The following is a 43,911-nucleotide window of genomic DNA, read 5'->3' as shown; positions in this document are numbered from 1 at the left end:
GTTGAGCGGTAACATAGTCACCATTCACATATGTTGTACTGTCGCTTGGGGTCAATGCTGCGATAGCTGCTGGAAGTTGCTTACCTGCTGTCTCACTCTCGAAGCGGTAACTTGCTTGATACTTGTTGGCTTTAAACTTCCACTTACCTGTGAAAGTCAAATCAGATTTTTTCACAATCTTACTTTTGGCATCGTAACCATCAAAAGTCCATGTACCATCGTTAACATCATCTTTATAAGTCTTTGTTGTCAACTCTTCTGGTACAACTTTTTGCGTGTTGTAATAGCTTGAGCTATCTTTTGGTGCTTTCTTCTGGATAAATTCAGGCAAATCAACACCAGCCGTAATGCTTACAAAAGTATAGCTTACATAATGCGGTCTAGGCGTTACTTCCCAGATACCCGTAAATGTCACGCGCTTGCCATTATAGGTCGCATTCTTCTGATCGTAACCTTTGAAGGTCCAGACATAGTCTTTTTCTTCTTCAACTACTGATTCTTCAGCAGGTTGTTTGGCTACAATGGTGTCACCAACCTGATAAGAAGCCTCATCATTTGGAAGCATTTCAAAAATACTTTGTGGTAATGGAACATCTGCTTTAGAAGATTTGAATACATATTCTGGATTTGGAGTAGGTACCCAGCTTCCAAGGAAAGTCTGTCTGCCTTCTGCTACAACGATTTTTTCTTTATCATATCCTGCAAATGTCCAAGTCACTTTATTCGCTGTATCAACATAAGTCGTTTCACTTGGTTGTTCCGCAACTACTTCCTTAGAATTCAGTTTATAATCATAAGGATTTTTCGGAGTCAACTTGATGATATGATCTGGTAATACGAAGTCAGGATTAGTTGACTTAAACTGATAATCCACACCATTTGGCGTAAAGCTCCAAGATCCTGTGATGGTCTTCACATTCGTACCTGCAATAGCTTTTCCGTATTTATCCGCGTCAAAACCATGGAAGGTCCATGTACCTGTAGGAACAGTTACTGTAGATGTGTCAAGTCTGCTTGCATCTTTGTAATCGTCAGCTCGTGCAACGAAATCAGTGCCAGCTGGAAGCATGTCACGAATCTTACTTGGAAGAGGGTAGGCAGGAGTTGAGTTAGTAAATTTATACTCTAATCTGTAGATTGTATCAGTCTGATCAGTCGGAACTAAGATCCATTTTCCTTTGAAAACGAGGTCTGCGTTCTCTACTGTTTTCACACGTGGGCTCAGTTGACCATCTTCTTCATAGTAGTCATCAAAGATCCAAGTTCCTCTGCCATCAGGATCTTCAAATCTTGTTTTAGATGGCATTTTAACACGAGCTTTTTCACCCTTGACAAATTCTCTTGTGTCAGATATCAGATTAAACAAAGTTGATGGTGGATAGAGATCTTGACCAGAATCATCTTTTGAATCTGTATAAAAGTCATAGTAAACACTATGCTTGGTCGGTACAAATTTCCAATGAACAGTGTAGGTAGAATCCTCATCGTCAGCTGGTTTCTCAACGTCCTCCTTTTGCTGAGGAATCTGCTGAGGAACCCATGTACCATCATTTTCTGTATCATTGTATCGATACAAATAGCTAATAGCATTATAGACATTGTCAGAATAATCTGACGGAGAAGTCGTGATAGGAGCTGGAATTTGTGTCTTCAAATCATCAGGAATAGTCTTCCCTGGAGTATCACTCACAAAGTCAAAGGAAACTGTCTTATCTCTGTGTGGTGTGAAGGACCAAGTACCGGTAAAGAGAACTTTATCTTGATTAACTACCTTGCTATTAGCATCATAGCCATCAAATTTCCAAGTTCCCTTGTTTACAAAGTCCATGTAGGTCGTCTTCAGGGGAGCTGTTGCAAGGACAGTATCGCCATTACTATAGTTTTTTCCAGTGCTTGGAATATAGGTCGTGATTTCCTCTGGGAGAGACAGGCTAGGGTCTTTGCTGACAAACTTATAGTTTTCTGGATAGGTTCCCGGTGTAAATGTCCAAGTTCCTGTGAACTTGAGGTTCCATCCATCGTGCTCCCAGTCGCTCACTGGTTTTTTATCAAAATCATAGCCCGAAAAGTTCCAAGTACCACCGTTAACTGCATCATAGTAGGAATCATTAAGCGGTTTAACAGACTGAACTATATCCTTGCCTTTCGGATATGTCTTCCTATCCATATATGTCCATTCACTTGGCGCATATACTGGCTTCAGATTATTGATCTCAGCAGGTAGTGATTTGCCAGCCGTTCCACTGACAAACTCATAAGTCGGTTTCCGAGGAACTGGTTTAAATGTAAACGTCAATGGCATTGTAACTTTTGGCAATTCCCCATATGTAGCCGCACGTTCTAGTTCACGACTGAAGGTTAAATCTACTACATCTTCCTCGTAGGTCCAATTCCCTTCATGTTCTGCATCATAAAATGGTTTGTAGACGCCTTGAACTTCATCGTAGCGGTACAAAGCAGCTAGCGTATCCAGTATATCTTTAGGTAAATACTCATTGCGTTTATCAAACTGATTGAGAGAAAGCTTGTAATCGTATAGCTTGCTTTCTAGATCCTTTATCTCCTTAGGAAGAGGTAATCTATATTTGTCATAGTTTGAGGTCTTAGGACTACTTGGTAACTTATAAAAATTTTCCCAATCTTGCTCGTTCACAGCCTTGTAGGATACAATGACATCCTCAAAGTATTTCCAAGTTCCTACGAACTCCACATCACCATTGTTTGCCACTTTACTTGGAGCATCAAAGCCAGTCAAAGCCCAATAACCTTTTCGGTTAGGAAATTCTTCTGAAGTATAAAAAACCCAGTGAAATTCTTGTGCTTTTACTACTTCACCCTCAGCAAATCTTCTTTTATCTTCTGGACTCCAGTTTGCAACATAAGGTGGCGGAGTTTTTCCAGGTGAACCATTAATTGCTCTATAGGTAGCCTTGTATGGTGTTGGTGTATATTCCCACTTACCTGTGAAGAAAACATCATCTTTGTCAATCACCTGACTATCATAGTCATAGCCCTTAAAGGTCCATCTACCACTTCCATCATTCTCTATATAAGTTGTTTCAGTTGGCTGGATGGCCTTTACTTTATCGCCCTTTTTGTAGATTTTTGTGTCTTCTGGCTTCAAGTAGTTCAGACTAAGCGGAACCGATTTTCCTGGTGTAGCACTTTCAAACTCATAAAGTGCCGAGTGAGGAGTCTTATCCTTGTCTGGGATGAACTTCGGATTTTTATCATGAAGACCAGAATTGACAAAGTTCACGAGATTGCGATAAATTTTATCAATCTCTTCTTGCTTGGTTGCAGTTTGAAGCACGCTATCAGCAGCTGCCATCACGCCATTCAAGATTTCTAGGCTATCATCTGTCTTACTTGAAAAGTCCTTGCTGCGCAAGTTTTTGAGGTAGTTCTCTAAAGTGCTCTTGTTTAGACTAGCATTTACTGATGCTGGTTGAGCAGTGGCTGCAGCTGGCTGGCTAGCTCCTGTAGCTGCCTGAGCATTTTTAAAAGCAGTCGAATCTGTCGCTTGACTTGCCTCTGTCGTAGCAGATTTCAATGAGGCTTGGTTATCCCCTTGCGTTTCTGTCTGTGCTAGCGCAGGAGCTGTTGTTGAGGCAGCCTCTTTGCTTTCTACTTGCACTGATGCAGAAGGCGTTACTGAGACAGTCTCTTGAGTTTCTGTTTTCGCTGGTTCAGAAGTTCCCACCGAGACTTGATTTTCTGACTTATTTTCCGCTTGAGCTGTAGCCACAAGCTCATCAGCATGGGCTACTTGACCCGCTCCAATCGCTGCGGGTGCAAACAAAAATCCAATCGCAAGTGATACAGTAGCAACTGATAATTTGCGGATTGAATACTTTATCTTTCTATCCTGAAAAAACATTCCAGTCCTCCTTTTATTTCATAATCTCCATTCTATCATAAATAGTTAATATTAGCGATTTTTTTGACCGTAAATTTTTAAAAACTTATCTATTCTATATTTTCTCATAATATACAAATATACAAAAAACTCCTTCTCCAAAATAGTAATTATAGGGATTTTTGTAAAAAAATGAAAGGAATCGCTTCCTTTCATTTTTTGCTTTTATTTCCAATTCTGTCAACTGTTCAACCAGTTCATCACGTACAGACTCGTCTTCTACTAAAAAGTCCAATAAAATTTCAACTTCATCCTGCAACTCTTCCATCTTACGGAAGGTGTTGTAGGTGTTTTTTAATTCTTGCGACGTTTTTTGGGCCGCGATATTATCGTTCCAAAAATCAGGTTCCGTCATCTTGTTTTCCAAGATGACAATCTCTTCCTCTAGTCCTTCGAGGTCAAAGAAACCCCCTAAAAGAAGCTAATTTTTCACGATTTGCATCAATTTTTTGACAAATTTCTGAAATGTCCATAAATACTCCTTTATTCACATCGTTTCGTTATACCACATTCTCTCATTTCTTTCCATATTTTGCTTGTTATTTCAAATTGTATACAAAAAAGAGGGCTTTCACCCTCCATTTTATAACTTTTTAGCAGATGTTCGAGCAATCTCCTCTACTTGGATACCTTGCGCTTCAAATTTCTCCTTCAGGAAGGTTAAATCAATCGTCCCATCAATTTGAACTTCAATAACAACCTTACCATCCTTGCGAGGAATATTAACGGTGTGTGAAATATTCAGATTTTCTTCTACAATCAAGGTCACAATCTTGCCTAAAACCCCGACTTCATTTTCCGTAATAAACCGAACACGAATTCCTTCCTCGCCGTAGCCAGCGATTTCTAGAAAGGCTTGAAAAACATCACGATCTGTAATCACACCATAAACCTGTTGATTGTCCACAACTGGAAGAATACCGATTTTATTTTTCAGCATAAGATAAGTCGCATCCTCTAGACTTGCATAACCTGACACTGTGATAACATCCCGAATCATGAGGTCTTTGACTTTGGTCTTATTGAGAAGATAATTCATCTCATAGATAGAGAGGCTGGTTGCTTTAGATGGACTGGCTTCAGCAATAGTTCCTTCTGTTACAAGACCAACCAATTGATCATTTTCGATAACAGGTAAACGGTGCAAGCCTTGCTCGCGCATCAAATCTGCTGCATGTGCTACAGTCGTATCTGGACTGATATAAACTACTTTGCGGGTCATAAAATCTTTAACTGCCATAGGAAATCTCCTTTATATTTATAGTTTTATTATACACTTTTTACGGAAAGCTATCAAACGCTTTCATTTCTTTTTCAAGATTCAGAAAAATTTGAAGGACTTTACGAAAAAGAGCTCAACTTAGAGCCCTTGATTTTATACTTATGTAGATTGTATGATTGCTTTGCAATCTTTAACCGCCGATTAAAACAATCCCCTAGACTAGATATTAATTGCTGCCGCAATTTTTATCCGCCGACTAAAAAGGTCCCCCAGACTAATGTGGATTGCTTGAGCAATCTATATTCGCAACCTAAACTAGTCTCCCAGACTATGGTAGATTGCTTGCGCAATCCTTATCTGCCGACTAAAACAATCCACTGGTTCTGATGATTGCTACGCAATCTCTATCCGCCGACTAAAAAGGTCCCCCAGACTAATGTGGATTGCTTGCGCAAATCCTTATCCGCCGACTAAAACAATCCACTAGTTCTGATGATTGCTACGCAATCTCTATCCGCCGACTAAAAAGGTCCCCCGGACCTTTTTAGCCACCTAGGTATGCTTTTCTGACTTCATCAGATGCTGCGAGTTCTTTTCCTGTTCCTGATAGGACAATCTTACCTGTTTCAAGAACATATCCTCGGTCAGCGATGGCTAGTGCTTTATTAGCATTTTGCTCAATTAAGAGAACGGTTGTTCCTTGTTTTTGAATATCTTGGATGATATCAAAAATTTCTTGGATAAAGATTGGCGCAAGCCCCATTGATGGTTCATCTAATAAAAGAAGTTTAGGCGTTGACATGAGGGCACGCCCCATGGCAAGCATCTGCTGTTCACCACCAGATAGAGTAGCCGCATCTTGGTTTTTACGTTCTTCCAAACGTGGGAAACGTGAAAAGACTTTTTTCAAATTAGCTTGATTCTCTTCACGATTTTTCTTAAGAAAGGCTCCCATCTCCAAGTTTTCCATAACTGTTAAACCAGGGAAAACGTGACGCCCTTCAGGTACTTGAGAAAGTCCTGAGGCCACAATCTTCTGTGCAGGCATTTTTTGGATTTCTTGCCCAAGAAATTCAATCTTACCAGCACTTGGACGTACAAGGCCTGATAATGTTCTAAGAATAGTTGTTTTACCAGCACCATTGGCACCAATCAAGGAAACAACTTCACCTTCATTAACTTCAAAGCTCACATCACGTACAGCTTGAATCATGCCGTAATGAACTGAGAGGTTTTCAACTTTTAACATAGACATTAGGCTTCACCTCCAAGATAAGCTTCGATAACACGTTTATTGTTCTTGATTTCATCTGGTGTCCCATGAGCAATCAAACGACCGTATTCAAGAACATAGATACGTTCAGTGACTTCCATGACCAAGTTCATATCATGTTCAATCAGCATGATGGTGATCTTGAATTCATCCTTGATGCGACGGATCAACTCAGTCAATTCTGCAGTTTCTTGTGGGTTCATACCTGCTGCAGGCTCATCCAAGAAGAGGATTTTAGGTTCTGTAGCAAGGGCACGAACAATTTCCAAACGACGTTGTTGGCCATAGGCTAAATTTTTAGCTAAGGTTTCAGCATCACCATCTAAATCAAAGATTTTTAGTAATTCTAAGGCTTTAGCTTTTAATTCTTTTTCATTCTTATAAAAGGCTGGTAAGCGCAAGAAACTTGCAAAAACATGTTGTTTATGATGGTTACTAAATGCAATAAGAACGTTATCCAAAACTGTCAAGTCTTTAAAGAGGCGGATGTTTTGGAAAGTACGCCCTAAACCAAGAGCAGCAATTTTATAGGGTTGCTTGCCATTTAACAAGTGACCATCTAAGGTTACTGTTCCTTCACTTGGTTCATAAACTCCTGTCAGCAAGTTGAAGAGAGTTGTTTTCCCAGCACCATTCGGTCCAATCAGGCCAACAAGTTCACCTTCGTTCAATTCTAGAGTTACATCTCCAACGGCTGTCAGACCACCAAAGTGTTTGGTTAAATTTTTTACTTCAAGTAACGCCATTAGTTTTGTCCCTCCTTCTTACCTTTTTTAAAGAGACGTGATAGGCTCAATTCCCATGTTCCAAGGAGACCACCTGGTCTGAAAATCATAACAAGTACCAAGGCCAAAGCATAGATAATCATACGAACACTAGCCACGTCTTGAAGAAGCATGTTTAAAATACCAAGAACAATCGCAGCAACAATTGCCCCTGTAATGGATCCCAAGCCACCAAATACAACGATAATTAAAACGTTGATAGAGTTGATAAAGCTATAATCTTTTGGCACAACAGAACCGATAAATCCTGCTTGAAGGGAACCTGCAATACTTGCAGTCATAGCTCCAAAGACAAATGCAATAATTTTGATTTTTGTTGTATTGACCCCGACAGACTCTGCTGCAATTTCATCTTCACGAACAGACAAGGTTAAACGACCGATTGGACTACGAAGGAAATTCAGCGTTGCAATTGTCGTAATCACGGCAAAAATGTATACCATTTGCCAATTAGTAAAGTTTGGAATACCAAGGATACCAGCAGCTCCGTTTGTTAAATCACCACCATTGACGATTAGGATACGGATAATTTCGGCAACTCCAAGTGTCGCAACTGCAAGGTAGTCCCCCTTCAAACGAAGGGTAGGAACTCCAACGACCAAGGCAACCAAACCAGCAATGATAGCACCAAGCAACATAGCTCCAAAAAAGGCACCGTAAGTTGGAGATTTAGAACCAATAATGGCTGCTGCATAGGCACCGATAGCCATGAACCCAGCATGTCCAAGAGAAAATTGACCAGAAAAACCAACGATAAGGTTAAGTCCAACTGCAAGAATAATATTGATACCGATTTGTTCTAGAATCTGAATATGGAAAAGGTTTAAAATACCAAACGAAACTAATAAGCTAATCGCACCATATCCAAGCAACAAAAGGAGCAACCAGAGAATATTAACTTTTAAATTTTCTTTCATTGTTTACACCTTCTCTTTCACATTCTTACCAAGGATACCTGCTGGACGAACAATCAAGATCAATAGCAAGATTCCGTACACGATAGCATCACGGAAATCTGACATTCCGAAGGCTGTAGCAAAAGTTTCCAATAGTCCGATTACAAAACCTCCGAGAGCTGCACCAGGAATAATACCGATACCACCAAGTACGGCCGCAACAAATGATTTTAGACCTGGAGTAACACCCATCAAAGGTTCAAGAGAGTTGTAATAAAGGGCAATGAGGACACCTGCTGCTCCAGCAAGGGCTGAACCTAAGGCAAAGGTGAAACTGATTGTACGGTTTACGTTGATTCCCATCAATTGAGCTGCATCACTATCTACAGATACGGCACGCATGGCTTTCCCCATCTTTGTTTTTTGCACGATGAGTTGCAAAAGAATCATCAAGACAATCGAAACTGTCAAAATCAACAATTGAATATTTGTTAGACTGATTGGACCCAAGTCATAACGAACTGTTTGGATTGCTTGAGGGAATGCACGTGTATTGGCACCTACTAGATAGACCATTCCATACTCAAGCAAGAAGGATACCCCAATAGCAGTAATCAATACAGAGATACGAGTTGAATGACGGAGTGGACGGTAGGCTAGAAACTCGATGATTACGCCAAGAATAGCTGAACCAATCATGGACAAAATTAAGGCTAAAAAGAAATTTAAATGGAGGGCATTAATCAAGAAATAACCCATGAAAGCACCCATCATATAAATATCACCGTGGGCGAAGTTAATGAGTTTGATAATTCCATAAACCATGGTATAACCCAGAGCCAAAAGTGCATAAACACTACCCAGAATTAGACCATTCACAAGTTGTTGGAGCATAGCATTCACTCTTTTCTATCGTTATTTTTTTAGAAAATTTCTCAATTTTCACAAGTTCATAAACATCGAAACAGGGAGTGAGTCAAAGGCTCATTCCCTATTTCAACTACTATTCTAATGTTATGGTTTTACGACTTCTGCCGCATCTACTTTACCATTATTCATGGTCATCATGAAGGCTGTTTTCACAGTGTTATGATCTGCATCAAAGCTTGTTTGACCTGTAACACCTTCGAAGTTTTGTGTTTTAGCAAGATTGTTCTTGATATCAACTGAAGTTTTTGCACCTTTTGCAGCATTGGCTACTAAGTAAACTGAGTCATAAGCCAAGGCTGAGAAGGTTGAAGGTTCTTCATTGTATTTAGCACGGTATGCTTCAAGGAAAGCTTTGGCTTTTGCAGAAACATCAACTGTAGTTGAGAATCCAGAGATAAAGTAAATGTTTGATGCTCTTTCAGCAGTTGCTTGTTGAACAAATTCTTCACCGTTAAATCCATCACCACCAACGATTGGTTTATCAATTCCCATACCACGCGCTTGGTTTACGATTTTACCTGCTTCTGTGTAGTAACCTGGAACAACGATAGCGTCAAACTCTTTCCCTTTCATTTTAGTAAGGGCTGCTTGGAAGTCTGTATCACCTGCCACAAAAGTTTCGTCTGCTACAATCTCACCCTTGTAGGCTTCACGGAAGGCTTTAGCAATACCTTTAGCATAGTCACTAGCATTGTCCGTATAAAGAACAACCTTCTTAGCATTCAATTTGTTTGTTACATAGTTAGAAATAATCTTACCTTGGAAGCTATCTTGGAATGTTCCGATAAATAGGTAATCTTGACCTTTAGTTAAACCATCTTGAGTCGCACTTGGTGAAATCAATGGAACCCCTGCTTGGGTAGCGTTAGCTACAGCCGCGGCAGTTGCACCAGATGTCGCAGGTCCTACGATTGCTGCAACCTTTGATTGTGTTACTAAGTTAGTTGTAACAGAGGCAGCCTCAGCAGTTTCAGATTTGTTATCTTTATCCACAACTTCGATTTGTTTTCCATCAATACCACCAGCAGCATTGATCTCATCAACAGCAAGTTGGGCACCTTTTTGTTCAGAAGTACCATAGGCAGCTACAGCACCTGTTTCTTCAAAGTTAAAACCGATTTTGATAGTCTTTTCGTCTACTGGGTTACCAGCAGCGTTAGTAGCTCCTGACTTGACCTCTCCACAGGCAGCGAGAAGAGCTACGCTAGCAAGAGCCACAAAAGATAGGGCAAATTTTTTCTTCATGTTAATCTCCTTATAGTTGTTTTAAAAATAGTATGTTAAGAATATACCGAATTATCAGAAAATTGTCAACACATTTGTTTCACTTTTTAAATGATAACGTTTTCTTCTTTTCGATAGAGATTACCAACAAAGGGTGTCTCCAACTCTTGAATATGGCAACGTCTAATTTTCTTGATAAATCTTTCCTTACCTAATCTCTCAACTAAGTCATCTAGTTCCTCAGTTGGGACATAAAGTTGCAGGTAGCGATGCTTTTTGGAATGATAGAAAACATCTCCATATTCCTGTAGTTTTTTTACATCTCTATTATAGTAGAGATAGATGATTAATCCTGATCGATTTGTTTTTTCAAACATGAGGAATCCTCTTTCTAAGAAATCTTATCCCATTATATCAAAAAAAGCAAACTCCGTCGAGTTCGCTTTCATGCTTTATTAGTTCAAAGAATTGTTGGCCATGATTTCATCAATAAAACCATATTCAAGCGTTTCTTGGGCGCTCATCCAGTAATCACGTTCAGCATCTTTATGAATTTGCTCAACTGATTTACCAGAGTTATCGGCAAGGATTTGCTCCAATGTCTTACGAGTTTTGAGCAAGTGTTCTGCAGCGATTGCCATATCTGTTTGTTGGGTACCACCACCTGTTCCACCCATTGGTTGGTGAATCATGTACTCTGCATTTGGAAGCATGAATCGTTTGCCTTTTGCTCCACTTGATGCAATAACAGTCCCCATAGATGCAGCCATTCCCATCACGATGGTTTGGACATCTGCCTTGATAAAGTTCATAGTATCAACGATTGCCAAACCAGCTGACACAGAACCTCCAGGTGTGTTGACGTAAAGGTAAATATCTTTTGTGCTATCTTGGGCATCCAAGAAGAGCAACTGAGCAATAACTGAGTTGGCCATATTGTCTTCGACTGGCCCTGTTAGCATGATGATGCGGTCCTTAAGAAGTCGTGAGTAAATATCATACGAACGTTCTCCACGACTTGTTTGTTCAATAACTACAGGAATCATTCATTTCTCCTTTTGATCTTTTAAATTTAGTAGTTGTCTACTGACAATTAGGTTATTATATCTCGTTGGTCAAAAAAGGTCCATTTTTTGATGTGTATAATCCTCTTTTAGTATTCTATTTAGTTCCGAACAAGCGGTCCCCAGCGTCTCCAAGACCTGGAACGATGTAACCATGTTCGTTCAAGCGTTCATCCAAGGCTGCAGTAAAGATTTCTACATCAGGGTGTGCTGCTTGAAGTGCCTTCACACCTTCTGGAGCTGATACAAGGCAGACAAACTTGATGTTTGAAGCCCCACGTTTTTTGAGGGAGTCAACAGCCAAAATTGCTGATCCACCTGTTGCAAGCATAGGATCAACTACAAAAATTTGACGTTGGTCAATATCTTCAGGTAATTTTACCAAGTATTCTACTGGTTGAAGGGTTTCTTCGTCACGGTACATACCAATGTGACCAACTTTTGCTGCTGGAACCAAACTCAATAGTCCATCAACCATACCAATACCTGCACGCAAGATTGGGACAATCGCCAATTTTTTACCAGCCAACTGTTTTTGAACTGTTTTTGTGATCGGTGTTTCGATTTCTACGTCTTCAAGTGGAAGATCACGAAGTACTTCATATCCCATCAACATTGCAATCTCGTCTACTAGTTCACGAAAAGCTTTTGTAGAAGTGTCAGTGCGACGCAAGATTGATAATTTGTGTTGAATCAGTGGATGATTAATAACTTCAAGTTTTCCCATTTTCAGAATTCCTTCTTTCAATTTATTCTTCTTATTATATCAAAAAATGGTTTAAAAAGCTTTCTAAACCACTTATTTTTATTAATTTCTAAATCAAATCTGCCTCTTGGAGAGCTGTCTGAACAGTCTCTAATGGTAAATGGGTCAACTCGGTGCCTTTTTCGTGATAAAGGTACTGGGCATAGTCATCCATTCGGTACTGGTTGATATAAACTACGCGCTTGCAACCAACCTGTAGCAGTTGTTTGGTGCAGTTGAGGCATGGAAAATGAGTGACATAGGCTGTAAAACCTCTGGGAACGCCTCGTTCAGCCCCTTGTAAAATAGCATTCACTTCTGCATGAAGAGTGCGGACACAGTGGCCTTCAATCACCAGACAGTCATGATCTATACAATGCTCTGTTCCTGATACAGAACCATTATAGCCTGTTGAAATAACTTTGTTATCCTTGACTAAAACAGCTCCTACCTTGGCACGTTTACAGGTTGAGCGATTGGCAATCAATAGTGCTTGAGCGGCAAAATACTCATCCCAAGCTAGTCTTTTTTCTGTCATAGCATTTCTCCTCATGTTTTATTTTTTGAAAAATGGCAGGCGTAAATCTGCGATTTTTTCAGCAGGAACCTTCATCCCATCCTTGATCCATTTAAGCAAGACCGATACGATGGCCGAACTCCAAAAAGAATGCAGGTAAGAGCTGACTCCTTTTGATTTTCCATAGTATTTTTCTAGAAATTCTTGCATGGCTTGCACAAAGATTTTTTCTAAGTGATAGTCCAAGGCAAGCTGAATCACCTTAGCTTCTTTCTTGGCTTCTCTAAAGAGGTGAACCCATACGAGATAAAGGTCTGTTTTTACATCGTAATGACTCAATTGCTCCATGATGTTATGGACGCTACATTTAAAGACACTTTCTAAAATCTCTTCTTTTGAATCATAGTTTCGATAAAAAGCCGCACGCGAAACGCCAGCACGCTTGACTAACTCAGAAATGCTAATCTTAGCCAACTCCTTTTTCTCCAAGAGTTGCAAAAGAGCTGTTTCAATCGCTTCTCTGGTTAGCAAATTAGATTCTTGGTTTGATTTTCTTAGGTTCTCAAGCGATTTTTCAGATATTTTACGTTCAGACATAACAATTTCTTTCTACTTGTGACAACAGAGAGCTACCACTTTTGTTTCAAGGGATTTCATGATATAATTGTAAAAAAAGACAGAACCTTTGTCAATGTATAAGTGATAAAGAGGGAGAATTTCTATGACTTGGAAGATTGTAGCTGACTCTGGTTGTGATTATCGCCAACTGGCAAACCTTGCTTTTGATACTGAATTTGTAAGTGTCCCATTAACAATTCAGGTAGCAGATCAGGTCTTTATTGACGATGCTAATCTTGATATCGATCAAATGATGGAAACTATGTATGCAACTTCTGAAGCTTCTAAATCAGCCTGCCCTAGTCCTGATGATTATTTACGAGCATTCGAAGGTGCCAAACATATTTTTGTAGTGACTATCACTGGAACTCTCTCTGGTAGCCACAATAGCGCACAATTAGCTAAAAACATTTATCTCGAAGAACACCCTGACACTCAGATTCATGTTATCGACAGCTTATCTGCTGGTGGGGAAGTTGACTTAATCGTTGAAAAAATCAATGACTTGATTGATCAAGGACTTTCTTTTGAAGAAGTCGTTGAAGTGATTACTACTTACCAAGCAAGAACGAAATTGTTGTTCGTTCTTGCTAAAGTGGATAACCTGGTTAAAAACGGTCGCTTGAGTAAACTTATTGGTGCAGTTGTTGGGCTCCTCAATATTCGTATGGTTGGGGAAGCAAGTGAAACCGGAACATTGGAACTTCTCCAAAAAGCTCGTGGTGCTAAAAAGTCCCTGCAAGCTGCTTATGAAGAGTTAATCAAAGCTGGCTACGCTGGTGGGCGTATCGTCATGGCTCACCGCAGTAATGAGAAATTCTGCCAACAGCTCTCTGACCTCTTGCGTGAAAAATTCCCAGCAGCTAATATTAAAATTATCCCAACTTCTGGACTTTGCAGTTTTTATGCAGAAGATGGCGGACTCCTTATGGGATATGAAATTGACTAATTGATTAGATTCAAGAGATGGCTAGCCATCTCTTTTTTATGGTACAATACAGATATGAAACATTTTGATACTATCGTCATCGGAGGAGGCCCTGCTGGTATGATGGCTACAATCTCTAGTAGCTTTTATGGCCAACAAACCCTTCTCATCGAAAAAAATCGGAAACTCGGAAAAAAATTAGCTGGAACTGGTGGTGGTCGTTGTAATGTGACCAACAACGGAACTCTGGATGACTTACTAGCTGGCATCCCTGGAAATGGACGCTTTCTATACAGTGTCTTCTCCCAGTTTGATAACCATGATATCATCAACTTTTTTACAGAAAATGGTGTTAAACTGAAGGTAGAAGACCACGGTCGCGTTTTTCCAGCCAGCGACAAATCTCGGACTATCATCGAGGCTTTGGAAAAGAAAATCATTGAACTTGGTGGGCAAATCGCTACTCAAACAGAAATTGTTTCGGTTAAAAAGATAGACGACCAGTTTGTCCTTAAATCTGCAGACCAGACCTTTACTTGTGATAAACTCATTGTCACAACTGGTGGAAAATCCTATCCTTCGACTGGTTCGACTGGTTTTGGCCATGAGATTGCTCGCCATTTTAAGCACACCATTACCGAGCTGGAAGCTGCTGAGAGTCCATTGTTGACAGATTTTCCACATAAGGCCTTGCAGGGAATCTCACTGGATGACGTGACCTTAAGCTATGGCAAGCATGTCATCACTCATGATTTGCTCTTTACCCACTTTGGTTTGTCAGGACCTGCTGCCCTACGCATGTCTAGCTTTGTAAAAGGTGGAGAGGTTCTCTCACTCGATGTTTTACCTCAACTTTCTGAGAGCGACTTGTTGGCATTTCTAGAAGAAAATCGGGAAAAATCCTTGAAAAATGCTTTAAAAACTTTGCTTCCAGAACGCTTGGCAGAATTTTTTGCGCAAGGCTATCCAGAAAAAGTCAAACAGCTGACTGAAAAAGAACGAGAACAACTTCTCCAGTCTATCAAAGCACTCGAAATCCCCGTCACAGGCAAAATGTCTCTGGCCAAGTCCTTTGTCACCAAAGGAGGCGTCAGTCTTAAAGAAATCAATCCTAAAACTCTGGAAAGTAAGCTAGTACCTGGCCTCCACTTTGCTGGGGAAGTTTTAGACATCAATGCCCACACAGGTGGCTTTAATATCACTTCTGCCCTCTGTACCGGCTGGGTGGCAGGCTCAAATCCAATAAGTACCAAATAAGAAAGGAAGTCCTTTGGAACATATTATTTTACTAAGAGGCGTTACTCCTAATGGAAAAAATGCTATCCCGAAAATGTCATATTTGGTAGATATTTTGACAGAAGCTGGTTTTCAACACGTTCGAACCTATATTCAAAGCGGAAATATCATTCTTGAAAGTGACTTGGACTTGGAAGAAATACGAGAACGCGTTCATACTCTGATAAAGGAAAAAATTGGAGCTGACTTAAAAATGGTTATCAAGAATAAGGACGATTTTGAAAAGATTGTTCAAGAGAACCCATTTAGAGAAGACTATCTTCATGATCGTGTACATGTGATTCTTTATCAGGGATTTATCCAAAGTCTGCCACTAGAAAAATTGAAAGCTGACTACGGTGAGGAAGAAATTTGTGTAGGCGATCACTGTCTCTACCTCTATCTCCCTAGAACTGCAAAACGAAAAAAGCTCAATACCAACTATCTTGAAAAACTTTTTGGCGTGGATTTAACCATGCGAAAGTTAAATGTCGTGGAAAAGTTACTAACAAAATAGGAAAAACAATATGAACAGAAGAGAAACAGTTGAATTTGTCAACATGTGCATGATTAAAAATGGCGACAAGGTTCTGGTTCAAGATCGAGTTAGTCCTGACTGGCCTGGCGTTTCTTTCCCTGGTGGCCATGTGGAACGTGGAGAATCCTTTGTCGATGCCGTCATTCGTGAAGTGAAGGAAGAAACTGGTCTGACCATTTCTAAGCCTCAACTCTGTGGTATCAAAGATTGGTATGATGATACAGATTATCGGTATGTCGTCCTCTTTTACAAAACAGAACACTTTACTGGTGAACTCCAATCTTCAGACGAAGGAAAGGTTTGGTGGGAGGATTTTGAAAATCTCTCTCATCTAAAACTTGCAACCAATGATATGTCTGATATGCTTCGTGTTTTTTTGGAAGATGATCTCAGTGAGTTCTTTTACTATAAAGACGGTGACGACTGGCTTTATGATTTAAAATAGCAAATAATCGGCGGAGGACTCTCCGCCGATTATTTTATTTACCCTGTTTTTCAACATAGTGGGCAATCACATCTGATGTGTACTGGGCTGTTCCAGGTCCAAATTTATCAATATTTTCCTTAAACTCTGGGTTGTAGACATATCCTTTACCGATATATCCGAAGACTTCAATAGAACAGTCAAATCCATAAGTACGAATGGCTTGCAAGAGCTTGGCTGCTTGCTCTTGGTTTTCAATTGCTGTTGCAGGTAAACCAGCTTGAAGATTTTGTGCCAAAGTTTGAAAGACTTGGTTAAAGGCAGCCGTAGACTCATCTTCGCGACCTTTTTGGCGTTCGAGGGCTTGATCCATGACTTCTTGTCCATACTTCTCTACCGCTTCTTGCTGGTATTTTTGATGATCTTGATAGCTAAATCCTGTGAATTTTTCCTCAATGGTCATTTTTCTTTCTCCTTTTTGTTCTTGAATGGTTTTTTGCAAGGTGGAAATCAAGGTATCCAGATGTTGCCTTTCTCGAGTTAGATAGTCCAACTGCCTAGTCAAATGGGGCAATAAATCTTTCCTTTCTTCCTTTAACAGCTCTGCTATTGATTCTAAAGAAAAGCCTAGATATTTGTAGTAAAGAATGACCTGAAGGCGTTCCAAATCCTCTTGACTGTAAGTTCGATAGCCGTTTTCCGACTTTAAGGGGACCAAGAGTCCTATCTTGTCATAGTGGTGCAGGGTCTTGACAGAGACACCTGAAAGCTGCGCAGCTTCTTTTATTTGGTACATGATTTCCTCCTTACAAGGATAGTATAACCCCTTCCCTTAGGTCAGAGTCAAGTATTTTTGCGAAAATTTTTTAACTTTTTGAGAAAACTGTGAAAACTTGAAAATGGTTTTCTTGACAGACATCAGAAAACATGATAGGATAGTCAAGTCTATCAATCAAACAGAAGGCTCATAAAGAGCCATTGAGAGAAGGCTATTTGACAACTCAAGTAGCCTTTTCTTATTTGAAAAACAAAATTGGAGTTTAACTATGTCAGAAAAATCGCAATGGGGCTCGAAACTTGGCTTTATCCTAGCATCTGCTGGTTCAGCCATCGGACTTGGAGCCGTTTGGAAGTTTCCCTACATGACTGCTGCTAATGGCGGTGGAGGTTTTTTACTGGTCTTTCTCATTTCTACCATTTTAATCGGTTTTCCACTCTTGTTGGCTGAGTTTGCACTTGGCCGAAGCGCAGGTGTCTCTGGGATTAAAACCTTTGGCAAGCTTGGAAACAATAAGAAGTACAACTTTATTGGTTGGATTGGTGCCTTCGCCCTTTTCATCCTTCTCTCATTCTATAGTGTTATTGGGGGGTGGATTCTGGTATACCTTGGTATCGAATTTGGCGGATTATTTCATCTTGTTGAAAATGGAGATTATGCCCAGCAATTCTCTTCCATCATTTCTAATCCTACTATTGCCCTAGGAGCCCAAGCAGCCTTTATCTTCTTGAATATTTTCATCGTATCACACGGTGTTCAAAAAGGGATTGAAAGAGCTTCTAAAGTCATGATGCCACTTCTTTTTATCATCTTTGTCATTATTATTGGCCGCTCTCTCAGCTTGCCAAATGCTATGGAAGGAGTCCTTTACTTCCTCAAACCTGACTTTTCAAAATTGACAAGTGCTGGAGTCCTCTATGCTCTAGGACAATCTTTCTTTGCCCTTTCACTTGGAGTTACAGCCATGCTGACCTATGCTTCCTACCTAGACAAGAAAACCAATCTAGTCCAATCAGGAATTTCCATCGTAGCTTTGAACATCTCGGTATCCATCATGGCAGGACTAGCCATTTTCCCTGCTATGTCAGCCTTCAACATCCAATCTGAAGGTGGACCAAGCCTCCTCTTCATCGTTTTACCACAACTCTTTGACAAGATGCCCTTTGGAACCATTTTTTACATCCTTTTCCTCTTGCTCTTCCTCTTTGCGACAGTCACTTCTTCCGTCGTTATGCTGGAAATCAATGTGGGCAATATCACCAACCAGGACAACAGCAAGCGGGCTAAGTGGAGTGCCATTTTAGGGATTTTGACCTTTGTTTTTGGAATTCCTTCAGCCCTATCTTACGGTGTTATGGCGGATGTTCGCATTTTTGGTAAAACCTTCTTTGACGCTATGGATTTCTTGGTTTCCAATCTCCTCATGCCATTCGGCGCCCTCTGCTTGTCTCTCTTTACAGGTTATATTTTTGAAAAAACACTGGCTATGAAGGAACTGCATCTTGATAAAATACCATGGAAACAAAGTCTTTTCCAAGTCTGGCTCTTCCTTCTTCGTTATATCATTCCAATTATCATCATCGTGGTCTTTATCGCCCAATTTATGTAAATACAAAAAAGGAGGCTGGGAAAAAAGTCCTAGCCTCTTAATTGTCTTTGGATTGTCGTTCAAGACGCAGTGGTTGAGTGGGCTCTACTACGCTTATTTCATCAGCTTTTACAGCCCTACTCAACTTTGCGGAGGTGGGACTACGAAATCGAATTCTAACGAATTACTGATTTCTGTCCCACTCTCTTTTCTTTTTATGGATGACTAACAATCAATTCCAAATCTTGTCCCTCTATTGTCCAAGCTTCAACATCGCTTGGCAAGATAAAGTGGCTCCCTTTTTGGATTGGATATTCTTTTCCGTCTACAGTCAGTTTCCCTTGGCCAGCCAAGACGCTCAACAAGCTATAATCAGCTGTCTTCTCAAATTCAACTTTTCCTGTGATTTCCCACTTGTAAACAGCAAAAAAATCATTTGAGACAAGTAAAGTCGAACGCAAATCATCTGCTTTGACAGTTACTGGACGGCTGTTAGCAGGCTCACCAATATTCAAAACATCGATTGATTTTTCAAGGTGAAGCTCACGCAAGTTGCCATTATCATCCTTGCGGTCAAAGTCATAAACACGGTAGGTTGTATCACTAGACTGTTGCGTCTCAAGAATCAAGATACCTGCTCCAATAGCGTGCATGGTCCCACTTGGTACATAAAAGAAATCTCCAGCCTTGACAGGGACTTTGGTCAGCAAAGCATCCCAGTTTTTATCTTCGATTTGTTGGCGGAGTTCTTCTTTTGATTTAGCATTGTGACCGTAAATAATCTCTGAACCTTCATCAGCTGCGATGATATACCAGCATTCTGTTTTACCAAGTTCCCCTTCGTGCTCTAATCCATAAGCATCATCTGGGTGAACTTGAACACTGAGCCAGTCGTTGGCATCGAGAATCTTGGTCAAAAGTGGAAATACGGGTTCTGGACGGTTGCCAAACAACTCACGGTGTTCTGCATACAATGTAGCTAGGTCTGTTCCTTCATAACGGCCATTGGCTACTTTAGAAACACCATTTGGGTGAGCTGAGATAGCCCAGTATTCTCCGATTTTTTCACTCGGGATGTCGTAGCCAAACTCATCACGAAGTTTAGTTCCACCCCAGATTTTTTCTTGCATTACAGAATGTAAAAATAATGGTTCTGACATATCGATCTCCTGTCTGATTTTTCTCCCCTCATTATAGCAAAAAAAGAGTTCCAATTGAACTCTTTTTCCTATCTTATAAAGTAGGGAGAAGATTTTATAAAAATAGTGAAGAAATCCCCTCTTATGCTATAACTATTGTTGGCAATCAAACTCTACTATGCCCTTATTTCATACGATAAAAATCAATGACTAGACCAGCAGGGCCTTCAACTAACAAGGATTCTGTTCCCCAATCGGTCACAACTGGACCATGTAAAATCTCAATCCCTAATTCTTTCAAACGCTTTTGATGCTGTTCGAAATCTTCAACTTCAATGTGTAGGATGATTCCTGACTGAAAATTTTCCAAAGGAATCAAATGATTTTGGGATAACATGAGACAGTGACTGCCAATCGTGAACTGAGCAAAAGCATCATCACTATAATCAGCCTTTTTATCCAAGATATGCTCCAATTCAGAACAGACTTGGGGAACATTTGAAACAATAATATCTAATTGATTTAAATTCATTTACTCTCCTCTAAAAAAGACCGGATTGCTCCGATCTTTTCAAGTACCACTCTGTGAAAATCAAAGAATGAACTCTACAAGTCTCAAATTTGATTTTCAACAAGAGGTATTATTTAATTGCGCGTGATTGCAACCCTTCTTCTTCCAAGAAGAGGCGGAATGGTACGAGTTCTTCTGCTTCGTATTTTTCCTTGAAGGCTTTGATTGCTTCTTCTGAGTGTTGTTTTGGATCCAACTCAAGTACTTCTACTGGAAGTGGACGGTGTGGGGTGATGTGAGCATCGATCACAACAGTCTTACCTTCTTTGTTCAATTTAACAGCTTCTGCAACGACTGCATCGATGTCTTCGATACGGTCTACTGTAAATCCAACAGCACCTTGCGCTTCAGCGATTTTCGCATAGTCAGCATTAGGGAAGTCACAACCAAACAAGTGTTTGTTTGTGTCTTCGTATTTGTCCTTGATGAAGGCATATTTACCATTTGAGAAGACAACGTTGATAACTGGAAGGTCGTATTGAACGTTTGTGATAACGTCTGGGTAGCACATGTTGAATGCACCGTCACCCATGATGTTCCATACTTGGCGATCTGGATTGTCTTTCTTAGCAGCGATACCTCCAGGAAGGGCAATACCCATTGTCGCAAAGAGTGGAGATGTACGCCACATGTTCTTAGGTGTCATGTGAAGGTGACGAGTAGATGTTTGAGTAGTGTCACCTACGTCGATTGAGTAGATAGCGTCTTGATCAGCATATTTGTTAATAGCATTGTAGACTTGGTACAATTGTAACTCACCCTCAGTTTTACCTTCGAGTTTGTTCATGTAATCACGCCAGTTTTGGTTGTTCTTAACGTTTGCACGCCACCATGGAGTAGACTCAACTGGGTTTACTTTGTCAAGGATAGCTTTGGCTGCTTGACCTGCATCACCAAGGATAGACGCGTCAAGAGCATGGCGTTTACCGAGTTTGTAAGGGTCGATATCGACTTGGATGAATTTTTCAGTGTTCTTGAATGCTTCGTAAACTTCAGCAAATGGGAAGTTTGAACCAAGGAAAAGAACAGTGTCTGCTTCAAAGACAACTTCGTTGGCTGGTTTCCAACCAACACGGTAAGCAGAACCTGTCAAACCTTCGTAGTTCCATTCGAAAGCTTCAAAGTTTTTACCAGTTGTGATGATTGGTGCTTTGATTTTACGTGACAATTCAGTGATTACTTCACCAGCCTTAACACCACCGTAACCAGCATAGATAACTGGACGTTCAGCATTGTTCAAGATTTCAACAGCTTTGTCGATTTCAACTTCGTTCAAAGCAGGAGCGATGAATGAACGCTCGTAAGAACCTGAACCGTAGTATGAGTTTTCGTCGATTTCTTGGAAACCAAAGTTTACTGGAATTTCAACGACAGCTGGACCTTTTTTAGAAACGGCAGCACGGCAAGCTTCGTCAATGACTTTTGGCAATTGTTCTGCGTAAGCTACACGTTTGTTGTAAACAGCGACACCGTTGTACATTGGGTTTTGGTTAAGCTCTTGGAAGGCATCCATGTTCAATTCGTTAACTGGACGTGATCCAAGGATAGCAAGGAATGGAGTGTTATCCATAGCTGCATCGTAAACACCGTTGATCAAGTGAGTCGCACCTGGTCCACCTGAACCAACTGCAACACCGATAGATCCGCCAAATTTAGCTTGCATAACCGCTGCAAGAGCACCTGTTTCTTCGTGGCGAACTTGCAAGAAACGGATATCTTTGTCTTCAGCCAAAGCGTCCATAAGTGAGCTGAGTGTTCCTGATGGGATACCGTAGATAGTGTCTACGCCCCATGTTTTCAATACGTTGAGCATTGCTGCAGATGCAGTAATTTTCCCTTGAGTCATAATGATAACTCTCCTTAAAAATAATTTCATATATTTACAAAAAACGCTTTTATATAGTAATTGAAAACGATTCTGTAAATTTACAATCCTAATTTATCACATTTGATTTTAAATTTCTAAGTATATGCTCATAATACTCCATTCTCTATTACAGTACAGTTTGAAAGCGTTTTGAAAATCTGTTTTAGAATAGCAAAAAAAGCGGTTAAAACCGCCTTTTTAATCGACTTTAGTAAAATTAAGCATGAGAGAGCTGATCAGAACAGAGACTGAACTAAAGGCCATGGCCAATCCTGCAAGTTCTGGATTAAGTACCAAACCAAGACCAGAAAACACTCCTGCTGCAATCGGAATACCAATGAGGTTATAGATAGAAGCCCAGAAAAGATTGAGTAGAATACGATTGAAGGTCTTCTTACTCATATCAAAAGCACGTGCCAATCCTAGTAAATTGTTGGTTGTAAGAACAAGATCTGCTGATTCAATGGCAATATCTGTCCCAGAGCCCATGGCAATTCCGACATCCGCTACACTGAGGGCCGGCGCATCATTGATACCATCTCCAACAAAGGCCAATTTGCCATTCTTTTGAAGCTTGTGAATTTCATGAGCCTTTTCCTCAGGCAAGACATTTGCAATCACTTCTTCTATTCCAATTTGCTCTGCAACAGCATGCGCTACTCCAGCATTATCTCCAGTAAGCATGACCGTTCTAAGACCACGTTTTTTCAATTTAGCAATAGCTTCTCGAGCATTTTCCTTAGGGACATCCTGCAAGGCAATTAAGCCTTTTAACTGACCATCTACGGATAGGAAGACAACTGTTTTTGCTTCTTTCTCAAGTAAATCAAATCGTTCTTGATAATCATGTGGAATAGCAAGGTCAGCTAAGAGCTTAGCATTCCCCAGCAAGACTTGTTTACCATTAATAATCCCAGTCACACCTTTTCCATGCAAGGCTTGGAAGTTTTCCACTGGGTAAAGGCTAAGTCCTAGCTCAGACGAACGATTAACAATAGCTTGAGCTAGCGGGTGTTGAGATACATCTTCCAGTGAAGCAGCCAAACTTAGCACTTCTCTTTCATCACCAATAACATCTGTCACTACTGGCTTCCCTTCGGTCAAGGTTCCTGTCTTATCAAAAACAATGGTTTGGACTTTTTGGATTTCCTGTAGAACTGTACCATTTTTGAGAAGAATCCCCATCTTGGCACTTCGTCCTGTTCCAACCATGAGTGCTGTCGGTGTCGCGAGTCCTAGTGCACAAGGACAGGCAATAATCAAAACAGCAACTCCGTAGAGAAGTGACGTCACAAAGCTTTCTCCTAGGAAAACAAACCAGATCCAAAAAGTAAGAAGTCCTAAAATGACAACTGCTGGTACAAAAATCCCAGAAATCTTGTCTGTCAAATCTTGAATAGGAGCACGACTCGTTTGCGCTTTTTTCACAAAGTCCACAATCTGAGCCAACATAGTCTCAGAGCTCACTTTTTCGGCTCTAAAAATGATCGTACCACTATTATTGATGGTTGAACCAATGACAGCATCTCCAACTGATTTATCGACTGGAATACTTTCCCCAGTCACCATTGATTCATCAATACTCGTTTCACCTTCTAACACAGTCCCATCAACGGCAATTTTTTCACCTGGTCGAACGCGAATTAGATCCCCAACTTTGACTTGTTCTAGTGGGATTTGAACATAAACATCATCACGCAAAACCTCTGCTGTTTTTGCTTGTAGGTCTAATAATTTTTCGACTGCCTGCGAAGTATTTTTTCGCATTTTTTCCTCAAAAACTGCTCCCAAAAGAATGAAGAAGAGGATAAATGCAGCACTTTCAAAGTAAACGGGCAGACCAGTGAAGAGGGCAACTAAGCTATAGAAATAGGCCACTAGGGTTCCCAGAGCAACCAAGGTATCCATGTTGGAATTATGCTTTTTAAAACTAGCCCAGGCGCTTCTGATATATGGAACTCCAGCTACCAGCATAATGGGTGTTGTGGCTAAAAAGGTGCCCCAACGCATAACCGGGTGGCTGATACTGCCAGTCAGCATACCAAGCATGAGGAGGACTAATGGTAGGGTAAAAATGCTGGTAATCCAAAAACGTTGTAAAAGGCTGAGAGATTTTTTAGTTTTTTCAACAACGGTATAGGTCCCCTTTTGCATCTTCATGCCGCATGAAAATTCATGCTCGCCCAAGTCTTGAGGCGTAAAGCGAATGACTTTTTCCTCATCTTGAGCAATCGGTTCTAAAATCCCTTCTTCTTCGAAGAGAATTTCTTTATAACAGTTTGATGGTGTCACACGATGAAAGGTGATCTCAGCAGGAACTCCTTTTTGGAGTTGAATATGGGCTGGATAATAGCCTTTTTCTGCCGTGATACGGATTTTTTGAACACCATTTTCAATACTTGCTTTTACAATTTCGGTCATATCTTTCTCCTATTCTACAATCATCTTACCGTGCATCATGTTCATGCCACAAGAGAAACCATACTCACCTGCTTCTTCAGGAGTGATTTCTACCACATATTGGTCTCCCATAGGCAGATCTGCATGCACTCCAAAGTCTGGAAAAACGATTTGGTCCAAGCAAGGTGAAGGATCTTTTCGATCGAAAATAATGCGAGCAGGTTGCGATTTTTTAAGGATAATGGTTTCTGGAGTATATCCTCCCATGACCTCCACTCGAATCTCCTGATAGCCGTTTTTTTGCTGAGCTTTCTTAGCATCTTCTTGCGGTTTTTTGAAAAACCAAAAGAGGATAAAAGCGATCATTCCTAGAACAATAATAGATACAAATAAATTTAACATAACGTCTCCTTTACATACAATTACATCTTACTTCTGCCACAGCACTTGCTTTTTTCTTTGAAATCACTTCTTCCAAGCCTTCCAAATCAGCTAGGGTAAAATCACATTCTTTGATTAAATCGGCAAGTAAGTGCTTAATCCTTCGAGAACAAAGCTTATCTTTGATATCCTGGACCATTAACCCTCTACTATCATCTAGAGTTAAAAGGGCCGAATAGACAAAGAACTTGCCCTGCTTTTCCCGAGTCAAACATTCTTTCTCCACCAAACGTGCCAAGAGTGTCTGGATCGTGGATTTGGACCAACTGAACCTTTTCTCTAATACTTTTATGAGATCAGTACTAGTCTGTTCTCCCTGCATCCAGATAATCTTCATGACCTGCCATTCTGCGTCAGAAATCTGCATTGCTATCCCTCCAAAATCTACATTTGTCAATTATAAAAATAAGTATACTCTTAAAATCTACATTTGTCAACTATGAAATAAATCTTTTCTTTGAAAAATAGAATTTTAACCATTTGGTAACGGATTTGCAGTCAAATTTTACTATATAAACTATAAAAATATGCTATACTGAAGAAAAAAGAAAACAACCACTAGGGGTGCGTAAAGCTGAGATTAACGACTGTTAGATCCCTTTGACTCAATCTAGGTAATGCTAGCTGATGGAAGTGGAAATGATAATGAGGACTACTTGTCTTCTATTGCTTTCCTCAAACAGACTAGCTTGTTCTTAAGAATACAAACTTCAGTTGGTTGGGAGGTTTAAGATGACTTATTTACCCGTTGCTCTAACCATTGCAGGGACTGACCCTAGTGGCGGTGCTGGCATTATGGCTGATTTAAAGTCATTCCAAGCTAGAGATGTCTATGGAATGGCCGTTGTAACCAGTCTTGTCGCTCAAAATACCAGAGGCGTTCAATTAATCGAGCACGTCTCCAACAAAATGCTGGAAGCTCAATTGGAAAGTGTCTTTTCGGATATCAATACTCAGGCTGTAAAAACAGGGATGTTGGCAACTACTGAGATCATGGAGATCATCCAACCCTATCTTAAAAAGCTGGACTGTCCCTATGTGCTTGACCCTGTTATGGTCGCTACGAGTGGGGACATCCTGATTGATTCTAGTGCCAGAGACTACCTAAAAACAAATCTGCTTCCTCTTGCAAGCATTATCACGCCCAATCTTCCTGAGGCAGAAGAGATTGTTGGTTTTTCGATTCATGATCCAGAAGACATGCAGCGTGCTGGTCGCCTGATTATAAAAGAATTTGGTCCTCAGTCCGTTGTTATCAAAGGTGGCCATCTTGAAGGTGGTGCCAAGGATTTCCTCTTTACCAAGGAGGAGCAATTTGTCTGGGAAAGTCCAAGAATTCAAACTTGTCACACCCATGGTACTGGATGTACCTTTGCTGCTGTGATTACGGCTGAACTAGCCAAGGGCAAAAGTCTTTACCAGGCAGTTGATAAGGCCAAGGCCTTTATCACAAAAGCCATCCAAGACGCTCCTCAACTCGGTCATGGTTCTGGCCCAGTCAACCATACAAGTTTTAAAGATTAAGAAAAAAACTCTCTAGTTCCTACTTTAAGGGAATTAGAGAGTTTTTGATTAGGAAATCATGTCATCCAGCTTTGTTAAAAAGGCTTGCGTTTTTGCCTCAATATCTTCTGCCTGCATCAAATCACGTACTACAGCTACTCCAGCTATACCCGTGCCGATAAGTTGGTCAATATTCTCTGACGTCAAGCCTCCGATAGCAACTACTGGAATGGCGACCGTTTTGCAAATTGTTTTCAAGGTTGAAATCAGTGTGATGGGTGCATTTTCTTTAGTCGTAGTCGGGAAAATTGCTCCTGTTCCCAAGTAATCCGCACCCGATGTTTCTGCTTCGAGGGCTCTTTTAACCGTTTTAGCAGTGACACCGAGGATTTTTTCAGGACCCAAGACTTTGCGTGCAACCGAAACTGGTAGTTCATCGTCGCCAATATGCAAACCTGCAGCATCGACTGCTAGACAGATATCCAAGCGATCATCGATAATTAAGGGTACTTGGTAGGCATCTGTTATTTCCTTGACTTGTTTTGCCAGTTGATAGTATTGATTGGTAGTGAGGTTTTTTTCTCGCAGTTGGATGATGGTAACACCTGAACGGCAGGCCGTCTCAACTTTTTCAAGAAAGCTTCCTAAGGAATCTTGGTAGCGGTTGGTTACTAAATACAGTCTAAGTGCTTCTCTATTCATAAAAATCTCCTTTGATGGCTTCTAGCCAATTTTCGTCTCTTTTTAGGAGAGAGAGTTGATTGAGAACTTGGTAACGAAAATCTTCCAATCCCATTCCTTGAACAAGAATTCTCTCAGCAGCGATATTAAGATAAGAGACCGCTAGGCAAGAAGCTTCAAAGGCGGTCTTTCCTTGGCTGAGAAAAACGGCTGTCAAGGCACCAACCAGGTCTCCTGTCCCTGTTATCCAGTCCAATTCGTCACAGCCATTTCCCAATATTGCAACCTGGTTCTCCGAAACGATGAGGTCCTTGGGTCCAGTGACTAAGAATGACATACCAGGATGGGTCTGACACCAGTCTTTCAAAACTTGAAGCAAATCCTTAGTTTCTTGATCTTTAGCACTAGCATCAACTCCAACTCCGTGGTGCTTTAAACCAACAAGACTTCGGATTTCCGACATATTTCCTTTAAGGACTGTGGGCTTGTATTCTAAAAGATCTCTGACTAGTCCCTTACGAATGGGTGACGCTGATACACCAACCGCATCTACTACCATTGGGAGAGAAGCTTGGTTTGCATAAGTAGTTGCCGTACGGATTGCTTTCTCCTTATCAGCTGACAAATGCCCCAAATTGATGAAGAGAGCCTGGCTTTGCTTAGTAAAATCAAGAACCTCACGAGGATCATCTGCCATGACTGGTTTGCATCCCAGAGCCAAAATGCCATTAGCCAGCATCTCACAAGAAATCTCATTGGTAATACAGTGAATCAAGGAACTGGTTGCCAGAGGGAAAGGATTTGTCAATTTCTGCATCAGTCTAACCTTTCTCCAAAGAAATATCCCTGCACTTTTTTAAAGAATTCCTGTTTGATCAAAAATCGAAAGGCGAGGAAAGCTATGGCTGTACCGATCAAGGTTGCTCCGAAAAATCTCGGAGTATAGATAAACCAGCTGAGCTTGGCCGCAGATCCAGTAAAGAGAACCATGACAGGATAGGAAACAATAGAACCGATAACCCCTGTTCCCAAGATTTCTCCTAGGGCAGAATAGTGAAATTTTCGACCGTACTTATAAAAGAGACCTGCAAGGAGGGCTCCAAAAGTAGCTCCTGTTAGGGCCAAAGGGGGAATGCCTTGAGTAGACATACGGATAAAGGCTGTGACTGTAGCCATGACCAAGGAATAAGCAGGTCCCATTAAGATCCCTGCAAGAATGTTGACCACACTAGACATCGGTGCCATCCCTTCAATTCGAAAGATGGGTGTCAGAACAACATCAAGGGCAATCATCATGGATAAAACGGTTAATTTGTGAACTTGAAGTCGGTGGTTTCTCATTTTCTATTTCTTCTCTTTTTCTAAGGAATGCAAATCACTCGTCCATGTTTGGTGTTGGTAAGCCATGTCCCAAAACTTGGCTTCCATGTGGACACTTCTGTGGAAGGCCTCTAGCATTTTTTGTTTGTCCGTCTCGTTGCTTTCTCTATAGAGCTGATTGACCAGCGCTTCTTCCTCTTTAATCTGCTGTTCTAACTCATCGGTGATATAGGTTTCAATCCACTGTTGATAAAGAGGATTCGGTGATGGTTTACGATTAAGTGCCTTGCCCAAATCATGGTATAACCAAGGACATGGGAGCAAACTAGCAAAAGCAATGCCCAAGTTTGGCTCTGCAAACTGTCGATAAATATGAGAAATGTAATGATAACAGGTTGGAGCGATTGGATGTTGCTCCATTTCCTGGTCACTGATTCCTAATTCCTTGAAAAATTGTTGGCGGATAAATAATTCACCCTCCACTAGACTCTGAGCATTTTGTTTCAAGAGTCTTTTCATCTCCTCGTTTGAAGTCTTATCAGCCAAGAGGTGATAGGCTTCTGAAAAAGACTTCAGGTAATAAGCATCCTGAATTAAATAATAGCGGAAAATAGAAGGTTCTAACGTTCCCTCTTGTAACTGTAAAACAAAGGGATGCTGAAAAGAAGCCTGCCAAGCTTCCTTGGATAATTCCATCGCAATATCTGTAAATTCCATAATAACTCCTTTATAGAAATAAACTGGTTTGAAGCAATAAAAAGAAAAGTAGGTAGACTAATTTTGTCCTTTGAGAAATATAAAAAGTCCGATAGCTATTCTCCAACTGTGCATGTTCGTCATATCCGTGCGCAGATAGAGCTCTCAGGTAAAGATGGCACCACCTAAAAACCGTCATCAGAACCTTACTGTAAATCAAGGGAGACCAAACATGCAGTTCTTGACCACGTAATAGGCAAGCTTCTTTGAGGGACTTGATTTCCTGTTGAATGAGGGGAAAGGCATTGAATACCACAATTAAGGCATAGGCCCAAGAACGCGATAACCCCTTTTGAGCCAAGTACAAGAGAAGCTCTTTTAGGGAAATACTAGAAACAAAGACAAGACCGATACAAACCGTCACAAAGGCCCTCGTTCCAAGCATCACTGCCTGCGAAGCATCCCCATGTAACTGTACTGCCCAATAGTTAGTCAAGGAGGGCAAAATGGCAAGCACAATCATCCAAGCCAATACTTTAAATCGACGGTAATAGAATAAAAAGAGTATGCAAAATGCGACTACCGAAAGATTAAGAGCAATCGAGGGAATGAAGGATGTTTCCAAGGATAAAATTAGAAAGAAGAGGCTGATAACTGGTGTCTTGGTTGCTACTTTGACCATACTACCTCACCTCCCCTAGAGTATCATTGTTTAGAGATGGGAGAGGTTTGCTGATAGTCACTTCTTGAAGGTGGCTGAGACCCTCACTAGTCATCTCGATCCAATAATCGACCACAGAGATCAAGGGATCTAAACGATGGCTAATGATCAGAAAACTTCTTCCTTGATTTCTCTCCTCCACAATCCACTGACAAAAATAATGGCAAGCTCTATCATCCAAACCTGCAAAAGGTTCATCTAGCAAGATCACAGAGGCCTTACTAGTCAAGATAGTCAAGAGCTGAAGAATCTTTTGCTGGCCACCACTTAATTGATAGGGACTCTTATCAAGCGCCTGCTCCAAACTAAAATATCGTAAAGCTTGGAGAATCCGCTGATTTCTTTCAGAGTCTGAGCTATCTAATTGCAGTTCTTCTCGCAGACTGACTCGGATAAACTGCTTCTCAGCCTCCTGAACAACACCCGTCAGGTCACGATACAAACTCTTTTTCCTTTTCAGGACTACCCCCTTCCAAGTAATACGCCCCTTATACTTCTGAAATTGAAGAATGGAGCGAAAGAGGGTTGATTTCCCGACACCATTGTCACCCAAGATACAGGAAATTCCTTGGTAAAATGTAAAATCCGCAATTGAAAAGAGGGGGCGATTTTCCAGCTCACAAGTCATACGGTCCATATGAAACAGTTCTGGGCTAGAAGCAACTTCCTTTGAAGCAACCTCTGTCATCTCAGAGCAAGGAATTTGAAACACTTCCCTTAGTTGGCCGTCTCTTAGCTCCACCATATGGTCGATATAGGCTTCATAGTCCGTTAAATCATGGTCGCACAGGATGACTGTCTTCCCATTAGAGGACAACTCTTTTAGAATCTCCAATATCTCTAGCCTACTCTTTCGATCAATGGAAGCGAAGGGCTCATCCAAGAGATAGACCCTAGGATTCATGGCAAAGAGAACAGCCAGCGCAGCTTTTTGCTTTTCCCCACCTGATAAGTGATGGATGGGACGGTGCAAGATTGGCTCGCAACGACATTGCCGAACAACCTCTGCTATTTTAGAATCAATTTCCTGAACAGGATGGCCGATATTCTCCAAGGTAAAAACCAGCTCCTCAAACAAGTTCTCCATGGTAAATTGATGATTGGGATTTTGAAAGAGAATCCCAACTGTCTGGACACGTTCGACGATAGAAAGCTGACTGACCTCGCTCCTATCTATCAGAACTTGACCACTATAGGGAAGAGAACTGACTTGGGCAATGACTTGAAAGAGGCTGGATTTTCCTGAACCACTTCTCCCGACTAACAAGGTAAAAGCTTGCGCATGAAAAGTAAAATCAATCGGCTCCGAAAAGATTGGGGATTGAATCCCTCTTAATTCCAGCCCCATCTATGCCTTTCCTCCAGCTGCAAACTGATGATAGAGTTTGACAATGGCACGAACCAAGATGGTACAGAAGAAAAAGACGGAAATAAAACGCACCACCAGCAAGGAAAGGACAAAAGGAAGGGAGAAGGCATAGTAACCTAATTTAATGTATTCATAGACAAAGCTAAAAAGGGTAATCCCAATACTATTAGCAGTTAGAGAGAGCCAACTTTCATAACGATTCTTGGTCACAAGAAAGCCAAATTCACTTCCCAACCCTTGAACCAAGCCGGACAAAAGAGCGCCTAGACCGAATTGGCTACCATAAAGGACTTCAGCAAGCGCAGCTAGCACTTCTCCAATCGTTGCACTTCCGACTCTTGGAACAAAGATGGCAGCAATGGGCGCAGCCATACACCAGAGACCAAAGAGGATTTCATTGGCAAAAGCCTGTAAACCAAGAGGCGCTAAAATCAGTGTAAGGATATCAAATAGATAGCCGGATCCCACAAAAACGCCACCAAAAAAGATAGACAAGAAAGCAAGCAAGATAACATCTTTTAACTGCCATTTTTTCAACATAAAAAACTCCTTTTTTAAAGAAAAGTGGGGCATTCAAGGAGAGCTACCGAAAGGCTTGCCGTCAAGCCTATCCTCTTTTGATAAACAAAAAAACTCCAATTACAAACGAGAATTAGAGTTTAGCTTACAAGATTAGACAGTTCTTTTCGACATACGAAAAAAACCTTTTCACATTTCCCTTCGCCAGTATTAACTGTATCAGGTTCAATGGGTATCATCTCAGCCTAAAGCACCCCAAATGTCTTTATTATTTTATTACTGAACCAGTATAACAGAATTTGAAAGCCCTAGCAAGATATTTGACTGGAAATATATTTATATAGTTTGTTTGTTAATTCTTTTAATCTACATAAAAGTATTGAATCTGTCCTATAATTCATAACCAATATCAAAAAAGGCTAATTCTAAAGCAACTGCTTGATCCCAGCGTTGCTGAAGTTCTGTCAAATCTTCTCGACCTTCCCCGACACGATTGAGTTCGTCAACCAGAAATTGAACCCACTCTGCAAAGAAAGGACCTCTGTGGAGATTGATCCATTCAAAATGAATATAGGCTTCAGGTAGAGGCAAATCTTTAGAACCCCAATCTAAATAGAGACCTTCTGCAATGACCAGCATGACCAAAAGATGAGCATAGTCTGATGAAGCCACAGCAGAATACATTAGCTCCTGAAAGGCTTTTGTCACAGGGTGCAAGGTCACTTCTAGATAGTCATTCTCTGCTACTTTTAACTCTTTGAAAGCCTTTTGGAAATAGCCGTCTTCATCTGCTTCAAGAAAGCCTAGTTGCTTGGCAAAACGAAGTTTGGATTCAAGCTGGTCTGCGTGAGCTACACAAGCTCCCAGCATGGATAAGAAGGCATCAAAGAAATGATAATCTTGAATCAGGTAGTCTTTTAAGACCTTATTCTCAATTGTCCCTGCAAAAAGTTCCTTAACAAAACGATGATTGATTGCAGACTGCCAATCCTTCTGACTGCTTTTTAATAATTCTCCAACAGTCAAACCTGGCTGAAATGCATAGTCTTGTGTTTCCATATTTATTTTTCCTCTCTTTACTCCTTAGTAATCAATAAAATATCAAGAAATACCAATCAAAATCGTAATTCCACTTGATACTTTTAAAGAATATCGAGGGTATTTGCGGAGAGCTACCAAAGACTTGCCGTCAAGCCTATCCTCTTTTGATAAACAAAAAAACTCCAATTACAAACGAGAATTAGAGTTTACCTTACAAGATTAGACAGTTTCCTTCAACATACGAAAAAAACCTTTTCACATTTCCCTTCGCCAGTCTTAACTGTATCAGGTTCAATGGGTATCATCTCAGCTTAAAGCACCCCAAATGTCTTTATTATTTTATTACTGGACCAGTATAACAGAAATTGAAAGTCCTAGCAAGATATTTGATTGGGAAATATATTTATATAGTTTCTGATAACGATTTAATCTTTCTATACACGAATAAAAACCTCCACATCAAGTGGAGGCAATCTGTTTTATCAATACAATTTTAAGTCACGAGGATCAACTGGGAAGGTTGGATTGTATGGATTATGACGGAGTTTGAAGTGTTTGACATCCTCAATAGTCTGAGTTCCAGATAATTGCATGACTGTCTTCAATTCTGCATTCAAGTGTTCAAAGACTTGACGCACACCAACACTACCACCAAGGGCCAAACCATAGATAACAGGGCGGCCAATAGCTACCAAGTCTGCTCCTGAAGCCAAGGCTTTAAAGACGTGCTGACCACGACGAACACCAGAATCAAAAACGATTGGCACACGATTATTCACTGCTTCAGCCACTTCTTGAAGTGAGTCAAAAGCAGCCGGTCCACCATCAATTTGTCGACCACCGTGGTTGGTTACCCAAATACCTGAAGCCCCTGCATCCAATGAGCGTTCAACGTCTTCACGGCATTGTGGACCTTTGACATAAACAGGAAGTCCTGAGTATTCTGCGATAAACTCTACATCTCGTGGAGATAGGCGTTGTTTGGCTGATTTATAGACATAGTCCATTGACTTACCAGCACCTTGAGGTAGGTATTCTTCTACGATAGGCATGCCAACGGGGAAGACAAAACCATTGCGCTTGTCGACCTCACGGTTACCTCCTACTGTCGCATCGGCAGTCAAGACAATAGCCTTATAACCTTCTGCCTTGACGCGATCCATAATGTGACGGTTAATGCCATCATCTTTACTAAAGTAGAATTGGAACCAATGAGGTGTACCTTGAAGGGCTTGAGAAATTTCTGGCAGGTCAACTGTTGAGTAGGAGCTAGTTGTATAGAGTGAACCGAACTCGTGTACTCCACGCGCAGTCGCAACTTCTCCTTGCTCGTTAGCTAGTTTATGGGCTGCAACAGGTGCCATAATAATTGGTGAAGATAGTTTTTCACCATCAAATTCAATCTCTGTGCTTGGGTTTTCCACATCACATAAGGTCCGAGGAACAATGAGTTTGTGGTTAAAAGCTCGGATATTCTCTCTCAAAGTAAAAGTGTCCTCTGCTCCACTAGCGATATAACCAAAGGCAGCTTTAGGAATAACTTGTTGGGCCATAGGCTCCAAATCATAGGTATTTATAAAATCTACAGGTCCTTCTGCATTGCTTGTTTTATATGACATAAAATTTCCTCCTATTTGAGTAAGCGCTTTCCTTTTTCTTTACACATGCATCTTAACTCTTTTTCATAGAATTTTCAAAAAATCTGTCTGGGAATTTCAAACTGATTACCTGGACCTTTCAAAAAAATCAGGTAATCCTTGTGACTACCTGATTTTCTATGTTTTAAGCATTTTGCCAATTCTCTTGGTCTTCTTTAAAGCGTTTGAGGAGAGCAAGTCCTTCTGGTGTGATGTAGCCTTCATCTTGGGCTAGGTGAATGAGCTCACTGTAGTTTGAAAGAGTCACTAGTTTGACACCAGCATCCGCAAAGTTCTTATCTGCTTTTGGTAATTGATAGCTGAAGATAGCCACAACTCCAAGAACATCCGCTCCTTCACGTTTGGCAGCAGCTACGGCCTCAAGAACCGAACCACCAGTTGAAATGAGGTCTTCCACAACAACCATCTTTTGACCTTGGGCTACACGGCCTTCAATTTGGTTTCCAGCACCATGATCTTTTGGTTTGCTACGAATATAAGCAAATGGCAGATTCATCTTATCAGCGATGATGGCACCGTGTGGGATACCTGCTGTCGCTGTCCCTGCAATCACTTCTACCTCAGGGAATTCTACCTTGATGGCTTCTACAAAACCATTCTCAATCAAAGTACGTGTCTCTGGGTATGCAAGCGTTACACGGTTGTCTGTATAAATCGGTGACTTAATGCCTGATGCCCAAGTAAAAGGTTCTTCTGGTTTGAGGTAAACGGCTTGAATTTTCAATAGATGGCTAGCAATGTCTTTAGCAAGTGTCATGGGATTCTCCTTTGTATTTTTAAATGGTTTCTTATTTCCAGTCTCGTGTCCACTCATCCTTGATAGCATGATAAGCTGCTACTGGATCAGTGGCCTGAGTGATTGGTCTTCCAACTACGATATAGTCACTACCAATTTGATAGGCATCTGCTGGTGTCATGACCCGTTTTTGGTCTCCAACAGCGGATCCAGCTGGTCGAATGCCTGGTGTCAGACAGATAAAGTCTTGGCTAGTAGCTTCTTTGATAAGTTTCACTTCCTGAGCTGAGCAAACCACACCATCTAAACCGGCTTCAGCAGTTTTCTTAGCATAATGAATAACAGATTCTTGAAGACTGGTTTGGATATTTTGAAAGTCTCTCATTTGCTCCTCAGACGTTGAAGTCAACTGGGTAACAGCAATCAATTTTGCTTGATCCCCAAGACCTTCACGCGCAGCTTTCATCATCTCTACGCCACCTGCTGCATGAACATTGGTCATGTCAACTCCCAAATTAGACAAGACCTTCATGGCTGATTTGACCGTATTGGGAATATCATGGAGCTTGAGATCTAGAAAGACACTATGTCCCAAGCCTTTCAAATAACGGACAACTTCAGGACCTTCGGCATAGTAGAGCTCCATTCCAACTTTAACATAGAGCTTTTCCTCTGCTGGAAATAGGGCTAAAAATTCCTTGACTGCCTCAAAATTTGGAAAATCAAGAGCAATAACCGGACGAGATTCGCGCATACTTTTCTCCTTTTACCTTTGTGAGCTAGAGAGCATGAAAAAAGGAACCTGCCCACAGCAAGGTTCCACGAAAAATGGGTAGAATACACCCTTTCACCGTCTAACCTTGGCTGCCTCTCTGGACTGCTTTAAAGGTTTTTTACTATTCTATTATTTAAAGTGGGTCTTGTCAAGTAAAAACAAGTAACTGAGTTCGTCAACAAGGGGAGCAAGCATCGAACTAAGTAAAATCATTTGAAGCTTAGTGACTCTGTGTCGTTTGAGTGGTTTGTGTCGTTTGACCCTGACTTCCTTGTTGCTCCGTTTGTTTTTTCTTCTCTTCTTCCTGTTTTTTCTTTTCCTCTTCCTTGGCTTTGATTCTTTCGTCATCCAGAGCCTTATCCACTAGACTATAGCTATAGATACCAACCTCCATGTCAATACCACTAGGCACTGTTAACTGCGGTTTTATCTTACTATAGTAGGGTAATTTCTTCCCTAGCTCTGATAAGGGCACCAAAATTTCATCTGTATCATACATGGTAATCTTTAAAAGATCACTGGTTACTTTACTTGGTGCCAATTCAATCTTCTCAATCTCTTGCTTAATTTCTGGGCTAACATCATTTAACTGAGAAATCAAGCTTTTGATCTGTTCCTCATCGTTAAATAAAACAGATATATATTTCTCAGGTAAATTATCCGCATTAACAGCTGTTGATTCAACGCTTCCACTAGATAAGATTGGATAATGGCTATCTCCAGAAACAGAGTAGGCTACAATTTCAAATTCTTTCACTTCAATAGTGAAGTGAACTGGGAATTGATACGTGATCTTAGCAGATTCAATCCAGTGATTCGATTTGACCTTGTCAGCATACTTATCTTTATTCAAGAACAAGCTAATCGTATAATCACTGTCACGAATGCCAGAAGCTTCTTTGACCTTGTCAGCACTTGTCTGAACCGTCCCTGTAACTTCAATATGTTTCATAGTGGCCAGAGGGCTTAGAAGATAAATAGACAAAAAAAAGATGATAAAGCTAGGAACGAGTATCGTAACCGCTCTCCAGATATGTATTGAAGGAATGGGAGGTTTAGGAGCCTTATTCTTGGCTTTTACCTTTTTTTCCTTCTTAGGCTCTGTGTCAACCTTTTCATCCTCTACCTGTTCCGGATTCTCCAAGTCTTCTTGAGGAGTCTTCGTTTCCTCTACATCCTCCTCTTGATTTGGAGTCTCATCACTTGAGATCGAATCCTTCTCTTCCGTTTCATCAGATTCTTCATCCACTTTTTCAGAACTCGTAGAGTTCTCTTCCGTTCTTTTGCTCAAATACTCGTGGTTTTGTTTTTGCCATTCTGACAATTCCTGATCACTCTCAGAAGACTCCGATACTTGTTCTTCTTTTTCACGAACTTCTTCTTCAGCGCGTTTTGCTTCTTCTTCAGCTTTCTTTTGAAGATATTCTTGATTTCGTTTTTGCCACTCTGACAATTCCTTGCCTTGAGTTGGCTCTTGTTTCTTATCCTTTGACATCAATTTTCCTTATGATAAATCTTTTTTGAGTAGCTCATAAAAATCTGCCACAGATTTTAATTCCTGAGAACCCTTCATCGTGTTTTGGTAAATCTCTTTATTGGTCAAGAGTTGATTTACTTTTTCTTCTAAAGTTGACAAAGTCAAATCACTCTCTTGCACCTCCTCCGCATAGCCTTTCTTCACAAAATAGGTTGCATTTTCAATCTGGTCTCCACGACTGGCTTCGCGGCCCAGTGGCACAATAACGTGCAATTTAGCCATAGCAAGGAGTTCAAAGATGGTATTAGCACCACCACGAGTGATGACCACATCAGCCATATTCATGAGAGGTTGATAGAGTTCCGTCACATAATCAACTCGATAAAGATTCGTACTTAATTCATTTAAACTAGCATCACCTGTCAGATTGATGATATTGTAGCGACTAGTTAACTCTTCCTTGTGATCTGTAACTAATTGGTTAAAGACACGCGCCCCAGCAGAACCTCCGACGAAAAGAAGAGTTGGTAACTTGTCGTTGAAAGAAGTTCGGATATCCATCATTTCTTCAGGTTCTTCCATAACTGGACCAGAAACCTTGGTCACAGCTCCTACATGTTCTACCTTAGTGAGACTAGACGCTTGCTCGAAAGTAGAGTACATCTTAGTCGCAAACTTATAGGCAATTTTATTGGCCAAGCCCATGGAGAGGTCAGACTCGTGGATAAAGACTGGTACTCTGCATAGTCGCGCTGCGATAACAGGCGGAACAGATACAAATCCACCCTTAGAAAAGAGGGCTTGGGGACGAATTCGAAGCATGATAAAAAGCGATTGTAGAATTCCAAAAGCAACCTTAAAGACGTCAACCATATTTTGCCATGAGAAATAACGACGCAATTTCCCTGTTGCAATCGAATGGAAGGTAACATCTAAACCTGATTTGAGAATTTCATGATGCTCAATCCCATGTTTATCACCAATATAGTGGACTTCCCAGCCATCTTCGATGAACTTGGGCATTAACAAAAGGTTGAGGGTGACGTGTCCAACCGTTCCCCCACCTGTAAAGACTATTTTTTTCATATTATCCCTTTAACTCCGCCACAGTGTTGATGAAAAGATCTCCACGCACTTCAAAGTTGGCATACATATCCCAACTTGCGTTAGCAGGACTGAGGAGAACGACATCCCCCTCTTCTGCAAGTTCATAGGCCTTGCGAGTTGCATCAGCAATATCTGTCGCATCGACATAAGCAACACCAGCCTTATCCGCCGCACGTTTCACACGCCCTGCAGACTGACCAAGGATGACCATTTTCTTAAGTCCAGTAATGTCTGGTACCAATTCGTCAAACTCATTGCCACGGTCTAAACCACCTGCAATCAAGATAACCTTGCTATTGTCAAATCCAGACAAGGCTTTTTGAGTTGCCAAGATATTGGTCGACTTGCTATCGTTGTAGAATTTTACTCCATTGATTTGGTCTACAAATTGGAGACGGTGCTTAACACCACCAAAGGCTGACAAGATTTCTTTGATGGTTTCATTGTCAACACCACGAAGTTTAGCAACGGCAATAGTTGCAAGAGCATTTTCCACATTGTGGCTACCTGGAACACCAATCTCATCAGCTGCCATGACCTTTTCACCACGGAAGTAGAGAAGACCATCTTCAAGATAGGCTCCGTCAACCTTTTCAAGTGTTGAGAATGGAACTACAGTCGCATTTGTCTTTGTCGCAAGGTCCTTAGCTAATTCTTGATTAAAGTTCAAAACTAGATAATCTGACTCTGTCATATTGTTCTGAATATTCCACTTAGCCTCCACATAGGACTCAAAAGAACCATGATAGTCAATATGAGATGGAATCAAGTTGGTAATGACAGCAATCTCTGGATGGAATTCTCGGATTCCCATCAATTGGAAAGAAGAAAGTTCCATAACAAGGGTATCCTTATTAGTTGCTGTTTGAGCAACTTGACTAGCAGGATAACCGATATTTCCAGACAAAAGTCCATTTTGCCCCGCAGCAGTCAGAACTTCTCCAATCATAGTTGTAGTCGTAGTCTTACCATTAGAACCTGTAATACCGATAATTGGTGCTTCTGAGATCAAGTAAGCTAGCTCAACCTCTGTCAATACTGGAATGCCTTTTTCTAGGGCTTTTTCAATCATAGGATTGCTATAAGGAATTCCTGGATTTTTTACCATGAGGGCAAAATCTTCATCTAACAATTCCAAAGGATGTCCACCAGTGACAACCTTGATACCTTCTTCCAAAAGGCTTTGAGCTGCTGGATTTTCCTCAAAAGGCTTGCCATCATTAACCGTAACGATAGCACCTAGCTTGTCCAAAAGACGAGCTGCCGACTCACCAGATTTGGCTAAACCAAGGACTAATACTTTCTTATTTTCAAATTGATCAATTCGTTTCATATCTAGAACTCCATTTCTACTCTTACTATTTTACCATTTTTATGAAAATAAAAAAGCCACAAAGGGCTTTCTTAATTGTTTTTTGTGATATGGAAAGTCGTTCATCAACTGTAACATCTTTTCTTAAGTCTGTTTTGATACGAAGAAGTATTAAAAAAGCGGACAAGGTCTAGTTCTTTTTCTCACAACTAGTTTGTCCACTTTTTTAGATGAGTTTGGATTGTTAGTCCAATCTCTATAATCTAAATAATGTCAGTTTATTTTATTCTTCGTCTTTTTTCTTTCCCATTGCAAACAAACCTAGGAGCATTCCCATAACACCTGCTGTTGCAAGAGTAGTATTTTCCTTCGTACCTGTTTCTGGGAGAATATTTTGACGACTTGCAGGCGCCTGATAAGTCTTGTCTTGTGACATAGCGAGTGTTACAAGAGATTGATTCTCTTTGTACTCTGGGACATCATTGACAGCTGCTTCAGCTCCGTTTACACCACCTGTGTATTCCGGTACATCGTTAACTGCTGCAAAGACTGCATTAGCTCCACCTTTATACTCTGGGACATCATTGACAGCTGCTTCGACTGCATTCACGCCTCCAGTGTATTCTGGAACTTCATGAACTGCTGGTTCAACTCCATTCACACCGCCTGTGTATTCTGGAACTTCGTGAACTGCTGCTTCAACTCCATTCACGCCACCTGTGAACTCTGGAACCTCATGTACTGCTGGTTCTTCTCCATTCACGCCTCCTGTGTATTCTGGAATTTCGTGAACTGCTGCCTCTTCTCCATTCACACCACCTGTGAACTCTGGAACTTCGTGTACAGCTGGTTCTGTCTTAGCGCTTTCAGCATCTGCTTTCGTCAATTGAATGCGATATTCCTTAATATGTTTACCACTTTCTGAAACAAGATGAATCAAGACTGGAAGTTTATCATCACCACTATCAACAACAGTTGCTGCAACTTGTTCGCCAGCTTCTACTGTTACTTTAGGACGATTTCCACGGTAGGTTACTTGGTAATCCACACGATCTTCAGAGAAGTCAGCAATCTCTTTACCATCCACAAGAAGTTTGGCAGCTGTACTATCCTTAGGTTCCTCACTTGGAGCGATAAAGGCCATCTCTGTAATAGCTACACCCTTGGTATCAGGTTTTCTCTCCATACGCCATCTCATAGCCTTAGCTTTAACTGGAGCAAAGGTTACATGGATATCAGTTCCTGCTTGAATCTCTTGATCCGCACGGTATTCAACTTTCTCCCAGTTAGAAGGAGTGTTGAATGGGTGTTCTGGATCGTATGGTTGGTAGTTAGAGTAGTACTCTGGTGAATCAAATTCTGGTCCTACATAACGCTCTAAGACTAGTTTAGAAGGTGCGTCTGTTCCGCCGTCTGAGAAGAATCGAATACTTCCTTCAGCGACTGTACGTTCAACAATCTTACCAGCTTCTCTAAAGATAACCCCTACTGAAACTTCTGGATTATCAGATGGAGTTGGAGACCAGTTAGTCCAACGACGAGTTTCATCATCTGAACCATCGTTAACATAGTCCACACGGTCATGAGAATTTGGATCAATATCATTGGTTGCCGAAGCAAATGAACGGTTACTATCGTCATCAAATTCTGGGTTGTTTGAAAGATTTTCACCAAGTTTATCAGTCACACGTACCGCTACTTCAGCAGTTAAATCCGTTCCCAAAATGCGACCATGAACTGTAAATTCACCAGCATTCGCTAAGTTTTCAGCTGGAACTGCATCCCATTCAACGGCTAAATCTTTGACTTCATAGCCATCTTTACCTGTGAAATAAACGCCCACTTTCGTTGGTAGCTCAAGAGCATGGCCCTTAGCAACCAAGCGTGATGATTTAACGGCAACTAGCGGTTTACTTGCTAGCAAGTCCTTATCATTTGTAAAGTGTAGACGGTACTCTCCTAGAATATCTCCATTTTCAGCCTTAACTACAACACGAACTGGATCACCTTCATGTACGCTTGGAATCACTGTAGCAATACCATTATCTGATACACTTGCTGTTACAGTTGGTACTTTATCTTCCTTAGCTTCTAAATAATAGTCAGTCAAGCCAGGGTTAAAGTTTGGCAAATCTTTTCCATCTACTTGGATTTGAGCTTGAGCTTTCTTAGCTGCAGCTACTTGTTTAGAGAAGATTTGCATTTCTGTAATGGAAGTACCCCATTTACCATCTGGTCTAACCATACGAATGCGAACTGCGTAGGTGTTGACTTTATCAAAGCTAAAGTGAGTCATTTCTCCAGCTCTCACTTGATCTGGAGCTTTAAGATTTGTCACTTGTTTCCAGTTATTGTCATCGTTAAAGACGTGGTCTTCACTAGCAACAAAGCTTGGGTTCTTAGGAACTGTTGGAACATCTTTTCCTACATAGTATTCAATCACATAAGACTTAGGTGCACCGACACCGTGGTCTTCGTGGAAAGCTACGTTAAGGTTATCAACAGAACGTTTAGACAGGATACCAGAATCACCAAAGAGAATTCCCACGGATGCTTCACTTGTACGTTTCCAGTTTGTCCAGCGGTTTGCTGGTTGGTCATTAAATGAGATTAATTTGTCATTAACATTAGCTACTGAATCACTTGGATTTGAGTCTGATGCAAAGGCAAGTGGCAACTCAGAACCTGTCCACTGGTCAGAAATGTTAGCACCAGTTTCTGTCTGTGCAGAAACACGAACATGAAGTTTGGTTGGTAGTTGAGTACCTTCCACATGTCCTGTCACTGTAAAGCTACCTTCTTGTGCATATTGGCTCGGGTCAATAGCATCCCAAGTCACCTTAGCTGAAGATACTTGGTCGTTTGAGTGATAAGTGCGAACACTTTCTGGCAATTGAGGAGCTTCTGAAACAGGAGTTGTTGTCGTTACTTCTTCGACTGCAATGATACCTTCTACAGAAACTTTTGCATGAGCTTCGTTTTCGATTCCTTCTACTTTACCTTTAACATCAAAGCTGTGGTATTTGGCAAGGTCTTCCTTAGCAACTGCTTGCCAAGTCACCTTGTGAACTTTTGGAAATCCTTTGTCGTACTCTACAGTTACTGTCTCAGGTAGACTTGGTTCTTGGTTCAAACCTGTCACGACACTAACTGGACGAATGGCTTGGACAACTTTACTTTCAGTGTTTGCTTGGATGTTCAAGTCAATCTGACCTTCTGCTCCTTCAAATTGAGCTTTCAAAGTTACTTGACCAGGTTTATGCAATTCAAGCATACCTTTACGAACAGCTACGTCTCCTTGACCTGATGTAGAGAAGCTTACCTTGTCAGCCTTCAATTCTGCCTGTGTACCATCTTGATAGTGAGCCAATACCTTGATACCAACTGTTTGGTCTTCTTTCAGTGCAGCTGCATTTTCAACTTCTAGGCTCAAACGTTCAATCTGCGGAGCTTCTTGTAAGAATTGGATAGCATAGGTTTGAAGTGCTCCACCATCATTTGGTTGAACATAAATACTTGCACGCATACCATTTGCTTCGTTCGCTTGAATAACCGTCACTTGCGCATTTTCAGCCAAAGCCTTGACTTCAGGTAAAGCAGTTCCATAAGCAAGTTTATGGTAGAGAACTGGCTGGTCAGTTGAAAGACCTTCTACAGCTTGGTCAGCTACAGTTACAGTCGGTACTACCGGAGTAGCTGCTTGACCTTCTGCGACTACAAAGGTCGCATCGATTTGGTCATCACCTGAAATTCCTTTAACTTGGATACGAGAGCCTGGGATAGCCAATTTAGCTTGATCTTCTGCTGCAACTTCCCACTTATCAACATCATAACTTCCTACAGTACCATCTGAC

39 protein-coding genes, 3 pseudogenes and 3 riboswitches (1 of these 45 only partly in view) are annotated in these 43,911 nt (G+C 40.9%); of the genes and pseudogenes, 6 read left to right on the top strand and 36 right to left on the bottom strand.

Going from position 1 to position 43,911, the window contains the following annotated elements; translation table 11 throughout:
- From NGI26_RS01825 to NGI26_RS01765, 13 genes and pseudogenes are all read right to left on the bottom strand, one after another.
- Window positions 1–3,880 (bottom strand): SHIRT domain-containing protein (locus NGI26_RS01825; RefSeq protein WP_251935334.1); only part of this gene is annotated, 3,880 nt, incomplete at its 3' end.
- 208 nt (window positions 3,881–4,088) lie between these two features.
- Window positions 4,089–4,392 (bottom strand): annotated as a pseudogene (gene prfB, locus NGI26_RS01820) (peptide chain release factor 2); the annotation flags it as partial.
- 110 nt (window positions 4,393–4,502) lie between these two features.
- Complete coding sequence (locus NGI26_RS01815; protein WP_251935331.1) at window positions 4,503–5,159, bottom strand: CBS domain-containing protein; 657 nt, start codon at window positions 5,157–5,159, stop codon at window positions 4,503–4,505.
- 526 nt (window positions 5,160–5,685) lie between these two features.
- Window positions 5,686–6,396, bottom strand: coding sequence for an ABC transporter ATP-binding protein (locus NGI26_RS01810; protein ID WP_251935313.1), 711 nt, complete (start codon window positions 6,394–6,396; stop codon window positions 5,686–5,688).
- Window positions 6,396–7,160 (bottom strand): ABC transporter ATP-binding protein, encoded by a 765-nt coding sequence (locus tag NGI26_RS01805; protein WP_251935300.1) that lies wholly within the window; start codon window positions 7,158–7,160, stop codon window positions 6,396–6,398. Before NGI26_RS01805 ends, NGI26_RS01810 begins: the two co-directional genes overlap by 1 nt.
- Entirely contained in the window at window positions 7,160–8,116 is a 957-nt protein-coding gene (locus tag NGI26_RS01800; RefSeq protein ID WP_251935297.1) for a branched-chain amino acid ABC transporter permease, read from the bottom strand. The genes NGI26_RS01805 and NGI26_RS01800 overlap by 1 nt, the downstream gene beginning before the upstream one ends.
- 3 nt (window positions 8,117–8,119) lie before the next feature.
- Window positions 8,120–8,989: a branched-chain amino acid ABC transporter permease gene (locus NGI26_RS01795; protein ID WP_251935294.1), complete on the bottom strand. Its 870-nt coding sequence runs from the start codon at window positions 8,987–8,989 to the stop codon at window positions 8,120–8,122.
- Window positions 8,990–9,109: 120 nt separating this feature from the next.
- Window positions 9,110–10,270: an ABC transporter substrate-binding protein gene (locus tag NGI26_RS01790; RefSeq protein WP_251935291.1), complete on the bottom strand. Its 1,161-nt coding sequence runs from the start codon at window positions 10,268–10,270 to the stop codon at window positions 9,110–9,112.
- An 86-nt stretch (window positions 10,271–10,356) separates the two neighbouring features.
- Window positions 10,357–10,626, bottom strand: a complete 270-nt coding sequence (locus NGI26_RS01785; protein WP_251935286.1) for a YlbG family protein — start codon at window positions 10,624–10,626, stop codon at window positions 10,357–10,359.
- A 78-nt stretch (window positions 10,627–10,704) separates the two neighbouring features.
- On the bottom strand, window positions 10,705–11,295 hold the full coding sequence (clpP, locus tag NGI26_RS01780; protein WP_251935282.1) for an ATP-dependent Clp protease proteolytic subunit ClpP: 591 nt from the start codon (window positions 11,293–11,295) through the stop codon (window positions 10,705–10,707).
- A gap of 115 nt (window positions 11,296–11,410) precedes the next feature.
- Window positions 11,411–12,040, bottom strand: coding sequence for a uracil phosphoribosyltransferase (upp, locus tag NGI26_RS01775; protein ID WP_004252365.1), 630 nt, complete (start codon window positions 12,038–12,040; stop codon window positions 11,411–11,413).
- Between the two features lie 88 nt (window positions 12,041–12,128).
- A complete protein-coding gene (locus NGI26_RS01770) occupies window positions 12,129–12,596 on the bottom strand; it encodes a deoxycytidylate deaminase (RefSeq protein WP_070656980.1) in 468 nt (155 codons plus the stop codon).
- Window positions 12,597–12,614: 18 nt separating this feature from the next.
- Window positions 12,615–13,172 carry a TetR/AcrR family transcriptional regulator gene (locus NGI26_RS01765; protein WP_251935279.1) on the bottom strand — a complete coding sequence of 186 codons (558 nt, stop codon included), beginning with the start codon at window positions 13,170–13,172 and terminating at the stop codon, window positions 12,615–12,617.
- A 124-nt stretch (window positions 13,173–13,296) separates the two neighbouring features.
- On the opposite strand from NGI26_RS01765, the gene NGI26_RS01760 reads away from it, so the two are divergent.
- The 4 genes from NGI26_RS01760 to NGI26_RS01745 are packed head-to-tail and all read left to right on the top strand — an operon-like array spanning window position 13,297 to window position 16,379.
- Window positions 13,297–14,142, top strand: coding sequence for a DegV family protein (locus NGI26_RS01760; protein WP_251935260.1), 846 nt, complete (start codon window positions 13,297–13,299; stop codon window positions 14,140–14,142).
- Between the two features lie 54 nt (window positions 14,143–14,196).
- Window positions 14,197–15,378: an aminoacetone oxidase gene (aao, locus tag NGI26_RS01755; RefSeq protein WP_251935257.1), complete on the top strand. Its 1,182-nt coding sequence runs from the start codon at window positions 14,197–14,199 to the stop codon at window positions 15,376–15,378.
- Window positions 15,379–15,391: 13 nt separating this feature from the next.
- Entirely contained in the window at window positions 15,392–15,913 is a 522-nt protein-coding gene (locus NGI26_RS01750) for a DUF1697 domain-containing protein (protein WP_251935254.1), read from the top strand.
- Window positions 15,914–15,923: 10 nt separating this feature from the next.
- Window positions 15,924–16,379 (top strand): 8-oxo-dGTP diphosphatase, encoded by a 456-nt coding sequence (locus NGI26_RS01745; RefSeq protein ID WP_251935251.1) that lies wholly within the window; start codon window positions 15,924–15,926, stop codon window positions 16,377–16,379.
- A gap of 34 nt (window positions 16,380–16,413) precedes the next feature.
- On the opposite strand, the gene NGI26_RS01740 is transcribed toward NGI26_RS01745, so the two are convergent.
- The gene (locus NGI26_RS01740; protein WP_251935243.1) at window positions 16,414–17,154 is read right to left on the bottom strand and encodes a MerR family transcriptional regulator; all 741 of its coding nucleotides are present in this window, start codon (window positions 17,152–17,154) and stop codon (window positions 16,414–16,416) included.
- A gap of 250 nt (window positions 17,155–17,404) precedes the next feature.
- On the opposite strand from NGI26_RS01740, the gene NGI26_RS01735 reads away from it, so the two are divergent.
- Complete coding sequence (locus tag NGI26_RS01735; RefSeq protein WP_251935238.1) at window positions 17,405–18,745, top strand: sodium-dependent transporter; 1,341 nt, start codon at window positions 17,405–17,407, stop codon at window positions 18,743–18,745.
- Window positions 18,746–18,939: 194 nt separating this feature from the next.
- On the opposite strand, the gene manA is transcribed toward NGI26_RS01735, so the two are convergent.
- From manA to NGI26_RS01705, 6 genes are all read right to left on the bottom strand, one after another.
- Window positions 18,940–19,884 (bottom strand): mannose-6-phosphate isomerase, class I, encoded by a 945-nt coding sequence (manA, locus tag NGI26_RS01730; protein ID WP_251935237.1) that lies wholly within the window; start codon window positions 19,882–19,884, stop codon window positions 18,940–18,942.
- A 163-nt stretch (window positions 19,885–20,047) separates the two neighbouring features.
- Complete coding sequence (locus NGI26_RS01725) at window positions 20,048–20,395, bottom strand: VOC family protein (protein ID WP_251935236.1); 348 nt, start codon at window positions 20,393–20,395, stop codon at window positions 20,048–20,050.
- Window positions 20,396–20,504: 109 nt separating this feature from the next.
- Entirely contained in the window at window positions 20,505–22,280 is a 1,776-nt protein-coding gene (gene spxB / locus NGI26_RS01720) for a pyruvate oxidase (protein ID WP_251935235.1), read from the bottom strand.
- Between the two features lie 219 nt (window positions 22,281–22,499).
- On the bottom strand, window positions 22,500–24,722 hold the full coding sequence (locus NGI26_RS01715; RefSeq protein WP_251935234.1) for a heavy metal translocating P-type ATPase: 2,223 nt from the start codon (window positions 24,720–24,722) through the stop codon (window positions 22,500–22,502).
- A gap of 9 nt (window positions 24,723–24,731) precedes the next feature.
- Complete coding sequence (locus NGI26_RS01710; RefSeq protein WP_251935233.1) at window positions 24,732–25,103, bottom strand: cupredoxin domain-containing protein; 372 nt, start codon at window positions 25,101–25,103, stop codon at window positions 24,732–24,734.
- A gap of 10 nt (window positions 25,104–25,113) precedes the next feature.
- Window positions 25,114–25,509 carry a CopY/TcrY family copper transport repressor gene (locus NGI26_RS01705; protein WP_251935232.1) on the bottom strand — a complete coding sequence of 132 codons (396 nt, stop codon included), beginning with the start codon at window positions 25,507–25,509 and terminating at the stop codon, window positions 25,114–25,116.
- 183 nt (window positions 25,510–25,692) lie between these two features.
- Window positions 25,693–25,791, top strand: a riboswitch (TPP riboswitch).
- Window positions 25,792–25,874: 83 nt separating this feature from the next.
- Here NGI26_RS01705 and thiD point away from each other — a divergent pair.
- Window positions 25,875–26,666: a bifunctional hydroxymethylpyrimidine kinase/phosphomethylpyrimidine kinase gene (gene thiD / locus NGI26_RS01700; protein ID WP_251935230.1), complete on the top strand. Its 792-nt coding sequence runs from the start codon at window positions 25,875–25,877 to the stop codon at window positions 26,664–26,666.
- 48 nt (window positions 26,667–26,714) lie between these two features.
- Here the strand turns inward: thiD and thiE are convergent, their stop codons facing one another.
- The 16 genes and pseudogenes from thiE to NGI26_RS01625 form a co-directional block, all read right to left on the bottom strand.
- On the bottom strand, window positions 26,715–27,347 hold the full coding sequence (thiE, locus tag NGI26_RS01695) for a thiamine phosphate synthase (RefSeq protein WP_251935228.1): 633 nt from the start codon (window positions 27,345–27,347) through the stop codon (window positions 26,715–26,717).
- Window positions 27,340–28,143 carry a hydroxyethylthiazole kinase gene (thiM, locus tag NGI26_RS01690; RefSeq protein ID WP_251935227.1) on the bottom strand — a complete coding sequence of 268 codons (804 nt, stop codon included), beginning with the start codon at window positions 28,141–28,143 and terminating at the stop codon, window positions 27,340–27,342. The genes thiE and thiM overlap by 8 nt, the downstream gene beginning before the upstream one ends.
- Complete coding sequence (thiW, locus tag NGI26_RS01685; protein WP_251935226.1) at window positions 28,143–28,667, bottom strand: energy coupling factor transporter S component ThiW; 525 nt, start codon at window positions 28,665–28,667, stop codon at window positions 28,143–28,145. The genes thiM and thiW overlap by 1 nt, the downstream gene beginning before the upstream one ends.
- Window positions 28,668–28,670: 3 nt before the next feature.
- Window positions 28,671–29,363 (bottom strand): thiaminase II, encoded by a 693-nt coding sequence (tenA, locus tag NGI26_RS01680; protein WP_251935224.1) that lies wholly within the window; start codon window positions 29,361–29,363, stop codon window positions 28,671–28,673.
- A gap of 10 nt (window positions 29,364–29,373) precedes the next feature.
- The gene (locus tag NGI26_RS01675; protein WP_251935223.1) at window positions 29,374–30,024 is read right to left on the bottom strand and encodes an energy-coupling factor transporter transmembrane component T; all 651 of its coding nucleotides are present in this window, start codon (window positions 30,022–30,024) and stop codon (window positions 29,374–29,376) included.
- A gap of 1 nt (window position 30,025) precedes the next feature.
- On the bottom strand, window positions 30,026–31,411 hold the full coding sequence (locus NGI26_RS01670; protein WP_251935221.1) for an ATP-binding cassette domain-containing protein: 1,386 nt from the start codon (window positions 31,409–31,411) through the stop codon (window positions 30,026–30,028).
- Window positions 31,412–31,972, bottom strand: coding sequence for an ECF transporter S component (locus NGI26_RS01665; RefSeq protein WP_000915272.1), 561 nt, complete (start codon window positions 31,970–31,972; stop codon window positions 31,412–31,414).
- A gap of 158 nt (window positions 31,973–32,130) precedes the next feature.
- A riboswitch (TPP riboswitch) is annotated at window positions 32,131–32,219 on the bottom strand.
- 122 nt (window positions 32,220–32,341) lie between these two features.
- Window positions 32,342–33,010 (bottom strand): TenA family protein, encoded by a 669-nt coding sequence (locus NGI26_RS01660; protein ID WP_251935219.1) that lies wholly within the window; start codon window positions 33,008–33,010, stop codon window positions 32,342–32,344.
- A gap of 227 nt (window positions 33,011–33,237) precedes the next feature.
- Window positions 33,238–33,326: riboswitch (TPP riboswitch) on the bottom strand.
- Between the two features lie 148 nt (window positions 33,327–33,474).
- Complete coding sequence (gene lctO, locus NGI26_RS01655; RefSeq protein ID WP_251935216.1) at window positions 33,475–34,611, bottom strand: L-lactate oxidase; 1,137 nt, start codon at window positions 34,609–34,611, stop codon at window positions 33,475–33,477.
- A gap of 163 nt (window positions 34,612–34,774) precedes the next feature.
- A complete protein-coding gene (pyrE, locus tag NGI26_RS01650) occupies window positions 34,775–35,407 on the bottom strand; it encodes an orotate phosphoribosyltransferase (RefSeq protein ID WP_251935211.1) in 633 nt (210 codons plus the stop codon).
- Between the two features lie 31 nt (window positions 35,408–35,438).
- Window positions 35,439–36,140: an orotidine-5'-phosphate decarboxylase gene (gene pyrF / locus NGI26_RS01645; RefSeq protein ID WP_251935209.1), complete on the bottom strand. Its 702-nt coding sequence runs from the start codon at window positions 36,138–36,140 to the stop codon at window positions 35,439–35,441.
- A 241-nt stretch (window positions 36,141–36,381) separates the two neighbouring features.
- A complete protein-coding gene (locus NGI26_RS01640; RefSeq protein ID WP_251935206.1) occupies window positions 36,382–37,656 on the bottom strand; it encodes a cell division protein FtsQ/DivIB in 1,275 nt (424 codons plus the stop codon).
- 9 nt (window positions 37,657–37,665) lie between these two features.
- A complete protein-coding gene (locus NGI26_RS01635) occupies window positions 37,666–38,724 on the bottom strand; it encodes a UDP-N-acetylglucosamine--N-acetylmuramyl-(pentapeptide) pyrophosphoryl-undecaprenol N-acetylglucosamine transferase (RefSeq protein ID WP_251935203.1) in 1,059 nt (352 codons plus the stop codon).
- Window position 38,725: 1 nt separating this feature from the next.
- Window positions 38,726–40,078 (bottom strand): UDP-N-acetylmuramoyl-L-alanine--D-glutamate ligase, encoded by a 1,353-nt coding sequence (gene murD, locus NGI26_RS01630; RefSeq protein WP_251935201.1) that lies wholly within the window; start codon window positions 40,076–40,078, stop codon window positions 38,726–38,728.
- 262 nt (window positions 40,079–40,340) lie between these two features.
- Window positions 40,341–40,865, bottom strand: a pseudogene (locus tag NGI26_RS09235) (SIALI-17 repeat-containing surface protein); the annotation flags it as partial.
- Between the two features lie 27 nt (window positions 40,866–40,892).
- A pseudogene (locus tag NGI26_RS01625) lies at window positions 40,893–43,911 on the bottom strand (Ig-like domain-containing protein); its annotated part runs 2,852 nt beyond the window's last position; the annotation flags it as partial.

Origin of the sequence: Streptococcus sp. Marseille-Q0941 (genome assembly GCF_943736975.1) — a bacterium.
Lineage (GTDB): Bacteria > Bacillota > Bacilli > Lactobacillales > Streptococcaceae > Streptococcus.
This window is presented reverse-complemented; position numbering and strand designations above follow the sequence as displayed.

Coding starts and splice junctions, on each gene's coding strand:
- NGI26_RS01815 (WP_251935331.1), bottom strand. CDS start 5,159: ATGGCAGTTAAAGATTTTATGACCCGCAAAGTAGTTTATATCAGTCCA.
- NGI26_RS01810 (WP_251935313.1), bottom strand. CDS start 6,396: ATGTCTATGTTAAAAGTTGAAAACCTCTCAGTTCATTACGGCATGATT.
- NGI26_RS01805 (WP_251935300.1), bottom strand. CDS start 7,160: ATGGCGTTACTTGAAGTAAAAAATTTAACCAAACACTTTGGTGGTCTG.
- NGI26_RS01800 (WP_251935297.1), bottom strand. CDS start 8,116: ATGAAAGAAAATTTAAAAGTTAATATTCTCTGGTTGCTCCTTTTGTTG.
- NGI26_RS01795 (WP_251935294.1), bottom strand. CDS start 8,989: ATGCTCCAACAACTTGTGAATGGTCTAATTCTGGGTAGTGTTTATGCA.
- NGI26_RS01790 (WP_251935291.1), bottom strand. CDS start 10,270: ATGAAGAAAAAATTTGCCCTATCTTTTGTGGCTCTTGCTAGCGTAGCT.
- NGI26_RS01785 (WP_251935286.1), bottom strand. CDS start 10,626: ATGTTTGAAAAAACAAATCGATCAGGATTAATCATCTATCTCTACTAT.
- clpP (WP_251935282.1), bottom strand. CDS start 11,295: ATGATTCCTGTAGTTATTGAACAAACAAGTCGTGGAGAACGTTCGTAT.
- upp (WP_004252365.1), bottom strand. CDS start 12,040: ATGGGAAAACTTGAAGTTATTAATCATCCACTGATTCAACACAAATTA.
- NGI26_RS01770 (WP_070656980.1), bottom strand. CDS start 12,596: ATGACAGAAAAAAGACTAGCTTGGGATGAGTATTTTGCCGCTCAAGCA.
- NGI26_RS01765 (WP_251935279.1), bottom strand. CDS start 13,172: ATGTCTGAACGTAAAATATCTGAAAAATCGCTTGAGAACCTAAGAAAA.
- NGI26_RS01760 (WP_251935260.1), top strand. CDS start 13,297: ATGACTTGGAAGATTGTAGCTGACTCTGGTTGTGATTATCGCCAACTG.
- aao (WP_251935257.1), top strand. CDS start 14,197: ATGAAACATTTTGATACTATCGTCATCGGAGGAGGCCCTGCTGGTATG.
- NGI26_RS01745 (WP_251935251.1), top strand. CDS start 15,924: ATGAACAGAAGAGAAACAGTTGAATTTGTCAACATGTGCATGATTAAA.
- NGI26_RS01740 (WP_251935243.1), bottom strand. CDS start 17,154: ATGTACCAAATAAAAGAAGCTGCGCAGCTTTCAGGTGTCTCTGTCAAG.
- NGI26_RS01735 (WP_251935238.1), top strand. CDS start 17,405: ATGTCAGAAAAATCGCAATGGGGCTCGAAACTTGGCTTTATCCTAGCA.
- manA (WP_251935237.1), bottom strand. CDS start 19,884: ATGTCAGAACCATTATTTTTACATTCTGTAATGCAAGAAAAAATCTGG.
- NGI26_RS01725 (WP_251935236.1), bottom strand. CDS start 20,395: ATGAATTTAAATCAATTAGATATTATTGTTTCAAATGTTCCCCAAGTC.
- spxB (WP_251935235.1), bottom strand. CDS start 22,280: ATGACTCAAGGGAAAATTACTGCATCTGCAGCAATGCTCAACGTATTG.
- NGI26_RS01715 (WP_251935234.1), bottom strand. CDS start 24,722: ATGACCGAAATTGTAAAAGCAAGTATTGAAAATGGTGTTCAAAAAATC.
- NGI26_RS01710 (WP_251935233.1), bottom strand. CDS start 25,103: ATGTTAAATTTATTTGTATCTATTATTGTTCTAGGAATGATCGCTTTT.
- NGI26_RS01705 (WP_251935232.1), bottom strand. CDS start 25,509: ATGCAGATTTCTGACGCAGAATGGCAGGTCATGAAGATTATCTGGATG.
- thiD (WP_251935230.1), top strand. CDS start 25,875: ATGACTTATTTACCCGTTGCTCTAACCATTGCAGGGACTGACCCTAGT.
- thiE (WP_251935228.1), bottom strand. CDS start 27,347: ATGAATAGAGAAGCACTTAGACTGTATTTAGTAACCAACCGCTACCAA.
- thiM (WP_251935227.1), bottom strand. CDS start 28,143: ATGCAGAAATTGACAAATCCTTTCCCTCTGGCAACCAGTTCCTTGATT.
- thiW (WP_251935226.1), bottom strand. CDS start 28,667: ATGAGAAACCACCGACTTCAAGTTCACAAATTAACCGTTTTATCCATG.
- tenA (WP_251935224.1), bottom strand. CDS start 29,363: ATGGAATTTACAGATATTGCGATGGAATTATCCAAGGAAGCTTGGCAG.
- NGI26_RS01675 (WP_251935223.1), bottom strand. CDS start 30,024: ATGGTCAAAGTAGCAACCAAGACACCAGTTATCAGCCTCTTCTTTCTA.
- NGI26_RS01670 (WP_251935221.1), bottom strand. CDS start 31,411: ATGGGGCTGGAATTAAGAGGGATTCAATCCCCAATCTTTTCGGAGCCG.
- NGI26_RS01665 (WP_000915272.1), bottom strand. CDS start 31,972: ATGTTGAAAAAATGGCAGTTAAAAGATGTTATCTTGCTTGCTTTCTTG.
- NGI26_RS01660 (WP_251935219.1), bottom strand. CDS start 33,010: ATGGAAACACAAGACTATGCATTTCAGCCAGGTTTGACTGTTGGAGAA.
- lctO (WP_251935216.1), bottom strand. CDS start 34,611: ATGTCATATAAAACAAGCAATGCAGAAGGACCTGTAGATTTTATAAAT.
- pyrE (WP_251935211.1), bottom strand. CDS start 35,407: ATGACACTTGCTAAAGACATTGCTAGCCATCTATTGAAAATTCAAGCC.
- pyrF (WP_251935209.1), bottom strand. CDS start 36,140: ATGCGCGAATCTCGTCCGGTTATTGCTCTTGATTTTCCAAATTTTGAG.
- NGI26_RS01640 (WP_251935206.1), bottom strand. CDS start 37,656: ATGTCAAAGGATAAGAAACAAGAGCCAACTCAAGGCAAGGAATTGTCA.
- NGI26_RS01635 (WP_251935203.1), bottom strand. CDS start 38,724: ATGAAAAAAATAGTCTTTACAGGTGGGGGAACGGTTGGACACGTCACC.
- murD (WP_251935201.1), bottom strand. CDS start 40,078: ATGAAACGAATTGATCAATTTGAAAATAAGAAAGTATTAGTCCTTGGT.